The sequence below is a fragment of the Bartonella sp. ML70XJBT.G genome (assembly GCF_028618575.1).
Lineage (GTDB): Bacteria > Pseudomonadota > Alphaproteobacteria > Rhizobiales > Rhizobiaceae > Bartonella.
Genome location: NZ_JAQITA010000001.1, coordinates 230,687 through 288,357, shown reverse-complemented (window position 1 = coordinate 288,357; position 57,671 = coordinate 230,687). Strand labels below are relative to the sequence as shown.

The 57,671-nt window shown below is 40.7% G+C and carries 54 protein-coding genes and 6 pseudogenes (1 of these 60 cut by a window edge); 22 read left to right on the top strand and 38 right to left on the bottom strand.

Annotated elements, in window-relative coordinates; genetic code table 11:
• Positions 1 to 332: the 5' portion of a peptidoglycan-associated lipoprotein Pal gene (gene pal / locus PVV64_RS01250; RefSeq protein WP_273759264.1), read on the bottom strand. It extends 175 nt beyond the left edge of the window; only the first 332 of its 507 coding nucleotides appear in the window; it begins with the start codon at positions 330 to 332; its stop codon lies beyond the left edge, outside the window.
• A gap of 202 nt (positions 333 to 534) precedes the next feature.
• A complete protein-coding gene (locus PVV64_RS01245) occupies positions 535 to 1,227 on the bottom strand; it encodes a DUF1013 domain-containing protein (protein ID WP_273759263.1) in 693 nt (230 codons plus the stop codon).
• A gap of 380 nt (positions 1,228 to 1,607) precedes the next feature.
• Between PVV64_RS01245 and PVV64_RS01240 the strand changes: the two genes are divergently transcribed.
• Positions 1,608 to 2,354 (top strand): YebC/PmpR family DNA-binding transcriptional regulator, encoded by a 747-nt coding sequence (locus PVV64_RS01240; RefSeq protein WP_273759261.1) that lies wholly within the window; start codon positions 1,608 to 1,610, stop codon positions 2,352 to 2,354.
• A gap of 636 nt (positions 2,355 to 2,990) precedes the next feature.
• Here the strand turns inward: PVV64_RS01240 and PVV64_RS01235 are convergent.
• The 12 genes from PVV64_RS01235 to PVV64_RS01180 all read right to left on the bottom strand — a co-directional run bounded on the left by PVV64_RS01235 (position 2,991) and on the right by PVV64_RS01180 (position 12,817).
• Positions 2,991 to 3,242 carry an XRE family transcriptional regulator gene (locus PVV64_RS01235; RefSeq protein WP_273759259.1) on the bottom strand — a complete coding sequence of 84 codons (252 nt, stop codon included), beginning with the start codon at positions 3,240 to 3,242 and terminating at the stop codon, positions 2,991 to 2,993.
• A gap of 437 nt (positions 3,243 to 3,679) precedes the next feature.
• A complete protein-coding gene (tolB, locus tag PVV64_RS01230) occupies positions 3,680 to 5,002 on the bottom strand; it encodes a Tol-Pal system beta propeller repeat protein TolB (protein ID WP_273759279.1) in 1,323 nt (440 codons plus the stop codon).
• A 42-nt stretch (positions 5,003 to 5,044) separates the two neighbouring features.
• A complete protein-coding gene (locus tag PVV64_RS01225) occupies positions 5,045 to 6,349 on the bottom strand; it encodes a cell envelope biogenesis protein TolA (protein WP_273759258.1) in 1,305 nt (434 codons plus the stop codon).
• Between the two features lie 74 nt (positions 6,350 to 6,423).
• A complete protein-coding gene (gene tolR / locus PVV64_RS01220) occupies positions 6,424 to 6,876 on the bottom strand; it encodes a protein TolR (protein ID WP_273759257.1) in 453 nt (150 codons plus the stop codon).
• A gap of 11 nt (positions 6,877 to 6,887) precedes the next feature.
• On the bottom strand, positions 6,888 to 7,601 hold the full coding sequence (gene tolQ, locus PVV64_RS01215) for a protein TolQ (RefSeq protein ID WP_273721393.1): 714 nt from the start codon (positions 7,599 to 7,601) through the stop codon (positions 6,888 to 6,890).
• A 160-nt stretch (positions 7,602 to 7,761) separates the two neighbouring features.
• Complete coding sequence (ybgC, locus tag PVV64_RS01210; protein ID WP_273759256.1) at positions 7,762 to 8,202, bottom strand: tol-pal system-associated acyl-CoA thioesterase; 441 nt, start codon at positions 8,200 to 8,202, stop codon at positions 7,762 to 7,764.
• A 192-nt stretch (positions 8,203 to 8,394) separates the two neighbouring features.
• Positions 8,395 to 9,489, bottom strand: a complete 1,095-nt coding sequence (gene ruvB / locus PVV64_RS01205; protein ID WP_273721390.1) for a Holliday junction branch migration DNA helicase RuvB — start codon at positions 9,487 to 9,489, stop codon at positions 8,395 to 8,397.
• A 13-nt stretch (positions 9,490 to 9,502) separates the two neighbouring features.
• Positions 9,503 to 10,120, bottom strand: a complete 618-nt coding sequence (gene ruvA / locus PVV64_RS01200; protein ID WP_273759254.1) for a Holliday junction branch migration protein RuvA — start codon at positions 10,118 to 10,120, stop codon at positions 9,503 to 9,505.
• Between the two features lie 36 nt (positions 10,121 to 10,156).
• Positions 10,157 to 10,321 (bottom strand): hypothetical protein, encoded by a 165-nt coding sequence (locus PVV64_RS01195; RefSeq protein ID WP_273759253.1) that lies wholly within the window; start codon positions 10,319 to 10,321, stop codon positions 10,157 to 10,159.
• On the bottom strand, positions 10,318 to 10,827 hold the full coding sequence (ruvC, locus tag PVV64_RS01190) for a crossover junction endodeoxyribonuclease RuvC (protein WP_273721380.1): 510 nt from the start codon (positions 10,825 to 10,827) through the stop codon (positions 10,318 to 10,320). Before ruvC ends, PVV64_RS01195 begins: the two co-directional genes overlap by 4 nt.
• A gap of 160 nt (positions 10,828 to 10,987) precedes the next feature.
• Complete coding sequence (locus PVV64_RS01185; RefSeq protein ID WP_273759252.1) at positions 10,988 to 11,506, bottom strand: DUF1465 family protein; 519 nt, start codon at positions 11,504 to 11,506, stop codon at positions 10,988 to 10,990.
• Positions 11,507 to 11,674: 168 nt separating this feature from the next.
• Positions 11,675 to 12,817 carry an OpgC family protein gene (locus tag PVV64_RS01180; protein WP_273759278.1) on the bottom strand — a complete coding sequence of 381 codons (1,143 nt, stop codon included), beginning with the start codon at positions 12,815 to 12,817 and terminating at the stop codon, positions 11,675 to 11,677.
• A 117-nt stretch (positions 12,818 to 12,934) separates the two neighbouring features.
• On the opposite strand from PVV64_RS01180, the gene PVV64_RS01175 reads away from it, so the two are divergent.
• The 3 genes from PVV64_RS01175 (at position 12,935) to PVV64_RS01165 (ending at position 15,777) form a co-directional block, all read left to right on the top strand.
• Positions 12,935 to 13,588, top strand: coding sequence for a thiamine phosphate synthase (locus PVV64_RS01175; RefSeq protein WP_273759251.1), 654 nt, complete (start codon positions 12,935 to 12,937; stop codon positions 13,586 to 13,588).
• Positions 13,589 to 13,915: 327 nt separating this feature from the next.
• Complete coding sequence (locus tag PVV64_RS01170; RefSeq protein WP_273759250.1) at positions 13,916 to 14,668, top strand: TIR domain-containing protein; 753 nt, start codon at positions 13,916 to 13,918, stop codon at positions 14,666 to 14,668.
• A gap of 704 nt (positions 14,669 to 15,372) precedes the next feature.
• The gene (locus tag PVV64_RS01165) at positions 15,373 to 15,777 is read left to right on the top strand and encodes a helix-turn-helix domain-containing protein (RefSeq protein ID WP_273759249.1); all 405 of its coding nucleotides are present in this window, start codon (positions 15,373 to 15,375) and stop codon (positions 15,775 to 15,777) included.
• A 45-nt stretch (positions 15,778 to 15,822) separates the two neighbouring features.
• On the opposite strand, the gene PVV64_RS01160 is transcribed toward PVV64_RS01165, so the two are convergent.
• From PVV64_RS01160 to PVV64_RS01140, 6 genes and pseudogenes are all read right to left on the bottom strand, one after another.
• Positions 15,823 to 15,972: a hypothetical protein gene (locus PVV64_RS01160; RefSeq protein ID WP_273759248.1), complete on the bottom strand. Its 150-nt coding sequence runs from the start codon at positions 15,970 to 15,972 to the stop codon at positions 15,823 to 15,825.
• A 36-nt stretch (positions 15,973 to 16,008) separates the two neighbouring features.
• A complete protein-coding gene (locus PVV64_RS01155) occupies positions 16,009 to 17,058 on the bottom strand; it encodes a tetratricopeptide repeat protein (RefSeq protein WP_404978410.1) in 1,050 nt (349 codons plus the stop codon).
• Between the two features lie 683 nt (positions 17,059 to 17,741).
• A pseudogene (locus PVV64_RS10485) lies at positions 17,742 to 17,868 on the bottom strand (Killer protein); the annotation flags it as partial.
• Positions 17,869 to 18,018: 150 nt separating this feature from the next.
• Positions 18,019 to 18,420 (bottom strand): hypothetical protein, encoded by a 402-nt coding sequence (locus tag PVV64_RS01150; protein WP_273759245.1) that lies wholly within the window; start codon positions 18,418 to 18,420, stop codon positions 18,019 to 18,021.
• 300 nt (positions 18,421 to 18,720) lie between these two features.
• Positions 18,721 to 19,132, bottom strand: a pseudogene (locus PVV64_RS01145) (helix-turn-helix domain-containing protein).
• A 349-nt stretch (positions 19,133 to 19,481) separates the two neighbouring features.
• Positions 19,482 to 19,886 carry a helix-turn-helix domain-containing protein gene (locus PVV64_RS01140; RefSeq protein ID WP_273759244.1) on the bottom strand — a complete coding sequence of 135 codons (405 nt, stop codon included), beginning with the start codon at positions 19,884 to 19,886 and terminating at the stop codon, positions 19,482 to 19,484.
• A gap of 710 nt (positions 19,887 to 20,596) precedes the next feature.
• On the opposite strand from PVV64_RS01140, the gene efp reads away from it, so the two are divergent.
• The 3 genes from efp to PVV64_RS01125 all read left to right on the top strand — a co-directional run bounded on the left by efp (position 20,597) and on the right by PVV64_RS01125 (position 22,521).
• On the top strand, positions 20,597 to 21,172 hold the full coding sequence (gene efp / locus PVV64_RS01135; protein ID WP_273759243.1) for an elongation factor P: 576 nt from the start codon (positions 20,597 to 20,599) through the stop codon (positions 21,170 to 21,172).
• A gap of 11 nt (positions 21,173 to 21,183) precedes the next feature.
• A complete protein-coding gene (locus PVV64_RS01130) occupies positions 21,184 to 21,975 on the top strand; it encodes an inositol monophosphatase family protein (protein ID WP_273759242.1) in 792 nt (263 codons plus the stop codon).
• 315 nt (positions 21,976 to 22,290) lie between these two features.
• Positions 22,291 to 22,521: a hypothetical protein gene (locus PVV64_RS01125; RefSeq protein WP_273759241.1), complete on the top strand. Its 231-nt coding sequence runs from the start codon at positions 22,291 to 22,293 to the stop codon at positions 22,519 to 22,521.
• A 537-nt stretch (positions 22,522 to 23,058) separates the two neighbouring features.
• Here the strand turns inward: PVV64_RS01125 and PVV64_RS01120 are convergent.
• Positions 23,059 to 24,396, bottom strand: a complete 1,338-nt coding sequence (locus PVV64_RS01120) for a hypothetical protein (RefSeq protein ID WP_273759240.1) — start codon at positions 24,394 to 24,396, stop codon at positions 23,059 to 23,061.
• 643 nt (positions 24,397 to 25,039) lie between these two features.
• Positions 25,040 to 26,830: an ABC transporter transmembrane domain-containing protein gene (locus PVV64_RS01115; protein WP_273759239.1), complete on the bottom strand. Its 1,791-nt coding sequence runs from the start codon at positions 26,828 to 26,830 to the stop codon at positions 25,040 to 25,042.
• A 187-nt stretch (positions 26,831 to 27,017) separates the two neighbouring features.
• Between PVV64_RS01115 and rpmE the strand changes: the two genes are divergently transcribed.
• Positions 27,018 to 27,239, top strand: coding sequence for a 50S ribosomal protein L31 (gene rpmE, locus PVV64_RS01110; RefSeq protein WP_144751381.1), 222 nt, complete (start codon positions 27,018 to 27,020; stop codon positions 27,237 to 27,239).
• A gap of 275 nt (positions 27,240 to 27,514) precedes the next feature.
• Here the strand turns inward: rpmE and PVV64_RS01105 are convergent.
• The 5 genes and pseudogenes from PVV64_RS01105 to tkt all read right to left on the bottom strand — a co-directional run.
• Positions 27,515 to 27,714 (bottom strand): annotated as a pseudogene (locus tag PVV64_RS01105) (class I fructose-bisphosphate aldolase); the annotation flags it as partial.
• Between the two features lie 187 nt (positions 27,715 to 27,901).
• A complete protein-coding gene (locus PVV64_RS01100) occupies positions 27,902 to 28,933 on the bottom strand; it encodes a class I fructose-bisphosphate aldolase (RefSeq protein WP_273759238.1) in 1,032 nt (343 codons plus the stop codon).
• Positions 28,934 to 29,035: 102 nt separating this feature from the next.
• A complete protein-coding gene (locus PVV64_RS01095; protein ID WP_273759237.1) occupies positions 29,036 to 30,229 on the bottom strand; it encodes a phosphoglycerate kinase in 1,194 nt (397 codons plus the stop codon).
• 530 nt (positions 30,230 to 30,759) lie between these two features.
• A complete protein-coding gene (gene gap / locus PVV64_RS01090) occupies positions 30,760 to 31,767 on the bottom strand; it encodes a type I glyceraldehyde-3-phosphate dehydrogenase (protein WP_273759236.1) in 1,008 nt (335 codons plus the stop codon).
• 338 nt (positions 31,768 to 32,105) lie between these two features.
• On the bottom strand, positions 32,106 to 34,112 hold the full coding sequence (gene tkt, locus PVV64_RS01085; protein WP_273759235.1) for a transketolase: 2,007 nt from the start codon (positions 34,110 to 34,112) through the stop codon (positions 32,106 to 32,108).
• 333 nt (positions 34,113 to 34,445) lie between these two features.
• On the opposite strand from tkt, the gene PVV64_RS01080 reads away from it, so the two are divergent.
• Both PVV64_RS01080 and PVV64_RS01075 read left to right on the top strand, forming a co-directional pair.
• Positions 34,446 to 34,721, top strand: a complete 276-nt coding sequence (locus tag PVV64_RS01080; RefSeq protein ID WP_273720647.1) for a DUF4164 domain-containing protein — start codon at positions 34,446 to 34,448, stop codon at positions 34,719 to 34,721.
• 12 nt (positions 34,722 to 34,733) lie between these two features.
• Positions 34,734 to 35,111, top strand: coding sequence for a cell division protein ZapA (locus PVV64_RS01075; RefSeq protein ID WP_273720646.1), 378 nt, complete (start codon positions 34,734 to 34,736; stop codon positions 35,109 to 35,111).
• A 539-nt stretch (positions 35,112 to 35,650) separates the two neighbouring features.
• Here the strand turns inward: PVV64_RS01075 and PVV64_RS01065 are convergent.
• From PVV64_RS01065 to PVV64_RS01055, 3 genes and pseudogenes are all read right to left on the bottom strand, one after another.
• A pseudogene (locus PVV64_RS01065) lies at positions 35,651 to 36,155 on the bottom strand (pyruvate kinase); the annotation flags it as partial.
• Between the two features lie 55 nt (positions 36,156 to 36,210).
• The gene (gene pyk, locus PVV64_RS01060) at positions 36,211 to 37,647 is read right to left on the bottom strand and encodes a pyruvate kinase (protein ID WP_273759233.1); all 1,437 of its coding nucleotides are present in this window, start codon (positions 37,645 to 37,647) and stop codon (positions 36,211 to 36,213) included.
• Positions 37,644 to 38,177 carry a DUF1036 domain-containing protein gene (locus tag PVV64_RS01055; protein ID WP_273759232.1) on the bottom strand — a complete coding sequence of 178 codons (534 nt, stop codon included), beginning with the start codon at positions 38,175 to 38,177 and terminating at the stop codon, positions 37,644 to 37,646. Before PVV64_RS01055 ends, pyk begins: the two co-directional genes overlap by 4 nt.
• A gap of 244 nt (positions 38,178 to 38,421) precedes the next feature.
• Between PVV64_RS01055 and PVV64_RS01050 the strand changes: the two genes are divergently transcribed.
• The 4 genes and pseudogenes from PVV64_RS01050 to PVV64_RS01035 form a co-directional block, all read left to right on the top strand.
• The gene (locus PVV64_RS01050; protein WP_273720643.1) at positions 38,422 to 38,679 is read left to right on the top strand and encodes a DUF2312 domain-containing protein; all 258 of its coding nucleotides are present in this window, start codon (positions 38,422 to 38,424) and stop codon (positions 38,677 to 38,679) included.
• A gap of 849 nt (positions 38,680 to 39,528) precedes the next feature.
• Positions 39,529 to 39,669, top strand: coding sequence for a hypothetical protein (locus PVV64_RS01045; RefSeq protein WP_273759231.1), 141 nt, complete (start codon positions 39,529 to 39,531; stop codon positions 39,667 to 39,669).
• A gap of 330 nt (positions 39,670 to 39,999) precedes the next feature.
• The gene (locus PVV64_RS01040; RefSeq protein ID WP_273759230.1) at positions 40,000 to 40,569 is read left to right on the top strand and encodes a GNAT family N-acetyltransferase; all 570 of its coding nucleotides are present in this window, start codon (positions 40,000 to 40,002) and stop codon (positions 40,567 to 40,569) included.
• 263 nt (positions 40,570 to 40,832) lie between these two features.
• Positions 40,833 to 41,083: pseudogene (locus PVV64_RS01035) on the top strand (Arm DNA-binding domain-containing protein); the annotation flags it as partial.
• 159 nt (positions 41,084 to 41,242) lie between these two features.
• On the opposite strand, the gene PVV64_RS01030 reads toward PVV64_RS01035, so the two are convergent.
• The 3 genes from PVV64_RS01030 to PVV64_RS01020 form a co-directional block, all read right to left on the bottom strand.
• Positions 41,243 to 43,105: an ABC-F family ATP-binding cassette domain-containing protein gene (locus tag PVV64_RS01030; RefSeq protein WP_273759277.1), complete on the bottom strand. Its 1,863-nt coding sequence runs from the start codon at positions 43,103 to 43,105 to the stop codon at positions 41,243 to 41,245.
• Entirely contained in the window at positions 43,105 to 43,524 is a 420-nt protein-coding gene (locus PVV64_RS01025; protein WP_273759229.1) for a glycine zipper domain-containing protein, read from the bottom strand. The genes PVV64_RS01030 and PVV64_RS01025 overlap by 1 nt, the downstream gene beginning before the upstream one ends.
• 98 nt (positions 43,525 to 43,622) lie before the next feature.
• The gene (locus PVV64_RS01020) at positions 43,623 to 44,258 is read right to left on the bottom strand and encodes a thiamine diphosphokinase (protein ID WP_273759228.1); all 636 of its coding nucleotides are present in this window, start codon (positions 44,256 to 44,258) and stop codon (positions 43,623 to 43,625) included.
• A gap of 156 nt (positions 44,259 to 44,414) precedes the next feature.
• Between PVV64_RS01020 and PVV64_RS01015 the strand changes: the two genes are divergently transcribed.
• Positions 44,415 to 45,947, top strand: a complete 1,533-nt coding sequence (locus tag PVV64_RS01015) for a M48 family metalloprotease (RefSeq protein WP_273759227.1) — start codon at positions 44,415 to 44,417, stop codon at positions 45,945 to 45,947.
• 162 nt (positions 45,948 to 46,109) lie between these two features.
• Here the strand turns inward: PVV64_RS01015 and PVV64_RS01010 are convergent, their stop codons facing one another.
• Positions 46,110 to 47,021 carry an RNA polymerase factor sigma-32 gene (locus tag PVV64_RS01010; protein WP_273759226.1) on the bottom strand — a complete coding sequence of 304 codons (912 nt, stop codon included), beginning with the start codon at positions 47,019 to 47,021 and terminating at the stop codon, positions 46,110 to 46,112.
• A 565-nt stretch (positions 47,022 to 47,586) separates the two neighbouring features.
• On the opposite strand from PVV64_RS01010, the gene PVV64_RS01005 reads away from it, so the two are divergent.
• From PVV64_RS01005 to PVV64_RS00990, 4 genes and pseudogenes are all read left to right on the top strand, one after another.
• A complete protein-coding gene (locus tag PVV64_RS01005) occupies positions 47,587 to 49,155 on the top strand; it encodes a hypothetical protein (protein WP_273759225.1) in 1,569 nt (522 codons plus the stop codon).
• Positions 49,156 to 49,175: 20 nt separating this feature from the next.
• Positions 49,176 to 49,517, top strand: a complete 342-nt coding sequence (gene fdxA / locus PVV64_RS01000) for a ferredoxin FdxA (RefSeq protein ID WP_273759224.1) — start codon at positions 49,176 to 49,178, stop codon at positions 49,515 to 49,517.
• Positions 49,518 to 49,614: 97 nt separating this feature from the next.
• Positions 49,615 to 49,809: pseudogene (locus tag PVV64_RS10480) on the top strand (DUF3470 domain-containing protein); the annotation flags it as partial.
• A 236-nt stretch (positions 49,810 to 50,045) separates the two neighbouring features.
• A complete protein-coding gene (locus PVV64_RS00990) occupies positions 50,046 to 50,630 on the top strand; it encodes a CarD family transcriptional regulator (RefSeq protein ID WP_273759223.1) in 585 nt (194 codons plus the stop codon).
• Positions 50,631 to 51,124: 494 nt separating this feature from the next.
• Here the strand turns inward: PVV64_RS00990 and rpmF are convergent, their stop codons facing one another.
• Positions 51,125 to 51,304, bottom strand: coding sequence for a 50S ribosomal protein L32 (rpmF, locus tag PVV64_RS00985; RefSeq protein ID WP_273720633.1), 180 nt, complete (start codon positions 51,302 to 51,304; stop codon positions 51,125 to 51,127).
• Positions 51,305 to 51,709: 405 nt separating this feature from the next.
• On the opposite strand from rpmF, the gene PVV64_RS00980 reads away from it, so the two are divergent.
• Complete coding sequence (locus tag PVV64_RS00980; RefSeq protein ID WP_273759222.1) at positions 51,710 to 52,612, top strand: polyprenyl synthetase family protein; 903 nt, start codon at positions 51,710 to 51,712, stop codon at positions 52,610 to 52,612.
• Between the two features lie 196 nt (positions 52,613 to 52,808).
• On the opposite strand, the gene ispG is transcribed toward PVV64_RS00980, so the two are convergent.
• A complete protein-coding gene (gene ispG, locus PVV64_RS00975) occupies positions 52,809 to 54,050 on the bottom strand; it encodes a flavodoxin-dependent (E)-4-hydroxy-3-methylbut-2-enyl-diphosphate synthase (RefSeq protein WP_273759221.1) in 1,242 nt (413 codons plus the stop codon).
• A 609-nt stretch (positions 54,051 to 54,659) separates the two neighbouring features.
• Here ispG and PVV64_RS00970 point away from each other — a divergent pair.
• On the top strand, positions 54,660 to 54,944 hold the full coding sequence (locus tag PVV64_RS00970; RefSeq protein ID WP_273759220.1) for a hypothetical protein: 285 nt from the start codon (positions 54,660 to 54,662) through the stop codon (positions 54,942 to 54,944).
• On the opposite strand, the gene PVV64_RS00965 is transcribed toward PVV64_RS00970, so the two are convergent.
• Together PVV64_RS00965 and PVV64_RS00960 are read right to left on the bottom strand one after the other, a co-directional pair.
• Complete coding sequence (locus PVV64_RS00965; protein WP_273759219.1) at positions 54,912 to 55,157, bottom strand: hypothetical protein; 246 nt, start codon at positions 55,155 to 55,157, stop codon at positions 54,912 to 54,914. The two genes, PVV64_RS00970 and PVV64_RS00965, sit on opposite strands and share 33 nt — an antisense overlap.
• Positions 55,158 to 55,980: 823 nt before the next feature.
• Positions 55,981 to 56,385 carry a hypothetical protein gene (locus tag PVV64_RS00960; RefSeq protein ID WP_273759218.1) on the bottom strand — a complete coding sequence of 135 codons (405 nt, stop codon included), beginning with the start codon at positions 56,383 to 56,385 and terminating at the stop codon, positions 55,981 to 55,983.
• Between the two features lie 367 nt (positions 56,386 to 56,752).
• Between PVV64_RS00960 and PVV64_RS00955 the strand changes: the two genes are divergently transcribed.
• On the top strand, positions 56,753 to 56,881 hold the full coding sequence (locus PVV64_RS00955; RefSeq protein WP_273759217.1) for a hypothetical protein: 129 nt from the start codon (positions 56,753 to 56,755) through the stop codon (positions 56,879 to 56,881).
• The last annotated feature ends 790 nt before the right edge of the window (positions 56,882 to 57,671 follow it).

The following is a 57,671-nucleotide window of genomic DNA, read 5'->3' as shown; positions in this document are numbered from 1 at the left end:
TACTCACGCGTTCCACGCTCATCAGCATGACCTTCAATCATTATAGAATAATGAGGATAATGCAGCAACCATTCTGCTTGGCGCATCAAAACACGTTCAGCATCAGAATCGATAGAAGAAGAATCAAGACTAAAGAACACACGGTCTCCAACGTTCACCATAAACTCTTGTCCTGAACCTGGTCCTGTCTGATTTACACCAGCACCATTCAAATACGCACTATTCATAGCGTTGAGTGTACTACCACGTTCTTTTCCACAACCAACCAAAGACAGTGAGCCAAACAAGACCATAGCTAAAGGATGAAAGATAATATTTTTGATAGAGCGCATGTATTAATTCTCCTTAACGAGTGCCCACGAAAATGGAAAGAATAGATTCTTTCAAAAACGTCTCAAGAATAGCTGCTAATTCCTAATGAAGGAAAAATTTTCTCATTTTCACCTATTCTCCTTCATTTAAATTTCAAGCATTCCTTTTCATCGCCAAGCTTTCAGCATAAAGAGAAAAATGCATTTACAGTTAATTATTTATTTATGCATCATCATCCTGACGATTTTTTTGGAGTGCATTCAGTTTTGCAAAAACTTTATCGGCATCAAAGCTTTTATTATGATCATTTTCCATATGCTCTTCCTGAAGATCAACATTTTCCGTCACGGAAGCAGGCAGCAGAGATTTATCTCCCTCTACAGGGGCAGGACGATTTTTTGCCGCACGTTGGAGCTCAAAATCCAAATCGATTTGTGAACACAGACCCAACCCGACAGGATCAAGAGACACCAAGTTTGCACTATTCCAATGGGTTCTCAGACGAATTTGTTCAATGGTTGCTTTTGTTGTACCAATTAATCGTGCAATTTGTGCATCCTTCAATTCGGGATGATTGGTTACCAACCATAAAATACCATTGGGACGATCTTGACGTCGCGAAAGCGGGATATAACGGGCACCTTTACGTTTTTTCTCAGGAATGCGTACCCGAGACTCGGAAATTTTTAAGCGTGCATTTTGATCAGCCTCCACCCGTGCAATTTCACTACGTGTCAACTGCCCAGAACTAATGGGATTAAGCCCTTTAATACCGTGAGCAGCTTCGCCATCAGCAATAGCTTTTACTTCCAACACGTGTAATTTACAAAACTCTGCAATCTGATCAAAAGAAAGAGCAGTATTATCAACCAGCCAAACAGCTGTGGCTTTAGGCATCAAAAGTTGCGTTGCCATCTTTATCCTATCCTCTCACTTTGCCTCTTTGCTTGATTTATTGAGGCAGATTATTGCCCACTCTGGAGCACTGGATCTTTTTCTTACACATCAGGTTTTCTTCACTCCCTCTTAAATTAAAGCGAGTTATGAAATAAACCACTTTTGCCATGAAATTATATTCGTTATAACCTGATTTTTGCTGCACGACAAGATATCTATCTTATCATGCTCCTCAACAGAATATCTTTACCTTTAAGATGAATTTTCTTATAAAGGATTTATTTGATCACTTCATCTTGATACTGTGGCAGTTTATTCTAATGGGAAATTTGTTTCAACGCCTTAAATTTTAGAAACGCTCCACCAAGAAAGAAAGCCCTCAAACTGGAAGGAAAACTATGGCAGGTCATTCACAATTTAAAAATATTATGCACCGTAAAGGACGTCAAGATGCAATGCGTTCGAAAATATTTTCTAAGCTTGCACGCGAAATTACCGTTGCAGCCAAACAAGGTGCCCCTGATCCAGCCATGAATCCACGCTTAAGGCTTGCTGTCCAAAATGCTAAGGCACAATCTATGCCAAAAGACAACATTGAACGCGCCATTAAGAAAGCGTCAGGGGGTGATGTCGAGAATTATGATGAAGTGCGCTATGAGGGCTATGGTCCAGGCGGTGTTGCTGTCATTGTTGAAGCCTTAACGGACAACCGCAACCGCACCGCTTCAAATGTACGTGCTGCTTTTACCAAATCAGGTGGTGCACTTGGAGAAACAGGATCAGTCAGCTTCATGTTTAATCGGATTGGCGAAATAATCTATAAACCAGAAGCAGGAACAGCAGACAGCATCATGGATGCCGCCATCGAAGCTGGTGCCGACGATGTGCAATCAGAAGAAACCGGACATCATATTACCTGTGCCTTTGAAGATATTGGTGATGTTTCTAAAATGCTTGAAGCCACACTTGGCGAAGCAGAATCAATTAAAACCATTTGGAAAGCCACCACCCTTGCGCCTATCGATGAAGAAAAAGCTTTATCCGTTTTACGGCTTATTTCAACATTAGAAGAAGATGATGACGTGCAAAATGTCTATGCTAATTTTGATGTGAGCGATGAAGTTTTAGCAAAACTATCTGGTTAACCTCCACACGGCGATCCCATGCAATCATCAGCTATGTGCTCCCCTCTTATCATCAGAGCTCCACATATCTGTCTACACAAAGGTGTAATCGCTTCTCATCTTTACCACAAAAAATAAGCCCTGCTTCAAACGCAGGGCCATAGAGCATCTGAAACATTTTCCCTAAAAAGCATAAAAGTTTTTCACCAACCTTTTTCACAAGATTCTTTGGCTTAAAACATCATCTCCGCAAAGAAATAACAGCAAACATACAAAAGAAAGAGAAATTGACAACAATTTTTAAATCGACCGATTGAGAAACACAAAAAACGCACCCCTTAACCCGCCAAGACGCCTTATTATTGCACAAATCACATGATGCCTTTTGCACCATCACCTGTAACAAAGCATCTGAAATCTCAAAACTCTTGCCAACAAATATTTTTCCTTCAAAAGCTTCCCCCCAAATTCACTCACCTCTCACAGCAGATGTAATATAAAACGCATTAGATTATATAAAAAAATAAAATCAATATATTAAGTGCATCTGTTTTAGATAAATCCCCTTTAGAATACACTTTTTCCTGTTTAAATTGACCATTTTTTATAAAAGATTGCCCTCTATAAATAGACCAAAAAGCAAATGATAAAAAAAGTCTAAGAAAGCAAAACAACTTCAAATTTTTCCTCAAGCGTTTTAACTTTTTCAGAGTGAACAACAATCTTGATTGTCATTTCCCAATTTGCCAAATACTCAAGCATTTCATCACACACATTTCTCAAAACTTTGCATTTAAAAGTTTCAATAATTGAAGTTGTGTCATTTTTAAAAGTTGACGAGCCTGTTTTCAGGTTCTTTTCTTTAAGAATTTGACTCCTTTTGTGAGCAATTTGCGCTTTTATAAGCATCTTGTGAGAGTCTAAAAACGAAAGTCTGCATAACATTGGAACTACCGTGAAAAACATTGATCGTATTCATTCCTTATCTCTTGCTCTGCTCACTGGAAACGCTCTTTAATCAAGTTGATAACTGGTTTTGGTAGAGAAGCTTACGATTAGCGAGACTCTCATACAACAAGCAAAACCTTGCAAATCCCATGATGCGCCCGCGCCATCAATCACCACCTTAAACAAGCATCTGAAATCCAAAAAGTCATGCCACAAATGTTTCACTGAAGAAGTTCCCCCAAAAACTCCCGCATCTATGGGTTACAGTCAGTGTGGTTTAAAATTTACAACCTCTTCAACTGATGAACAAACCCAACCGCCTCTCTTAAGCTCTAGATTCTTGTTGCTCTACAAACCACAAAGAATTTTGCCTTGTTTCTTTTTATCAACCACCTCATTTATTGTACAGTAAGCAATGGCGACCATGCCGGATCAGAAGCATCATTGGGGGTCGGCAATTGGCGTTCATTGCGCCCTGTAATATCAATCGTATAAATTTTGGGCCCCATACCTGGATTTTTGCGGAAGAACATCAGAACGCGTCCATTAGGTGCCCAAGTTGGACCTTCATTGTGAAAACCTGTGGTTAAAATGCGCTCTCCTTGTCCATCAGGGCGCATCACACCGATAGAAAATTGGCCTTCTGATTGTTTTGTAAAAGCGATATAATCACCCCGTGGTGACCAAATAGGTGTAGAATAGCTCCCCTCATTTGAGGAAATACGCTGAATATTACTCCCATCCGCATTCATGGTGTAGATTTGCGGCTTTCCACTGCGGTCTGACGAAAAGACAATTTGCGACCCATCTGGCGAATAAGAAGCAGACGTATCAATCGCTGAAGTTGTTGTAAGCCTCATCATTGTGCGAGTGCGTAAATCCATGGTATAAAGATTTGCACTCCCATCATTTTGCAACAAACTCATGATGACTTTTTGTCCATCCGAGGAAAAACGCGGAGCAATTGTCATATTTTCAAAAGTTCCGATCAACTCCCTTTGCCCCATTTCGATTTGTTGCAAATAAACATGGGGCACTTTATTGTGCTCGTAAGCCATATAGGTAATTTCTTGTCGTTTTGGTGAAAAGCGTGGAGTGAGAACCAATTCACTCCCATCAGACATATAGATCAAATTTGCTCCATCTTGATCCATAATCGCCAAGCGTTTAATGCGTGCATTTTGAGGACCTGTTTCATCGATAAAAACAATCCGTGTATCAAAATAACCACTTTCTCCTGTCATCTCACTATAGATCTCATCAGCGATCATATGTGCCACCCGCCGCCAACGTTCTGTAGCGGTATAAAAACGGCGTCCTTTGAGTTGACGCTGTCCAAAGACATCCCATAAACGAAACTCAACTCTCAACCGCCCATCGGTTTCTCTGATCACTTGTCCAGTCACCAACCCTTGTGCTTTTATTTTTTTCCAATCAGAAAAAGCGGGGGGTCTATTAGGATTGGAAATTTTTTCAAAAAAACTTTCTTTATCCAGAGGCAAAAACAGTCCTGAACGTTCAAGATCCGCTGTGATAACAGCAGACATTTTAAGCCCAATTGAATCATTAGAAACAAAATCGGTAATTGCAATAGGAATAGGATTAAAGTCAGCACTTGAAATAGTGCCTTTGAGCTGTGCATAAACCGATGAAAAACTCGAAAGCCACAAACCGCAAGTGACAAGACACCAAGAAAAAAATTTCTGTCTCGTTATAGTCATCATGGAATGTATCCTTTCATTAAAGAAAAATATCTTAGTCTTTCATCGTATTATTTCTTGAAGGGGATCAACATTAAAATCAAAGCCCTGCCCCCACAAATCATATTGATCGCGTGGAAGGTCCGCATAAGGTTGACATGCAAAAACGGCTGCGTACACCTGCCTTATCATAATGTCTTGCTGGCTCTGTGCACCGCTTAGGGGATCAATGATGGGATCACCCATAACCATTCCTTCACGATTGAGAGTAAATCGCAACCGCACGACTGGACGGTTTTTTAAATCACCACCAAGCGCCACAAGTTTAAGCTTCTGTTGAATACACCCCCCAACGATACTGACAAGAGTTTGTGCCATTTTTGTGGTATCGTTGATATTTTTTCTTGCTCCCAGAGCCTCTGGTGTATCGGAGCGTTTTGCCCCACCTCCTTGGGTACGAGCACGATTGAGGAGATTATTTTCCTCCATGGCAAGAATATCTTCAATTGTCTTATCTTTTATTGGTTGTTTTTTCTGATTGTGCGCTTGTACATTTTCAATTTTTACTTCTTTAGCAGGTTTTGGTTTCAACTGTGGGAGAAGAGGTTTTTCTGGCAGGGCAATTTGGGGAAGCTGCGGTTGTATTGTTGCTTGCTTGACAGGCTCTTTTTTGACCACTGGAGTTAGTTCTTGTGGCGATACTCTTTCTTCATTTTTGCGTACCTCCAAAGGCACCTCAGGCATAACCTTTGGTGTATCCTCTTGTCTCTCCAAAGGCACCTCAGGCATAACCTTTGGCGTATCCTCTGATCTCTCCAAAGGCACCTCAGGCATAACCTTTGGCGTATCCTCTTGTTTCTCCAAAGGCACCTCAGGCATAACCTTTGGCGTATCCTCTTGTCTCTCCAAAGGCACCTCAGGCATAACCTTTGGCGTATCCTCTGATCTTTCTAAAGGTGTTTCTGTTTCCGATAATTCTGGTTTGGTTAATTCTGGAAGAGTTTTTTCCGGCGCCTTTTCTTCTCCTGATGGTGAGGGTGTCGTCTCAACGGTCCGAGGTTTTTCTTTAGGTTTAAAAGGTGCAGAACTGTCTATCTGTCCCTCTCCCACATGGCGTGCATCTTCTTTTTCTTGTGGTTTAGTGGTTGGTTTTACTGCAGGAATTGCGCGCAGAGGAGCATTCACAGAACCTTGCTGAGAAGAAAGCTCTTGTGTCAAAGGAGCAAGGGTGATGGGAATTGCTTCCAACTGTTGTGGTAAAGAAACGGGATGAATGAAGGTAATAGCCCCCCAGCTAACAAAAACGACATGGAGTGCAAGGGATAAAGCCAAGCCTCGTTTCATGCTATGATAAGAGCCTTTGTTCATCTCTCTACCTTGCGTTTTTATTTTTATCACTTTCATATTATTTTGCAAACAACATATGACAGTTTATCATGATTTTATTGTGCAAGACTAGCTAACGCAACTTGTGAAAAGCCTGCTTTTTGAATATCGGCGAGCAATTGTAGCACTTGTTGATATTCAACGGTTTTAGCAGCCCGCACAAAAATACGTTGGCTTTTTTGTGTGGGGTCTTTTTCCAATTGGCTTTTAAGTTGTGCAATCAAAGCCTCAGGGGTATCGTAATACTCTTGATTAATCGCCAAACGCCCCCGTGCATCAAGTGAAACCGTGAGTGGAGCCTTTTCCATACGGACAGGTCCTGCTTGGCTATGAGGCAAATCGAGGGGAACACCATTGACCAAAAGTGGCGCAGAAACCATAAAAATAATCAACAACACCAGCATAACATCCACAAAGGGTGTGACATTGATTTCGCTCATCAATTGACTGTGTGCATGATGCCGCCTACGTGTTTTTTTTTGCGAAGAAGAAGCAACAGAAACGCCCATAAATAATCCCCTTAAAATGATGAATTCGTTGTACGTGTTTCATCGAGACGTCGTGATATAATTGTCGAAAATTCATCGGCAAAATTTTCTATTTGTGCAATAATCCGCGCACTTTCACTGGTCAATTTGTTATAAGCAATAACAGCTGGGATTGCTGCAAACAAACCAATAGCGGTAGCCAACAAAGCTTCGGCAATACCTGGTGCCACAATGGCGAGAGAAGTATTTTGAGAGGCTGAAATAGAAAGAAAGGACCCCATAATGCCAACAACGGTTCCAAAAAGACCGATAAAAGGTCCTGCTGAGCCAAGTGTTGCAAGAAAGCCTAGTTTTGATTCTATTTTTGCACTTTCACGCCCCAAAGTCAGATCCATAGCCTTATCAATCCGGCTCTGCAAACTGATCGATGTATGGATTCCTTTTTCAAGGGATTTTTTCCATTCCACCATTGCGGCCATAAAAACTGCGGATATACTATTGGTGCGCTGACTTTTACATTCTGCATAAAGATCTTCTAACGCCTTTCCCGACCAAAATATGCGTTCAAATTTTTTGATTTCACGCCGTATTCTGCGATAGGTGAAGATTTTATCAAAAATAATTGCCCAGCTCCATACAGAAGCCAGCAGTAATAAAATCATCACAGCTTTAACAACGAAACCCGCTTGCATAAACAAATGCAATATCCCAATCATTTCTGGATTCGTGAGTTCTACATGCGGCATAATTTTTGTCCCTCTACTGAAAGGTTTGTTGATGAAACAAAATAAAACAGATTATTTTATAGTTTCTAAATCTAAAAAACAAATTCCCCCCTCTCTTTCGCCAAAGAGTTCATACAATATCACTTTTTCAAGTGAATACAGTGTTAAACAACCATTGTCTTTACACAACCATTGTTGAAAAAAGCCCTTTGGGTAGACGGCGTGGTTTCCCTGCCTCATTAATAACAGCAATTTCAACTTTTGCTGTTACCAACATCATATCCTCATGGAGAATATGCTGCTCCATAAAAAAGCGCGCCCCTTGCATGCGATGAATTCGTGTTTTAATTGTTAACAGATGATCAATTCGTGCTGGTCGTAAAAAATGAAGTTCCATATGGCGGACGACAAAAAACAGTTTTTCCCCCTCCACACCTGCTGCTAACATTTTGTTATTAAAACCAGTATCGCGTAAAAATTCTGAACGTCCCCGTTCAAAAAATTCGAGATACCGCGCATGATACACCACACCAGAAAAATCTGTATCAGCAACATAAACACGCACTTGTAAATCGTGAAAATCATTTTGAGGAGTGCTTGTCAAAGAATTTGTTTCCGTCATCTGCTCTATCCTATAAAATTGTCTAAAGTCATTCATTATTTTGTGTATGAAGCAGTTGAACGTGTTTTTGTGGTAAAAGAGTGGAATCGTTAGAACAAAGTCTGAACTTCTCCCAAGCTTTTTCTGTAAAAATCCACCCACCTGTGGTGCATTTGTAATAAAAAAGCATTGCTCTCTTTAAAAGAAGCGATTTTAGTCATCTTCCCCGTCCCATAAAGTTGCCTGAAGGGATGCATTATCCTTTGTGTCAAACAGTTGCGCACGTCTTTGTGGTGAAGTCTGAGATGCTGGAGGACAAAGCCCTAAATGGCTCCATGCTTTTTCTGTAAGTATTCTCCCACGAGCAGTGCGTTGCATAAAGCCTTGTTGGAGCAGATAAGGTTCCACAATATCTTCCAGAGCATCACGCGGTTCCGAAAGAGCAGCAGCAATGGTTTCAATACCCACCGGTCCACCTAAAAAAGTTTCCGCAATCAGGAGCAAATAGCGGCGGTCCAGCGGATCAAGACCAAGATGATCAACTTCCAAGCGTGAAAGCGCTTCATCAGCCACTTTTTGATCAATTTTTTTTGCCCGCCTCACCAGTGCAAAATCACAAACTCGCCGTAAAAGCCGCCCAGCAATTCGTGGAGTACCGCGTGCACGGCGTGCAATCTCATGGGCACCATCATCACTAATCTGTACTGAAAAAAGCCGTGCATTACGTTGAACGATGTACTCCAGCTCCTCTATAGTATAAAAATTGAGGCGAATAGGGATACCAAAACGGTCCCGCAGTGGTGTGGTCAAAAGTCCCAAACGGGTGGTTGCGGCCACTAGTGTAAATTTAGCCAGATCAATTTTTACTGAGCGTGCCGCCGGTCCCTCGCCAATGATCAGATCCAGTTGATAATCTTCCATAGCTGGATAAAGAATTTCTTCCACAGCTGGATTGAGCCGGTGGATTTCATCAATAAACAGGACATCGCGTTCCTCTAGATTGGTTAAGAGAGCTGCTAAATCTCCTGCTTTAGCAATGACTGGTCCTGAGGTAGAGCGAAAATTAACACCTAATTCTTTAGCCATAATCTGTGAGAGCGTTGTTTTTCCCAAACCAGGTGGTCCAACGAACAACACATGGTCGAGCGCTTCGTGACGTGCTTTGGCTGCTTCAATAAATATCTTCAAATTTGCCCGTGCTGCTTCTTGACCAATAAAGTCATCGAGCACTTGTGGTCTTAAGGAACGATCTGGATCGTTTTGCAGGGGAGCAGCCCCCAAAAGGCGTTGATCTTCATCTTTATGCATTGTTACCTTATACTCAAGTAGGAGGAGAAAGCAATTTGAGACTATGGCGAATAAGCAGTGCTGAAGAAATGTTTTCTCCCTCAAGAGCCTTCATCGCTAAAGCAAGAGCCCGTGCTGCTTGATCACGCTCAAAACCAAGCTTGATCAAAGCAGCAAGCGCCTCATTTGTTGGTTGATTGGTCTCCTCAAGATGCGGAAGCGAAATATTGTGGAGGGCATTTTCATGAAAGGGAAGAGCTTTACTTTTTAGTTCGCGGACAATTCTTTCACTGACTTTTTTCCCAACGCCTGGAGCACGACTGATCATTGTCACATCATTCAAGGCAATCGCCTGTGCCAGTTCATCTGGTGACAAAGTCCCCAAAATTGCCAAGGCAACTTTAGCTCCCACACCAGGAACATTTTGCAGCATGCAAAACCATTCTTGTTCCACTCTTGTCGCAAAACCAAACAGACGAATGGCTTCTTCACGTACATGGGTTTCAATAAAAAGGCTTAACGCCTCCCCCACAGCTGGTAAAGAAGCACGCAGCCGATTTGAGACAAAAACCACATAACTCACCCCATGAACATCGATAAGAATATGATCATCAAAAATATGTTCAAGGATACCTTTTAATTTGCCAATCATGCTGTAAATCCGATCATATAGCCAACCCTCATCATATCACAATCTTTGCATGATGAGAGACATGAGCACCTTATGAAGCACAAGCCAGCAAAGAGCAAGGGCATCCGCTCCGTCACTGCAGGCAAATTTAGCCCAGATACACAACACCACCATCTTAGCATAATCAACAAAGAAGCGTTGAAAAAGGCTCTTACTCATCATGCCATCACCCTTGCACGATGAGAGATACTGGTACGATGCATACTATGGCACAGAGCAAGAGCAAGAGCATCCGCCGCATCACTGCTGTCAAATTCAGCCCGTGGCAGCAAAACTTTTACCATCATATGAATTTGTTCTTTATCACCATGCCCAACACCAATAACGGATTTTTTGACTTTATTTGGAGCATATTCAAAAACGGGAAGCTTTGCTTGTGCTGGAACAAGCAAAGCAACAGCACGCGCTTGACCAAGTTTTAAAGTTGCCGTAGCATCTTTATTAACAAACACATGCTCCACGGCGGCTTCATGGGGCATGAATTGATGAACAATCTCTGAAAGTCCGTTGTGAAGCTGGCAAAGTCTCGAAGCAAGATCACAGCGCACATCAGAAGAAACTGTCCCTGCTGCAACGAATTGAAAGCGATTACCGGAGAGATCGATAACGCCCCACCCTGTCCGCCGTAATCCTGGATCAATGCCTATAATACGAATCGTCTCTGCCATGCTCTCCAGCCTATACACATTTCCCGCGCTTTAAAAGAGGTGAGAGAGCAAAGAAAGCAAAGGTAAGCAAAACGCAGACTTAAAGCAAGTGCGTTCCTCCCCATATGCCTCAAAATAGCAAAGAGAGCGCCCAATGAAAAAGACTGCGTAGCAAAATTGACTAAGAACGACCAAATGCAATTTTCAGCAATTCGATTTGTTTGCCCACAGGGTTCTCTTCTTGCGATCCATCGGTAGAGCCGTCTTCCTTTCCAATGCGCATATATTGCATACGTGCTTCTAGCCGCAGTGAACGATCAACAAAGCCACGGAACACTTCTGGCAGCTCGTGCCAATGAGCATTTTCCAATTGCAATGTTGGTGTATGAAGGGATACTTTAGCGATTTCTTTTTGTATTTGTTCTGGTGACATTTCTCCTTCGCGCTCAGCACGAAGAAGCAGGAGTTGAGAAGCAATTTGCATAAGTCGTGTACTTAAATACATCGCTTCTTTGGCATACATGGCAGAAATCTCTGTTGAAAGAGCACGTGCTGCTAATTTGCCTTCGGTGTCAATATAATTTGCTGTTTCTTCAATAAGCTTCATGGTCTCTTCATAGAGACGATTAAAAGCACTTTCAAAAGCATCATGCTCAATCATGATAATGGGTTCATCATAGGGACGTTTATGTGCACTCACGCTTTTATACTCCAAATATCAGCACAAAAATCATGCTACTCAACGAAAAGAGAAGGAAAAAGTTTCTTTTGTTGCTGTATAGAATGCATTTTTTAAATCTGACTACCTCTTTTAAAACTTTTAAGCAACGCGCTTCTTATTCTAAGGTTAACGCGTTATAAGAAAGCGTTACAAACAAATGAGTTTCCCTGAAGAAAACCGTTGAAGAGTTCGACGTTTTTCACAATAATAAGCCACCCCAAATTGCAGCGCAATGCCGCTTATAATCAAGAGAGTATCGGAAAAAACCGTTCCCGTCATCACTGTTTTTAAAATTTGTCCAAACATAGCAAAAACAGTTCCAGTTACAAAGACAGGAAGGCTGTGTTTTCCTAGAATTGCTAAGGGGTGTTTTTTTGAGACATAAAACCAATTATGCAAGCGGGGCCAACAAAGGATGAGAGTTGCAAGTGCCACAATATGGAAGAGACGTGGTAAGCTTAAAAAGGTTTTATTAAAGTTAAGCAAGGGGGATGACCAACCAAGCCAGCCCAAAACACCCCACCAACTGAAACGCACCCATAACAATGAAAGCACAAGATACAAGGCTGCCAAAACAACGAAAACGGGTTGAAAAGCGATAGTTTTTCCTTGTTTGAGAGATAAAGTGGTGGTCAAGCCTATGATAAACAGCAGTTGCCAAGAGAAAGGATTTAAAAACCATTTTCCCTCTATGGGATAAGAAGGTGGTGCAATTTCATAAAATCCACAAATGAGATAGAGCATGAACGAACCCAAAAGCAGTAAGCCTTTATGTTTACAACTCCAATAAAGGGCAAGAGGAGCAAACAGCATCAGAATAATGTAAAGCGGTAAAATATTATTATATCCCAATTGGTGCCCAAAACTGAAAGTATGCAAAAATGCCGTAAACGGTTGTGTGAAAAAGAGCCCCACATTATTCATGGTTAAGAGTTTTTCTGTCCGACAGAGTAGAAAAGCACCAACAAAAAGGCTTAAAGTTACAAATGTGGTAAAAAGATATGCTCCATAAAGCTGCAAAGCTCTGTACCAAAGTTTGCGTACTATGAAAGTAAAAGGCTTGTGCTGTAAGCGCGCATGAAAACTGAGCCCAAGAGAAACGCCTGAAAGCAAAACAAATGCTTCTGCTGAATCCGAAAAACCGAAGTTTCTATGGGTGATAAACTCATAGAGCGTTCCAGGAATATGATTGATAAAAATCGTCAACAAAGCTAAAGAACGAAACACATCAATGCGTGTGTCACGTTGAATAGGATACATCTTATGGTTCAAAATATTTTTGTCTCCCATAAATGGACTCCCATCAGTCATAAAAGTAACCTTTTAATATAACCAAGAACATTTATAAGATGAAGTTTTAATTTTTAAGCGTTAAATTCCTTTATATTAAAAAAGCAAGGTTTTTGTATGACAAAACAAAAAGATAAACGAATTGATCCCCCCTCCTTTGCTCAATTAATTTTGACATTAGATGTTCGGCGCACTTTTACCCCCGCTTTTTTACAGCAAATTTTGGCAACAAAAACTTTTGTAAGTGTCATTGTTTATGACTCTGAAGGGGATGAAGCTTTTTTACAAAAACAAGCGCAAACTTATGCGCAAGATATTCAAAACAATGGTGCAGCCCTTCTCATTGCTGGCGAATGTCGCATTGCTGAACGGGTAAAGGCAGATGGTTTTCATAGAGAAGGTGATCTTAACGCTCTTGAACAGTTACATGATCAGAAAAAAGCACAAAAGATCATTGGTTTTGGCAATATCCGCAATCGCCATAGTGCGATGGTAGCTGGAGAAGCCGGTGTTGATTATCTCTTTTTTGGCAAACTCGGCGCTGATAAAAAGCCGCATGCCCACCCGCGCAATTTGCAATTGGCAGGATGGTGGGCAGAAATCATGGAAATCCCCGCCATTATTCAAGCAGGAAGCGATTTTTCGACCTTTGATGAGGTGCTAAAGACCGCCTGTGAATTTATCGCTGTGGAAGAAGCCATCTTTGGGAGCGACAATCCCTTGCAACTTCTTAAAAAAATGCAAGAAAAATGTGCAAGCGTACCCTTGTAATAGGGGAAGGGAATTCGTAAATAAAGCGTTAACAAAAATCCACACACGCACCGCCGCTCTATGACCTAAAGAGAACACACGATGACAGATATAAGGGGATAAAAATGCGTTTTGCTCACCTCAAAACTCAATAAAACTGCTTAATAATGCAATTAAATGAGATGAAAAATCTAGCGTCCTTTTTTTCCATAATATAGAGAGAAAAATCATCAAGTTTTCTAGTTCAAAGTCTTGTAAAAAGAAGCCATTATGCTTGGGGAACTCATCATTATTAATATTGGTCATGGATTTATTAACGAATGATAGAGATATGAAGGGGACATAAAAATGGAATACAGAGGGACGTTTGAAGACCTTCAAAACATGATTCACAAGTGTGGATATCAAATCAAAGAAACCAAACCTATACAAAATGCATCCAAGAGATCAGCGCATCAAATCAGAACCTCTGATGGAGGTATCATTAATTGGTATGAAAGCACAGGAACACTTTACGTTCAAGGCAAAGATCAAACAGCAAAAAAGCTACAAGAAGCTTTGACTCAATATCTAGAAGAAACACCAACGATTCCTTCTCCACAGATTGCTTCCAATATCCCACAAGCACCTTCCCCAAAAATTTTTATCGTTCATGGTCATGATCATGTTGCCCTAGAGCAAGTTAGGCTAGTTCTTTACGATCTTGGCCTCGATCCATACATCTTACCTATCGATAATGGTTTAACTATCATTGAAGCTTTGGAAAAAGAAATCTGTGAGACAACCCGTTCTACAAAATTCGGTATTGTGCTGCTTACTCCTGATGACATGGGCTATGTCAAAACTGCCGGTGCAGAAACAGCCCAACCCCGTGCGCGCCAAAATGTCATTCTCGAAATGGGTATGTTAATCTCTGCGCTTACACGAAAAAATGTCGCTATTCTCATAAAACAACATGTTGAAATCCCTTCAGATGCTCAGGGAATTATATACATTCCTTTTAATGACCACGTAAAAGAAAGAGTTCCTCAGCTTGCTGATCGATTAATGGAAGCTGGATTCACCATAGATCCAAAGAAACTTGCCCTTGCATCACGTTAAATTTGCATAATGTTTATCTTTCCTTTTTAGAGCACACGCCGTTCGCCTATCATCTTCTTGAACAAACAAGATCCATGAGCAAAACAGCGAAGCTATTTCGAAAATTCTAGAGGCTCTCCTTTTTTCATTTTTTGATGAAATGAAAAGAACGCCTCTCACACCACAAAACTGTCATCATTTTTATTGCCAATATGCTAAAAATATATTTTAATCCCACAAGCAACAATCAAGAGAGATTTAAAATTTCTAAATCCGAGCATAAAAAGAAAACAACTCTGTGAACATCTTTGGGATTCCGGGAGATTTTGCACTGTCCAAGTGCTTACCAGCACTAAAAGCAAAAAAGCTGACTCGGATTCAGTGTTTTAGACTCCCGGAATACCAATGCGAGGGCGCTCGCAACCGGCAGAGGGAATAACCACAAACCAGAAATCCTCAGAACAACATTCTCATTGGCAAAAATTGCTTCAAGAGCTGTCGTCATTCTTATTGCCAATCCTCTCAAATTACTTTATGAATCGAGAGGTGTTTTGGTCGTATACGCGACGATCAATAGGGATTGAAAGCCTGAAACCCTAGCGTAAAAATGAACCCGCTTTGCGGGTGTCCCGGGATTCCGGGAGATTTTGCTATGTCCAAGTGCTTACCAGCACTAAAAGCAAGATGCTGACTAGGGTTCAGTTCTTTCAACTCCCGGAATACCAATGCGAGGGCGCTCGCAACCGGCGGGAGGGAAAATGCAAAGTAAAAATCCTTATAACGACAAATTCATTGATCAATTCGTTGGCAAAAAAATTCGCTTCAGACGAAACATGCTGAAAATGTCTCAAAAACACTTAGGGCAGTCTTTAGGAGTAAGCTTCCAGCAAATTCAAAAATATGAAAAAGGATTAAATCGTGTTGGAGCTGGGCGTTTAAAGGAAATTGCCGATATCTTAAATGTTCCCATTGCCTTTTTTTACGCTGATCTCTTCACACAACAACACACCCATCATGACGAAGTCGCATCCAGCAGAGAAGAATATCTGCTTTTAAAAAATTTTAGAGTCCTTGCTAAAGTAAAACAAAGGGCAATTTTACAATTAATCTCTGAGCCAAATGAAACCTAAAGAGAGGATTTTACATGCTCTGTTTCTCTGCATGTATGCGTATTTTTAAAAAGCCTTCCTCACTGTGAATTTTTTTATTGAACGAAAAGCACACCACTTTTCAAGCATTATTTCTAAACCTAGTGCTGGCATTCTTGCTTGTTGTGTTAGCATATACCATGTCGTTGCCATGACCATATCGGCTTTTGTGTTCATGCTATTTTGCTCGATAAAGCTTGATAGGTTTGTGTTTTAAAAAATAACAAGGAGCTTTGCTGCTTCTTTGCGTGCTTTTTCCAGCTGTTTATCATCCATTCCTTCGAGCATCATTTCAAGATCTGGAGCTTGTATTTTTGCTTGCTGTGCCAACATATACCATGCCGCTGCCATGACCATATCGGCTTTTGTGCCTATGCCGTCTCGATAAAGTCTGGCAAGGGAAACTTGTGCTGGCGCGATCATCTTGTTGGCGTTGCTGAAAAGCAAATGAAAAGCACGTTGAAAATCAGTTTCTCCTCCACGACCTTGTACGAGCCATTGAGCTAACAGAATTTGTGCTAGGGTATGGTTGTTTTGCGCTGCAACTTCCATGAGTTTGCGTGCATTGCGCTCATCCTTTGGGCGCGTTAAAGTTCCAAGAGAAAGGATTTTTGCCGCAGCAAAAGCAGCTTCAGGATCGCCAAGAGCTGCACCTTTTAAGAACCATTTGAGTGCTTGTTCTATCGCTTCATTTTCACGACTTGGTGTGCTAACGCCGGCAAGAATCTGCTTTTCGCGAGCGGCTTTATAAAGAAGCAATTCACCATAATAAAAATAAGCCTGCTCGACACCAGCATCTACCGCTTTGCGAATAAATTCTTCACCAAGCTCTTGGTTTTTGCTAATAAAATTACCATCAAATAACATAAGCCCATAACGCAATTGCGCTTGTGGATCGCCTTGTTTTGCTGCACGTCCAAACCACAAAGCGGCGCGCGCACCGTCAATGGGAACAGCACATCCTTCCATGTAAATTCGCGCAACCAAAGTTTGGGCAAAGGGATCATTTTGTTCAGCGCGCTGGAGTGCTTCACGAAAAGCTTTCAGATAATAGCCTTGGATATAATAGTCATAGGCTTGATCATATTCTCCAGCTTGCAAGGGTTGAAAAGGTTTGTCTGTATTTGAATTTGTTTGAATAGTATTTAAAGAGCGTTCAAGATTGGCGGATTCTTCAGGTATTCTCGCAGAATTTGCATCCGTGAGAGCACTTGCAAAGTCAATCATGATCAGGGTGAAGAGCGCGACGCTTTTTTTTATCATGCCTTGCTTTATCATGAATGCTCCTTCCCCATCAATAAGAAGAAATTTTTACATTTTTCTTTTATCATTTCAAGCAGGATCAAAGGATTATCCCTGTGAAAAAAACATAAAGACACATCTAGCTTTATCACCTTATCAAAAGATGTAACATTGCTTTGCCTTTGAATAAAGGGGAGGATTCGATCTTCTTTGTTTTCTACTGTATTCATTGAATAAGGTGTAAGAAGATAAAATGATATTTCTTTATACCAAAATAGCCGATAGAAAACACCTAGCAATAGAAGCCATGAAAAAAACTTCCAAAAAATGAGAGCAATGAGCGGTAGCTAAAAACAAAGCCAAGCACCAGCACAATGATCAACGAAATCAAAATAGCGTTTGTGGTATCTCAGAAACCAGAGGAGAAATAGGTGGTAATACCTGCTGCATTGTTTGCCATAAATTATCGTTTGTTTGCATATCCAACCAAAATTGTGCCTTACGAAAACCAGCTCATTCTCATTTAACTGCAAGCTCTGTGCTCATAGCAACATGTCCATTAATCACTCTTGAGAAAGAAGTTCTTGTCATAGGGAGGCGGTCAGCTCATTTTTGTATTGATAGCCCCATTTCTTCCAAGAAAGGGACTTTCAGAACGCACCCAGATGTGCAGGATTATGCATCATTTGTTTTCATTCCTTTCATCAATGGTGGTCTTGATCATCAACAAGCTCCACATCTGTTCTTATAAAGCGAAAAGTAACACGCCAATTTCTATTCACTCCTATAGAATAGTACCTGTCCACCTTTAAGAGAATGCATTTTAAAGGCATAACGCTCTATCGTTATGATTATAGAAAAAATGGATCCATTCCGACTAAAAATGAGGTTTTTAATTGAGGCGCAAATTTTTTTATCTTTCGCAAGAATTTTTAAGTCTTTACGTCTCAAATATAGAAAATGTCCACATTAAATAGGGGTTCATTTATTCTGATAAATATGTAGATAATAACTTGGTTCTCCAGCCCACTCATACTGAAAAACAGAGATTATACGTCCATCATTCTTTGGTGTGAGCATGTAAAACAAATTTACACCCCTATTTTTCTGCTTTTGGGGCTGATCTGTATAAATGACATTATATCCAGTTCGCCGCAACAGATCGATAAATAAAGGAGTAAAGTTGTCTGCTGTATTATTTTTCTTTATAATAACTGTGCTTGTAGCTGGTGGTAAGGGTCTTTTGATAACGTGAACATAATCATGAGCAATGAATTTGGCAGTATTCTTCGTAATACCGTGACCAACATAATTTGATGAAAGACCTACAGATGCACAACCAGCCGCCAACACAAGCGGTGATAGCAATAAATATTTTAACATCTTTAATTCCCCCCTTCTTTTTTTACTTTCTCTTAGGAAGCTCTCCCAAGAAAGGAAAGCAACTTTTTGATAATTGTACTACCACATATCGCTATCCAATCAAACGTTAAGTCATCAATTTTACACGTTTTTAAAAAATTGCATCATCTCCCATAGCATCAGCTTATGCTTAACATACAAAATAAAATGATGTGCTAAGCGCTACTCTAAGTTGACCAAATCAATTTTCAAGCATTCCGAGGCTACCCTTAAGAATGCACATGATTACAGATGCACAAAGCTTGTGGGGCATGTATGGTGCTAAAAGCTTTCATTTGGTTCAGACAGCAGCTGTAAAATCGCTCTGCGTTTTATCGTAGTGAGAACACGAAATCTTTTCAAAAGCAGATATTCTTCTCTGCTTGAGATGACCTCATCATGATAGGTTGGGGTGTGTTGTTTTGTGAAAAGTTCGGCGTAAAAAAGGCAATGGGAACATTGAAAATATCGCAATTTCCTTTAAACGCCCCGCACTCACACGGTTTGAGCCTTTTTCATATTTTTGAATTTGTTGGAAACTTACTCCTAAAGCATATCCTAATTGTTTCTGAGACATTTTCAGCATTTTTCGTCTAAAGCGAATTTTTTTGCCAATGAATTTGTCATTGAAAATGTCATTATGAGGATTTTTACCTTGCATTTTCCCTCCCGCCGGTTGCGAGCGCCCTCGCATTGGTATTCCGGGAGTCTGAAAGTACTGAATCCGAGTCAGCATTTTGCTTTTAGTGCAGAAAAGCACTTGGACAGTGCAAAATCTCCCGGAATCCCAGGATACCCACAAAGCGGGTTCATTTTTACGCTCGGATTTAGGGCTTTCAGTTCCCTTTCGGTCGCCGCGTATACGACCAAAACACCTCTCGATTCATAAAGTAATTTCAGGAAATTGGCAATAAGAATTAAAACAATGTTGCTCTGAGAAAGGCGGCGTGTTTTCATGCAATCAGAAGGCATCTACATGAAGAAGAGAGGCTTTTTAAAAATACGCATGCATGCGGAGAAACAGAGTATGTAAAATCCTCTCTTTAGCTTTCATTTGGCTCAGAGATTAATTGTAAAATTGCTCTTTGTTTTACTTTAGCAAGGATTCTAAAATTTTTTAACAGCAGATATTCTTCTCTGCTTGAGATGACCTCATCATGATGGGTGTGTTGTTTTGTGAAGAGTTCGGCGTAAAAAAAGGCTATGGGAACATTGAAAATATCGGCAATTTCCTTTAAACGCCCCGCACTCACACGATTTAGCCCTGTCTCGTATTTTTGAATTTGTTGAGCACTAACCTTCAAGTGATCCGCTAAGGTTTTCTGAGACATTTTCAGCATGTTTCGTCTGAAGCGAATTTTTTTGCCAACGAATTTATCAATGAATTTGTCGTTATAAGGATTTTTATCTTGCATTTCCCCTCCCACCGGTTGCGAGCGCCCTCGCATTGTTATTCCGGGAGGTTGGAAGCACTGAACTCAAATCAGTCTTTTGCTTTTAGTACCTATGGCACTTGGACATAACAAAAGCCCCCGGAATCCCGGGACACCTGCAAAGCAGGATCAATTTCCATGTTTGAGTTTTCGAGCTTCCAACACTCTATTGGTCGTTGCGTATGCGACCAAAACACCTCTCAATTCATAAAGTAATTTGAGAGGATTGGCAATAAAAATGACGACAGCTTTGCTGTATGAAAGATCATAACAATATACAATGGGAAAAAACACGCAAAGACGCAACAAAACCCCCTTCTGTTTTCAAAAAATAATATCCTTGTGCTCCCAAGAGATAAATTTTCATCCCCCTATACATTCTTCATAAGAATCCCCATAACACTCTTTATGCAAAAATCCTTTATGCAAAAATCTTTGTGTAAATTTTGAAAAGGCTTGCGTCTTGGCATTTTTTATGATCTTGCAAAGGGTTGAAAAGCTCTTTTTTTGCAGCACTTATCTAGGCTTTTCTCTCAGAGTGTAAAAAGTCTACCGCAAAGACAAGCAAAGAGCTTACCGCAAAGATGATGAGAGGAGCCTACCGCAAGGATAACAAGGGGGCTCACCCTAAAAACAACATGAGAGCTCGCTGCCAAAACAACGAGAAAAAGAGCTATAAGGACAAAAGAGAGCTCTTTTTACAGGCATAGAATTGGATAGAGACGATGAAAATTAATGGCAATGAAATTCGCCCTGGGAATGTAATTGAGCATCAAGGCAGCCTATGGGTTGCTGTGAAATGCAATGCTGTCAAACCAGGAAAGGGTGGTGCATTTAATCAAGTTGAAATGAAAAACCTCATTGATGGTACAAAACTCAATGAGCGCTTTCGTGCTGCTGAAACGGTTGAGCGCGTACGCCTTGAACAAAAGGACTTTACCTTTCTTTATCAACAAGGTGATGCTCTCATTTTTATGGATTCAGAATCTTATGAACAGCTTGAATTACAAAAGGATTTTGTTGGTGAGCGCGCTGCTTTTCTCCAAGATGGGATGACTGTTACGGTTGAGCTTTATCAAGAAAAGCCCATTGGCATATCGCTTCCCGATCAAGTTGTGGTGACGATTGCTGAAGCTGACCCCGCCATCAAAGGGCAAACGGTCACATCCTCTTATAAACCGGCCATTCTTGAAAATGGTATTCGTATTCTTGTCCCTCCCTTTATTAATTCTGGTGAACGTGTCATTGTCGATACCAACGAATTAACTTATTTGCGTCGTGCAAATGAAAAGGATAAATAAAGGAATAAGATATGGCACATTCTGCAATCATGAATGTCATGGTGCAAGCCGCAATGAAAGCAGGACGCTCGCTGGTGCGTGATTATGGAGAGGTACAAAATTTGCAAGTGTCTTTGAAGGGACCAGCAGATTATGTAAGCCAAGCAGATCGTAAAGCAGAAAAAATTATTTTTAATGAATTAAGCAAAGCGCGCCCCAAATTTGGTTTTCTGATGGAAGAGTCTGAGGAAATTATTGGCGAAGATTCACAACACCGTTTTATCGTTGATCCTCTGGATGGTACGACAAATTTTCTCCATGGCATTCCTTTTTTTGCTGTTTCCATTGCTTTAGAGAGTCAAGGAAAAATTGTTGCTGGTGTCATTTATAATCCGGTAAGTGATGAACTCTTTACCGCTGAACGTGGTGGTGGTGCTTTTTTTAATGACCGGCGTTGTCGTGTTTCTGCACGACGCAGGTTAGAAGATTGTGTCATTGCCACAGGGATGCCCCATTTGGGTCGCAAAGATCATGGGACCTATCTCATTGAACTGCGCAATGTGATGGCAGAGGTTTCTGGACTTCGCCGTTTTGGCGCTGCTGCTCTTGATTTAGCTTATGTCGCTTCTGGTCGAACTGATGGCTATTGGGAAGACAATTTACAAATTTGGGATATGGCTGCTGGAATATTAATGGTCCGCGAAGCCGGTGGTTTTGTCACCGATAAGGAAGGTGGCAACGATATCTTTCGCAAAAAAAATATCCTTGCTGGCAATGAACTTATTCGCATCAAACTAGAGAGAGTCCTCAAAAAAGGCATTTAAACCTCAAAAGAGAATAATATGCCATTACCATGGGTACCCCCGTTTCTGTTGCCCAGATCCTCTCTCATTGCACTCTTGCAATGTGATGAACGTTTCTGGACTTCGCCGTTTTAGCACCCTTCACTTAATAATATATTGATTTATAATGATAGTTTATCGTTATTCATATTGAATGAGAACCCCGAATATCGTAAGATTCTTTCATTTCAAATCTGCTTAACTTGAATCGATCAAAACCATTTTTTTGCACGTCACAAGCGAGACTAGAGTGTGGGTAAAAACTGTACAAGAAAGGACTAAAAATAGCTGTTATGAATGCTCTCAAATACAAAGGCTGTCGCAACATTGGCAGCTGGCAAATATAATGATGATGCTGGCTTGCTCTTGATTGTGCTTCTGGTCGAACCAATGGCTTTTGGGAAGACAACCAGCAAATTTTACCTATGGTTACTGAAATATGAATGGTCCGCCAAATCGGTGGTTTTATCACCGATATGGAAGGTGGCAACGGTATCTTTGGCAAAAAAATATCCTTGCTGGCAATGAATACATCCCCATCAAATGAGAGAGAGTTCTCAAAAAGGCATTTAAATCTTATAATCTTAACATCGTGTTTAAAAAAGTCTACAGAGCAAGTCCCTTAGAATCCGAAAAAACAATGTGGAGGAAGATTTTCAACTTTCTTTACAGAAACGATAGGAAATAATGGATAAGATGGTAACAAAAAGCCATCACCAACAATCAATGCCTCCATAAACTTCAAAAGATGCAATGACAGCTGAGCCAATATTATTAACTCTGCTGTTTTCCTCATTTCCTCCACAAACAAACTATAAGATTAAAAGCACCATCACAACAAAACGCTCTCAAAAGCAACAGCCAAGGCAAAAAGCCTCCCCTACCCCTTATATTCTCTTGATACTACGCAAAAAAAAAGATTGGCTCCAAACGCCTCTCCTCTTTGCTAAGAGCTGTCACATATGCCTCTCATTACTTTTCACTCTTTTTCACCACTGCGCAGTGACAGAGATTCCAGCAAATTCATTGATTTATACAGTACCCCGCTCCCCCTTCATTTAACCATTATCTCAGAGTACTTGCCAAATAAGCGTAAGATTTATTGTAATTCAAATATTTATTTGCGAGAATTGCTGATTGTATTTCATTCTCAAACCGTTCTCTTTCTTTATCAATAGCCTCTTGCAATGCTTGCACCTTCTTATCACCGAAAATAACTTCTAATTTTGTTTGTGTGATAAGCTCCTCCCAAAAGATCAACCGGTTATCACATGTCTCATTTGATGACCTCATCCATGCTTCAACGCCTAATTTGTAAGCTTCTTCAAATGTTGGAGTTTTTTCAGAAATACTAAGGTCTTTTTTCTCTTCTTTATCTTTCTTTCTACAAACCTTCATTGCCCTTTCAACCGTAGCGCAACGACAATCTTCATCAAAGGCAATATATCCTTCTTTCACCGTATCAATAAGCATCTTATAGTAAATAAAAGTTTCTCTTGCCGCCTTATAATCACTGGAAACATCATACAAGAATGAGAGAAGCCCCTTTTTACAAATGCATAGTAGTCGGTAATTATGAGATAGAAAACGTCCACACCGATCTATGGATTCTAGCATCTCATATTCTGTATATTTAGGTTTATCTCTTTCTATATCTATATATTCAAACATGCTTACTTTTATATATTCAGACATGTATCCTTCTATATCCTCAGGCATATTTTCAAAGCCGATTTCCGCTTTTAACTCTTCACCGCGCTGTAAAACTTTATCTTTTTGTTGCTGTTCATATTCAGCTGTAATCATATCATCAATCATATATAACCACCAATGAAACAACAGCATTGTAGGCTTATAGCGTTTTTTTTTCGTCAAAGGATCCACAAACTTTCGCAATTTAATGCCATTTTGTCTCATCAATCGCACAACTTTAGGATAAGTTTGCTTAAAAATTGGGCGTATCATTAATTTATTTATTCTTTCAATCTGCTCAGCAGTAAATTTTACTCTCAGCGCATCCTCATAAAGAAGAAATGTATCTGCATATCCGTGAGCACAAATATCTGCCACCACCACTGGATACTGCTTGTCACTAATTTCAGAAAAATACTCAGGATTTTTTATTTCCAATATACTCCTTTCCCATTGCCTTACTCCCTCATCCCATTGCGCAATCCATTCCTTTGATATTTTTTGCGTTTTTTGAAAAAGTCTTTGCTCTCCCTGTGCAAGAATATTTTGATATATCGCGCACTCTCGATATCGTAGCTGCAGTAATTTCTCACATTGCTCAAGTTGTTCACGTAATTGCTTTTTCTGATGATTTGCTAACCAAAGGCTATAGATTATGCTCCCTGCTATGATTATTCCTACTATAACTATGAAAGTATCGTGATCACCCATTCTTGCGCTCTTTTATCCTCACCAACATTGAGTACAGCTCCTGTACCGATTTCTCGATATTGTATCATTATGTGTATATCTGACTTGAGAATCACTACATATTCTATTTTAACAAAATAATACACAAAATATAGCTGATTACATTGGTAAAATATAACAATTTGTATTTAATTATACTGCTATCATGCTTTATGCATTTGCAAAATAAGCCCTCAAAATGCCTAATTCACAAAATAGGAAGCAAAGGACTCAAAATCTTAACACAGCAAAATATGCTGCCTCTCTGTTCACCCTGTTGAATCCATCAACAAAAAGCATTTATTTTTCTATTTATCAGCTCTGCACGCTACCAACTGTACGAAAACATTGGGCATCTTTAGCTTGGCATCATTTTATATTCTGTATACCTAGGCTATTCTGCATATAGGTGAATTATTTTATAAAAAATGCTCCATCTTACAATAAAAACTCATTCAAGAATTCAAAAAGAAACATGCCTCAAATTCTTGCCCCTCTTTTTTGTCTTAATTTTTGCTCTTCTTGCTTTCATAAGCCCTTAAACTTGATAAGGCTACTTAAAAAAGAGTGCTGTTTATCTCTTCTAAGTGTCTCTTTATCAAGAGCTCTTATTCGTGTGGATCACCTATTCAGGTGAAAATTGCAATTTGGCAAGGTAAGCATAAACGCCATTTTTTGCCACAAGCTCTGCATGGGTTCCTTCTTCCACAAGGGCGCCTTTATCCATCACGAGAATCCGATCGGCTTTTAAAATTGTTGCCAAACGGTGAGCAATCACCAATGTTGTTCGATTTTGCATGAGCCCTTCTAAGGCTTCTTGCACCAACTTTTCACTGTTTGCATCTAAAGCAGATGTTGCTTCATCGAGCAATAACAGGGGAGCATTTCTTAAAATCGCCCGCGCAATACCAATGCGTTGTTTTTGTCCACCAGAAAGCATCGTACCGCGTTCTCCCACTTCAGTATCAAAACCATTTGGTAAAGCTTCAATAAATTCAAGGGCATTAGCGGCTTGAGCAGCGGCAATAATTTGCTCTTCCACGACATTTTCTGTCCCAAAAATAATATTATCGCGCAGGGTGCCATCAAAAATGGCAACATCTTGTGGGACATAAGAAATTGCACCACGTAAATCTTGCAAAGAGAGGCGATTAACTTCTACGCCATCAAAGCAAATTTTTCCACTTGTTGGATCATAAAAACGCAAGATTAAAGAAAAAATTGTACTTTTCCCCGCCCCTGAAGCGCCAACAAAAGCAACCGTTTCACCCGCTTTGATAGAAAAAGAAAGAGAACGCAAAATCTTGTCTTCTGGTCTGGAAGGATAAGTAAAATCCACCTGATCAAAAACAAGTGCGCCTTGAACAGGCTTTGCCAAAGAGACAGGATTTTGAGGTGCTAAGATAGTAGGCTGTTCTTGTAGCAACTCGGCAAGCCGTTCAGCAGCTCCTACGGCTTGTATTAATTCTGCGCCAAGTTCCGATAATTGTGCAAAAGTGGTTGCTCCAAAAACGGCATAGAGAACAAACTGACCTAAAGTTCCTGCCGTCATAGTGCCATTTAAAACATCTCGAGAGCCAATCCATAAAACAGCAACTACACTGCTAAAAACCAGAAAAATGGCAAAGCCCGTAAAAAAAGAACGCAAGATCACAGAAGCGCGCGCTGTCTGAAAAGCGCGTTCTATCAACTGTGAAAAACGCGTTGCAACAAGTTTTTCAGCGGTAAAGGCTTGTACCGTACGAATAGCACTCACCTGTTCGGTTGCCAAAGCATTGGCATCTGCGACACGGTCCTGTGCCGCACGTGTGCGTGTACGCACCTTGCGCCCAAAGATAACTAACGGAATAGCCACAAAGGGAATAGCAAGCAGCACCAATGCGGATAATTTTGCATTGGTGATCACCATCATCACGATTGCACCAATCACCACAATCAAATGGCGTAAAGCGGTAGAGGCGGTTGAACCAACGGCTAATTTTATTTGCGTTGTATCGGTGAGCAGCCTTGAGACAAGTTCACCAGAATGAGACTTATCAAAAAAAGCAGGTGAAAGTTTCATAATATGGACAAAAACATCACGCCGTAAATCGGCAACAATCCGTTCTCCCAAAGTGATAACACAATAATAACGGCAAGCCGAAGCAAGGGCGAGAAGCAAAGCCAAAACAAATAACATAAAGAAATAAAAATTGATATGCCCATGGCTTGAAGCAGAAAAACCATGGTCAAACATTTTACCGATGGCAACAGGCAAAGCCAGTGTGATAAGGGCAGCAACGGTTAAAGCGAAAAAAGCAAAAATAAACAGCCAACGATAACGAATAAGATAAGGAGCAAAAGTTTTAAGCGAAGAGAATGAAGAATTTTTCATAGAAGGTGTGGTAGATTTTTCTGAATGATTAAAGAGATTCATAAGGGTTTGCTCACTCTATTAGATTGTCCATAACCGTTGATACAATGATGTATCTTGAACACTTGTTTTTTGATGCGTGCTCGGTTATAGGAATGGTACTTTAATTAATTTATCAAAAAGACAAAGGAAGCGCACTTAAAAAATGAACGAGTGCCACTTCATTTTACAAACACAAAAGGTTTGACGCATGAAAGCGAATATTCATCCCGACTATCACAAAATTACCGTCGTTATGACGGATGGTAGCCAATACACAACGCGCTCCACTTGGGGAAAAGAAGGGGACGTTCTGAATCTGGATATCGACCCAAGAACCCATCCAGCATGGACAGGTGGATCTCAAACCCTCGTAGACCGTGGTGGTCGTGTTTCTAAATTCAAAAACCGTTTTGGTAATCTTGGCATGTAAAAGCCTATTTGTAAAAGCCTCTTGTTGTAAAAGACAGAAAATATCTCTTAAAGTTTGAGCACATTAAAAACAATGAAACTGCTTGGACAAAAAGAGCAAAGTTCATGGCTTTTACAATTAAGGCTTTTATAAAAAACACGTAAAAAATTGCCAAGAAAAGTTGCCCTGTTTTAAAATGCGGGGCTTTTTGTGTGTCTAATAAACCATAACGGCTTATTGTGCCTACGACCGTGATAATAGAGAGAAAAAACAACAGAGCCTCTTCCCTGAAACAAGAGAAAAGCAATTCCTGGTACAGCTGCGTGTACAGTTTGTTTAAGCACTTGAACCGCCAACCACCTCTTCAACAGAAGCTTCGCGCATCTTTACCATCAATCATCATTTTGCGCTTTAAAATCATCCCCTCGAAAACAACACGGGCTTCAAACAACTCTTTAAACACAGCTGTTAAGACAGCCTGTGTCACCTCAAAGCAACAAATGGACAAGAGCCCATGCATTTTGCTCCCCCCTTGTTGGCAGCGTGTACGCATCAATGGCAACCACTTCTACAGCTATTGAGCAAAACGCACTCTAGCAGCGCAAAGTATCTTCGGTAAAATACATCCACCCTTTACGCATCATCTCATCAAGCAAAAGCCGCTAATGGAAATTTGTTTTTATTTAAGCACAAGAGTGCTCGTGCTCTTTTGTCCATTTTCCCAAAGCAGCCAAATGATTCATGCGAGCACGATGACAAAAAGCCTTTTGCGCAGCAGCAATATTTTCATGTTTACCAGACCATGCTTTTAAGGCCGCTGCTTGCAATGCGCGTCCGTAAGAAAAGGTCAATTTCCAAGGCAATGCCCCCAAAGCATTCATAACTGATAAATGGGCAGTCGCTTCTTCATCAGATTGTCCTCCAGAAAGGAAAGCAATTCCTGGTACAGCAGCAGGCACAGTTTGTTTAAGCACTTGAACCGTCTTTTCCGCCACCTCTTCAACAGACGCTTTCCGCGCATCTTTACCATCAATCACCATATTGGGCTTTAAAATCATCCCCTCGAGAACAACACGGGCTTCAAACAACTCTTTAAACACAGCTGTTAAGACAGCCTGTGTCACCTCAAAACAGCGCGCGATAGAATGCCCGCATGATGGTCCATCCATCAACACTTCTGGCTCAACAATCGGCACGATTTTTAATTCTTGACACAAAGCAGCATAACGCGCGAGAGCCCATGCATTTTGCTTGATAGCGCCCCTTGTTGGTAGCGTCTGTGCATCAATGGCAATCACCGCACGCCATTTGGCAAAACGCGCTCCCAAAGCATAATACTCTTTTAAACGTTCACGAAGTCCATCCAACCCTTCGGTAATTGTTTCATGAGGGAAAGCTGCCAATGGTTTAGCACCGGTATCCACTTTAATCCCTGGCAAAGCACCCGCATCACGGATAACATCCGTCAACATTTTCCCCGTAGACGCCTTTTGACGAATGGTTTCATCAAATAAGATGACACCCGAAATAGCACTCTCCATAGCTTCTTTTGCACTAAAAAGCATTTCACGATAAGCGCGCCGGTTATCCTCGTTGGATTCAACACCAATACTTGCAAAACGCTTACCAATTGTTGCAGTACTTTCATCGGCAGCCAAAATACCCTTACCAGCACACACCAGAGCAAGGGCTATATCTTCAAGACGTTCACTCATTAAAAATTCCTCTTATTTTATCGCATTTCCAAAATCAACAATACGGCCAGCACACTGAACACAGCCCATACAGCTTTTTCAATTTTCCCTTCAATAAAGCCTTTACGCTTGCATGAGAGCGAGAATACCAGGAAGCACTTTGCCTTCCATCCATTCTAAAAAAGCACCTCCTGCGGTGGAAAGATAAGTAAAATCATCAGCAACACCGGCATGGTTAAGTGCAAAAACCGTATCTCCCCCTCCAGCAATTGAAATCAATTTTTTTGTCAGGCTCTGTTCTGCTGCATGACGTGCTACTGCAATAGTTCCTTGATCAAAGGGAGACATCTCAAAAACCCCAAGGGGTCCATTCCAGACAAGGGTAGCAGCTTCATCAATTGCAGCATTGATATGGGCAATGGAGCGTGTCCCTATATCCAGAATCATGGCTTCCTCTGGAATATCTCCAATATCATAGAGACGATGGGGAGCATCTTTTTCAAAGCGAAATGCAACAATCGCATCCACAGGAAGCAGAATCCTACATTGGCACTCCCGCGCTTTTTCCATAACTTTTTTGACAGTTTCCATCAGTGCATGTTCACACAGTGATTTTCCAACACAGATCCCTTGTGCGGCTAAAAAACTGTTGGCCATACCACCGCCAATCACCAAATGATCAACCTTTTCCACCAAATGATTGAGCACAAAAAGCTTACTGGAAACCTTTGCGCCTCCAACCAATGCAATCACGGGACGCGTTGGATTGCCAAGCCCTTTTTCTAATGCTTGTAATTCACACTGTAGAGAACGCCCCGCATAGGAAGGCAACAAATGTGTTATTCCCTCCACCGAAGCATGGGCACGATGAGAGACGGAAAAAGCATCATTCACATAGAGATCCCCATTATGGGCGAGAGCCTTAGCAAAAGAAAAATCATTCTGTTCTTCACCTGGATGAAAACGAACATTTTCAAGCAATAAAACACCCCCATTTTGCAATGCCTCGACCGCTATCTGCGCTGCTGGACCAATACAATCGGATGCAAACGTCACCGGTTGATTGATGATTTTTTCCAACACTTCCACAACAGGATTGAGTGAAAATTCTGGCTCAACTTTTCCCTTGGGGCGCCCACAGTGAGACAAAAGAATAAGCTTAGCACCACGCCTTTGCAGTTCAACAAGCGTCTCTTTATGCCGTTGAAGACGCGTTTCATCGCAAACTTTGCCCTGCGCCATGGGCACATTAAAATCCACTCGTACAAGAACACGCTTTCCAGCCACATCAACATCATCAAGCGTACGAAAACTCATCCGCTATTTCCTCTTCACTTTCTGTTGTTTTAAATAAAAACGCATCGACCACCTTTGCCTTACGCAATCCCCTCAATCTTCAATCAAAGAACACAGCCCGCACGCTCAACCACAACATAAAGACACACTCTCTCAGCCGTCATCAACACCACCAAGTGATATGAAAACCCATCTACTCTTTTCTCTTCACTTTGCGTTGTTTTAAACAAAAATCCATCGATCACCTTTGCCTTACAAAACCTTTTCTTTGCTTTTACAAAAAAAAGACCAGCAGCTCTCTTTTCTCATACTTTTCTTGTTTATACTTTATCTCGCTCACGAGCATAGTTTTTCAAACATTTCTTGTTTATATGGTATTAAAAACAAACTCTTTCTGTATAAACACAAAACACACTATACCCTCACTTGGACCATACTTTGTTTCTCAGCCACCAAGAGCGTTTTTAAGCGTTTTTTTCAAAAAGATTGCGTCCCTATTTTTATCATAAAATTTGACCTTTTAATATAAAAGAGGACCCGAAGGTCCTCTTTTATATGGTTTTGGCAAAAGCGACTGCCGTATCACCCATGCGGTTTGAAAAACCCCATTCATTATCGTACCAAACCAAAACACGACAAAGCTGACCATCGATCACTTTGGTTTGATCATTATGAAAAATAGCTGAATGCGGATTATGATTAAAATCACAACTGACAAGCTTTTCTTCCGTATAATCTAAAATTCCCTTGAGTGAACCGCGTGCAGCAGTACAAATAGCTGTATTAATTTCTTCAACTGTTGTGGAATGCTTAGCGGTAAATGTTAAATCCACCACCGATACATTTGGCGTTGGCACGCGAATTGACACACCATCGAGCAAACCTTTTAATTCTGGCAAGACCAATCCGACAGCCTTTGCCGCCCCAGTTGAGGTAGGGATCATAGAAAGAGCGGCAGCGCGTGCCCGATAAAGATCACGATGCATGGTATCCAACACAGGTTGATCGCCCGTATAAGAATGGATGGTTGTCATAAAGCCCTTTTCAATGCCCACCGTATTATGCAAAACTTGTGCTACAGGTGCTAAGCAGTTTGTTGTACACGAAGCATTTGAAACAACGTGGTGCTCTTTGCTTAAAGATTGGTGATTCACGCCATAAACCACCGTGAGATCTGCGCCCTCAGAGGGTGCAGAAACAAGGACCCGTTTTGCCCCCGCATCCAAGTGAGCACTTGCTTTATCACGCGCCGTAAAAATGCCGGTACATTCCAAAGCAATATCGATGTCCAAAGCTTTCCACGGCAACCGTGCTGGATCACGCTCTGCCAACACCTTGATCAAACCACCTCCCACATCAATGGCATCACCAACCACCTTCACATGCCCTGGGAAACGCCCATGGACTGAATCATAGCGCAACAAATGGGCATTGGTTTCCACCGATCCCAAATCATTAACAGCCACAACTTCGATATCTTTCCTCCCACTTTCCACAAGTGCCCGCAAAATATTACGCCCAATACGACCAAACCCATTAATTGCAACGCGAACCGTCATCTCACATTTCCTCATTTCTCTTTATAGCACAACAAATGGGTATTCGCTCCAACACTCCCAAATGGTGAAAAGCTACAAATTCCATATCTTCATCAATTACTCAATCACCCGTAAAATATTACACTCAATACACTCAAACCCATTCATTGCCACGCGAACCGTCATCTCACATTTTCCTCATTTCTCTTTATAGCACAACAAATGGGTATTCGCTCCAACACTCCCAAATGATGAACAGCTACAAATTCCATATCTTCATTCATCACTTAATCCACAACTGTGCAAAAAATAAATATTGCCTTCGATATGATCACAACTACTCATTGCACCATGAATACTTATTTGGCATTTTCCTTATTGATTTCTTCCCGTTTTTTTTCAACGTGAGCCACCACATTCTCACAAGTCATGCCAAAATGTGGATAAAGCGCCTCAATTGTTCCGCTCGCACCAAATCCATCCATGCCAATAAACACACCATCACAGCCAATAAAGCGTTCCCATCCCTGCCCCACAGCAGCTTCAATGGCAATTTTAATGGGTGCATCACCAATAAGAGCACGTTGATAAGAAAGAGATTGCTGGGCAAAAAGCTCAAAACAAGGCACAGAAACCACACGGGTTGGAATGCCCTTTTCTTCTAAGACTGTATGTGCTTGTACAGCAATTTGCAATTCTGAACCAGAAGCAAATAGGGTTACCTGGGCATCATCGCCAGCAGTGAGCAATTCATAAGCACCGAGCATACAAAGATTTTCTTCTTCATGCTCTTGGCGCAACAGGGGTAAATTTTGTCGGCTTAAAGCCAAAGTAGAAGGTGTGCCACGCGTTTTCAAAGCCAATTGCCAACATTCCACTGTCTCTATAGCATCAGCAGGGCGGAAAACAAAATGGTTGGGCATTGCGCGCAAAGAAGCCAAATGCTCTATGGGTTGATGTGTGGGACCATCCTCACCAAGACCGATAGAATCATGAGTCATAACATAAATCACTCGTAATCCCATCAAAGAAGAGAGTCGCATGGCAGGACGCATATAGTCAGAAAAGCATAAAAAAGTTCCCCCATAAGGAATAAATCCGCCATGAAGGGCAAGACCATTCATCACAGCACCCATGGCATGTTCGCGAATTCCATAATGCAGATAGCGTCCTGAAAAATCTTCAGCAGAGATGCTTTTCATCTGGCTGCTTTTCGTATTATTAGAGCCTGTTAAGTCAGCAGAACCACCAATGGTTTCCATAATAACTTCATTGATGACTTCAAGAGCCATTTCCGAAGCTTTACGAGTAGCAACCACAGGGCGCTCTTCGACGAGTTTTTGTTTATAAGCATCAATAGCGCCATCAAATCCACCCAACAAATCGCCCCGCATCAATCTTTCAAATTCGACACGTTCTGACACGGGCAGAGCAGCTAATTTTTCTTCCCACTTTTGCCGCGCTTTAGCAGCACTAAGACCAGCCAAGCGCCAATTATCAAGAATATCCGCTGGAATAACGAAAGGCTCACTCTTCCAGCCTAAAGCGATACGGGTTTCAGCAATTTCCCGTGCTCCTAAAGGCGCACCATGAACTTTATTGGTTCCCGCTTTATTGGGTGCTCCAAAACCTATGGTTGTTTTACAAGCGATCAAAGTTGGTTTATCAGAATTTTGTGCTTCTTTAATGGCATTGGCTATAGCCGTTTGGCTATGACCATCGACTTTATGCGTGTTCCACCCAGACGCCTTAAAACGCGCGATCTGATCCGTACTATCAGCAAGGGAGATTTCACCGTCGATAGAAATATTATTATCGTCCCATAATACAATAAGCTTGTTGAGTTTCAAATGACCCGCAAGGGAAAGTGCTTCTTGAGAAATCCCCTCCATAAGACATCCATCCCCAACTAGGGCATAAGTATAATGGTTGATGAGATCACCAAAACGCGCATTTTGTAAGCGCTCAGCAAGCGCCATCCCCACAGCATTTGCCAACCCTTGTCCAAGAGGTCCAGTGGTTGTTTCAATCCCCGCAGCATGCCCATATTCTGGATGCCCAGCAAGCTTTGAGCCTAGTTGACGGAAATTTTTGAGATCCTCAAGAGAGATATCCTCATAACCGGAAAGATAGAGTAAAGCATAAAGCAACATAGACCCATGCCCAGCCGATAACACAAAGCGATCACGGTTAGGCCAAGAAGGATTTTTAGGATCATGAGCAAGGAATTTTGTATAAAGAACGGTAGCAATATCGGCTGCCCCCATAGGCAAGCCAGGATGTCCAGAATTTGCTTTTTCAATCGCATCAATCGCAAGAAAGCGGATAGCATTGGCCATCTGATTTTGTTGTTCAGTATTTGTCATAAATGATAAACCATTTCGTTAAACAGATTATTTTGTTGCTTCTTCTGTATACTCTTCATTTTTTGAGGAATACTTTTTTCATTTCTAGGGTTGGATTTTTTTATCATCCCATAAGTAACACCAATACCATTCCCCTCACACATCCTTTGTACAGATATCATTTATGCCAATATTTTTAAAAAATCTAGCCTTTAATTCATATGCATTCTCTGCCTTGCTTGCTAAAATCTCTTACATACTTAAAAATAAAATTTACACAAGGAAAGAAAATGAGTGATTCGTTTTTGCATAAAAAACTGATAAGGATACAATCACTTGGAGGATACAAATATTATGAATCAGGAAACTACGGTTCTTCCACACGCTTTAGAGCAATTAGAAAAAGCACTAAGAACCTTAGAGATCACCATTATCAATCGCAATGTTGTTATTGATAAAAATAACGAATGGGAAGAAGAAATTCAACGAATGAACACTGATCGTAGCCATCTTGCCCAAGCGCTAGATAAAGCTGAAGCCCAAGTTGAGCGGCTAGAAGCAGTAAACAAAGAAGTTTCCAAACGTTTGGTGAAAGCGATGGAAACCATTCGTGTTGTCATTGATAGATAAAGGTTTGAATGTATGGAAACTGTTTCCGTCACCATTGATGGTAAAGTTTATCGCATGGCTTGTAATAAAGGACAAGAAAGCCATCTTATTGAACTTGCGGCTCGATTAGACCAATATATCGCCCATTTGAAGAAAAATTTTGGTGAAATTGGCGATCATCGTTTATCGGTTATGGCCGGCATTATGATTATCGATGAAATGGAAGAAATCCAACGAGAAAATAAAAAACTACAAGAAGATTACGAGGCTCTTTTGCGGCTGCACAATGAAAGAGACCGCACCATGGGAAGAATTGTACGCAATACAACAGAACGCATTGAAAAACTCACCAATCAATTGCTCCAAGATAACCAAACCAGCATTGATGTTCAAGAACGAGAGAGCTCATAAACTCACACCCGTCTCAAACTGACCAGCCATATAATTTTCCCAAAAACAAACAAAGGTCAGTTTCATTGTAAAAGTCCCACATATTGCAACAACAAACAAAAGCAATATTTCTCTAAAAAGCAATGCCCCTGTTGTGCATAAACTGTTATTGTCTCACTAACAAACACCTCTTATGGAAGCGTATCAAGCAAAATCTATAAATAGCTTCGTCTTCATACTGCTGAAGCAATAGAGCAACATCACCATTCTCCCTCTTTTTTCTTTTAGCAATCTTATCGCTGCTCTTGCATTTAAAAAGTTTATAAGAAGGATATTAGCCGTTTGTTCTCCCCATTTTATTCATTCACCGACTCCTTTTAAAGGAACCAAGAAGCAAATCTTTTTATGCAGAACTTTTAAAATGATAAAATGCTCAATGATTATCAATCAATATCTTGACTGTCAAAGCAGCTCTTCTCAAACATGCCCTGAAAAACAATATCTCATAAAGAACCCAATTAAAATTCTCTGCTCTATCACTCAACACTCTCTTTTCAAAATTATAGACCAAACGCCGATTCAGTAGGATAATTACACAACCAGTTCTCGCAATCTCCAAACCAAAGCCTATCACCGCGCTGTCCCACAATGGGAGACAAAGCAATAATGCATCTGTTTTGCGCTCTCATGAAGCACGCACACCCGTTGTGCCCGAAGCGGTATAAGCAACAATAGCTGCTAATACGCATGTTTCAGCGATCTCGCGCACTGCCCCAGAGAAATGGCATCGGTTTCCGTTGACTTTGGTGTAGGATGCTGTGCTCCAACCATCACCTCATAAGTATGATCTTGTTCAATTTGTTGAGCAATGCGATCCATCATAAGCACAGCTTCTTCAGGATAAAGACCAGAAGCCGATTCAGCAGACAACATCACCGCATTGCTCTGCCTGCATAAACCGCTGTAGCAACATCAGAAACTTCTGCACGTGTTGGCACAGGAGAGGAGATCATAGATCTCAAGCATTTGTATTGCCACCACCACGGGCTTTCCTGCTAAATAACATCTGCCCTCCAAAGTAAAACACTCTACCCAAATATTTCCAATACCCTGAAACCTTTTAAACACCCTTTGTACCATCTTGAGAAACAGCCGCAATACGCAAGAGGTTTGTCGCACCAGGCGTACCAAGAGGAACACCAGCGGTAACAAGAAAGCGGTCTCCACTTCTGCAAAAGCCTTCTTGAAAAGCAATCGCTGCTGCACGGTCAACCATATCCTCTAGATCCCGTGCATCTTCACTCACCACACAATGTAGTCCCCAAACCAAAGCCAATCGCCGCGCTGTTCCCACAATGGGTGACAAAGCAATAATGGGTCTACTTGGGCGCTCTCGTGAAGCACGCACACCCGTTGTGCCCGAAGCGGTATAAGCAACAATAGCTGCTAATGAGAGTGTTTCAGCGATTTGTCGCGCGGCCAGAGAAATGGCATCGGTTCCCGTGGACTTTGGTGTAGGATGCTGCGCTCCAATCATTACCTCATAAGTATGATCTTGTTCAATTTGTCGAGCAATGCGATCCATCATAAGCACAGCTTCTTCAGGATAAAGACCAGAAGCGGATTCAGCAGACAACATCACCGCATCGCTCCCCGCATAAACCGCTGTAGCAACATCAGAAACTTCTGCACGTGTTGGCACAGGAGAGGAGATCATAGACTCAAGCATTTGTGTTGCCACCACCACGGGTTTTCCTGCTAAACGACAAGCTTTTATGAGTTCTATCTGCAATGCAGGGATCTTTTCCAAGGGCATTTCTACACCAAGATCTCCCCGTGCAATCATAATTCCATCAGAAACATCAATAATTTTTTCTATGTGCTCCAAAGCTTGAGGTTTTTCGATTTTAGCCATCAAAGCCACTTGGCTTTTCGTTAGCCGGCGTACCTCTATAATATCTTCTGGACGCTGGATAAAAGAAAGAGCAATCCAATCCACAGGTTGTTGCAAAACAGCTTGAAGATCCGCCTTATCCTTTGATGTCATCGAACCAAAAGGCAAAATGGTATCCGGAAAACTGACACCTTTGCGATCAGAAATACGGGTTCCAGCAACCACACGGCATTCAACAAAATGGCCACCACACAACTGTGCACGCAGTTCCAGCTTTCCATCATCAATCAACAGCCGGTCCCCTAGTTTCACAGCAGCCAACACATCCTTATGGGGAAAATAAACACGCTCTCCATCCCCCAGCTCATCATGACTGTCTAATGTAAAGCTTTGCCCAACATGCAGCTCCTCTTGCCCTTTAGCAAAAGATCCAACGCGCAATTTAGGTCCTTGGAGATCCACTAAAATACCAATGGGCCGGCGAACAATTTTTTCTACCTCGCGTATACGCTGAACCAAATCTGCCATTGTTTTACAGTCCGTATGGCTCATATTCAAACGAAAAACATCGGCTCCCGCCCTAAAAAGCTTTTCAATCATTGCAATGGAAAAAGAAGAAGGACCAAGAGTAGCAATAATTTTTACCTTACGTGCACGTTTCACCGTGAAGAACCTCCTAAAAACGAGGGCGGATGTACAACCGAATCACCCAACAAGGACTCTTCCGTCAACTGTACCATCCAACTGGTTTGATTGCCCGTATCAATTTCCTTAAACTCCGCCTTTTGATAGCCTCGCGGAAAACAATCATGAACTCCCTGAATGGTAAATTGGCTATCTTGCACACACATCGTTATGGACCCTGCCCAGTTGCCTTTTTTCTGTGCACCCTCGGCATAAAAATAATAAAATCGTGAAGAAAGTGGTCCCTCAATTAAGGTTTTACACTCTGTCACGGGGACCACCCACCACCCTTCACTTACCCAGCCTGAAAATGTACGATAGCCAAGGGCAACACCAACGGACTGTTGGGTGGTATTACAAACTCTAAAATCAGCTCTTGCCAAACCAACAAACCAGAACGACAGCAGAATACTTAAGAAAAAAACGCTCCGTTTTTTCCAAAACCCCCATTCCTGTTTTTTGGCAACCACAAAACTTCCTTTACCATGTAAGCGATTAAAACAAAGCATACAGCTTTTATTCTTTTTAAAAAGTCTCATCACAGCTCTCTACAAATCGATAGAGATATGTTTTTATCCTTTTTGGCTTCTTAGTGCCTTTTTATCAATGCATATCTTAAAAATTTTACAAAATATTTAAAGTCAATTTGTAAAAAAACGATGCAGCTTGATTGACATCTTGTTTTTCAGGCTTTCTCAACAAAATTTATCGCTAACAAAACAGCTTAAAACATAAAGTCCGGAGAAAAATGCAATGAACACAGTGACCAATGAAACACACGCAATATCCGTAAACCAATTGCGCGCTTTTATTGAGCGTATTGAACGATTAGAAGAAGAGAAAAAAACGATTTCTGATGATATTAAAGAGGTTTACGCTGAACTGAAAGGCTCTGGTTTTGATAGTAAAGCTGTGCGCAGCATTATACGGCTGCGTAAAAAAGAAGAGCATGAACGCATAGAAGAAGAAACCATTATCCAACTCTATAAAGATGCACTTGGGATGAGTTAACATCATTTATCACAAAGATGGCACCAGATATTTTCTCAACATGACAGAGAAAAGGTAATCATACACCTACATTTCTTGTCAGAAAAAGCGGTGCATGGAGCTTATAACGATCATATCAGCGACATGTTGCAATTTTCGCCTCTGATACAAAACAGCGCGCCACAAAAATACCAGCAAATGGTCCCCACAAAATGCTCTTGTATTGTTAATTTGCGCGCTTGTTTTAAACAAGCTTCTCTCAATGCACCGCTCCCATTTCACAACAGGACCCGTAAAGAGTCATGATCAAGCTATAAGAAACCAATCTCTATACACCCCCTCAGACTCTTCCCTCCGCAATATTGCGCAAACCCTTGATACCTGAGAACATTCATCAACCGCACCCTTACCTTCAATGACTTTCACTCCCCATGCCAATCCCGCTTGTAACCGGCAAAAAAATGATTTAGCTTGATTTACCATAAACAAATTGGCAATCAGAAAATCCTACCATATTCGAGATTCTTCTTAAAGATCAGAAACAATAAATGATCGTTATAAATCAATCTATTAATTATTGATGAATGGTTATTTGAAAAAGCATAACATATCTTGCACAAAAAAATATTCTACTCCCTCACTCCGTTATGAGGAGAAAAAATCAAAGAAACCGATGGGTGAAAATATCAAAAAACTATGGACTGATTGTACACCACACCCTCTTTTGCACAAAACAAAGAGCAAGAGCGCTGCTCAATCTCTCATCGTCAAAAATTGGCTGAGAAATAGATTGACAAACTTACCATGATTGCTCACACGCAAACAGGATACAATCAAAAGCAGAAGGTCATTGAACGTAAAGAGCCAATTATGGAAGAGAAAAAAGACGCAACCCTCACACCACCAACGCAAAATAGTGCATCACATCAGCAAGAGTTCCAGTATTACAAATTTGCACACAGCCGGCAGCCATTGCCTCCTATGATTTGCCAAGTATTTTGGAAAGGATAAAAATCTACCATCCTTCATAAACGTAAAGAACGCATCAATAATAAAGAATTAGCTTTGAGCTTTAGAGTCAGCGAAAACGTTTTTATGCAAAGGAAAAATTGAAAAGAGAAAAACCATTGTAAAATGCAATAAAGCACAACAATTAATTGCAAAATAAGCTCTGAAGCTATATTTCTTCCTCATTTTACATCCCCATGCAAATTGATCACATGTGATAAAGTCCCTCATCAGCTTCCCACCCTTTACAATGAATTTCGGCAAAAAGGACAAACCACGTGAAAAGAAATATGAGAAACAGACAGACTCGTCCATTTCTTGTAAGAAAAAGCTATGACAATCACAACAAAACGCACAATTTCCACCTTAATTGGTCTAGAAGATGCAGGGGAACTGTCTTCCTATTACCTGCGCAATGAGAACCACCTCTCTCCCTTTGAACCGGTGAAATCTGCTGATTATAACACCCTAACAGCTTGGGAAACACGCGCAAAGGCTTTTGCTCATGAAAATGCCCAAGGATGCGCCTATCGATACGCCACACGATTGAAAAATGATAGTACAATCATCGCCACCGTGAATTTTACCAATGTGGTTCGTGGTGTTTTTCAAGCCTGTCATCTTGGTTTTACTGTTGATGAAAAACAGCAAGGCAACGGTCTCATGTTCGAGATTTTATCTACTCTGATACCCCATGTCTTTGCTGTTTATTATCTCCATCGCGTGATGGCAAACTATATGCCTGAAAATACCAGAAGCGGAAATTTACTGAAGCGCCTTAATTTTGAGAAAGAAGGCTATGCGAGAGATTATCTGATGATTTCCGGTAAATGGAGAGACCACATCCTCACCTCTCGAATCCATGATCCTCAGAACCCAAGAAATGAACATAAAGCGTCATAAGGTATTTTCACCAGAATATTAAAAGAGTATCATATCAAGCCTTACAAAATTGTGAAAATATTTCTTTTCATTGTCTTCATATAACAGGACAAAATATTGATTTATAATGATAATATAGCGTTATTCATATTGAATGAGACCCTCGAATATCGTAAGATTCTCTCATGTCAAACCTGTCTATCTTGAATCAATCAAAACCACTCGCTTGCACGTCAAAAGCGGGGCTGGCGTGTGGGTAAAAATTGTATAAGAAAGAACTAAAAATAGCTCTTATGAACCGTCTTAGGTGCCAAGAGCTGTCGCAACATTGGGAACTGGCAAAGTGTATGATGATGCCGGCTTGCTTCTCCATAAGCGTAAAGATGGCAATACCCAATGGATTTATCGTTATACCATTCACGGGCGCCGTCGTGAAATGAGCTTGGGGGCGTTGCGAAATGTCTCTTTAAAAAAAGCCCGTGAATGTGCAAATCAATGGCGTTCTGTTTTGCATGAGGGCCGTGACCCCATTAAAGTGTCTGCTCTCACCACTCCTCTTTCATGCATAACTCTTTTTCCCCTCCAAGATGCGCACGCATCCCGTACAGAATGAGGCAAAACAAAGAGGAAATGAAAAAAAAGCGATCATGCAAATCGATTAAAAACTTCTTGAAAGAATTAACGCTAAAGCGTTTTATGACTTCCCACATTCACTGTCTTCGCGCAATAATTCAAGTTCTAACCATTCTTCTTCTTTGCCAGCACAACTCTTTTTTTTCTCTTCCAAAGCTATGGATAAACGCTCGAAACGCTCTTTATCCCTGCCATAGAGCGCTGGATCAGAGAGTTCTTGTTCAATTTTTTTGATTTCATCCTGCAAAGCAGCGATTTGTTCAGGCAATTTTTCCAGAGCATAAACCTGCTTATAAGACAGCTTGCGCGGCTTTATTTTTTCCTTCTCTACAGAGCCACGATTTGTTGACACGTTAGAATTTGCATTTTCCCATCCATGTGGATTTGCAGATGCTTTACGTTGTGATAACCCCTTATCTTTTCGCCCTAACGATACAGCGTGCTTATTTTGCGCTATCATATCGCTATAACCGCCAGCATATAAAATCCAATGCCCATCGCCTTGGGGCGCCAACATATGAGTCACCGTGCGATCTAAAAAGTCCCGATCATGGCTCACCAACAAAACTGTTCCAGCAAAATCGGCAATAAATTCCTGTAACAAATCCAAAGTCTCCATATCCAAATCATTGGTGGGTTCATCAAGAATCAAAAAATTTGCCGGACGCGACAACAATCGTGCCAGCATAAGGCGCGCTCTTTCTCCCCCTGAAAATTCCTTGAGTGGTGTCCGTGCTTGTTCGGGTAAAAACAAAAAGTCTTTCATATAAGAAACCACGTGGCGCTCTTGCCCATTGATCACAAGTGTCTCTCCCCTCCCGCCAGTGAGATAATGCGCTAATGTTTCTTCTTCATTGAGAATACGCTGTTGATCAAGAAACGCCATGGCAAGGTTATATCCATGCCGCACCATACCACTATCAACGGCTTCTTGCCCGATCAATGTAGAAAGCAATGTTGTCTTGCCAATACCATTAGGCCCCACCAAGCCGATACGATCACCACGCTGAATGCGTAAAGAAAAATCTTTAACAATAACGCGCTCCCCATAAGATTTTGAAATGCGCTTTGCTTCAAGGACCAATTGACCAGAATGAGAACTTTGAGCAGCAGTCAAAAGCGCACGACCCGGTTGCCCTTTATAGTTTTTGTGAAGTTTTCGTAGCTCTTTTAATTCCCCCAACCGACGTACATTGCGTTTACGCCGTGCACTCACCCCATAGCGCAACCATTGTTCTTCGCGTGCAATCTGTCGCCCTAATTTATGTTGCTCAAGAGCTTCTTCTTGCAACGCCTTATCACGCCAATTCTCAAATTCCGAAAAACGCTTTTCCAGTCTTTTTGTCATACCTCGATCAAGCCATAGGGTTGAACGGGTGACATTTTCTAAAAAACGCCGATCATGGGAAATCACCACAATGGCTGAAGACAACGAACATAAAGTCCTTTCCAACCATTCAATGGTTGGCAAATCGAGATGATTGGTTGGTTCATCTAACAGAAGAATATCTGGTTTTGCGGCAAGAGCGCGCAACAAAGAAACACGCCGCCTTTCCCCCCCAGAAAGGGTCGCCAATTTTTCACTTCCTGAAAAACCCAGATTGTCACGAAGTGTATTTATCCATGGTATATCAGGGGTCTGATCCAACCCTGCTTCTACAAAGGCATGAACATCCTCAAATCCCGCGCAATCGGGATTTTGTGAAACATAACATATCGTGACTCGCGGGTGGCGAAAAATCTCCCCACCACTAGGCTCAATCATTCCTGCGGCAATTTTTAACAGCGTTGATTTCCCACAACCATTTCTTCCCACCAGCGCGATACGCGCTCCTTGCTCAACCGATAAGCAAGCTTGATTGAGCAAGGGGTTTGTTCCAAAGGTTAGAAAAATGCGGTCAAGCCGCAAGAGCGGCAACACCATTAACGAACGCGGCGTGGACAAGGTGCCTTATACATCACACCTCTTCCATCCCGATAAGTGCACAATTGTGGTGTTTTTTGTGTATGCACTTTTTGTGCACAAGGTGCTTTGTAATAGTGACCTTTATGCCCACGATAAGTGCACATTGGTGTTGACTGATGAATAACAATCTGTCCTTCCCGTCTTTGTTCTCTTTGCTGATTGACGGCAGCACCTGTTACTGTTCCAGCAATAGCACCAAATGCGGCACCGGTCAGTGCAGCACCAGGAGTACTTCCAGCAATTGCAGATCCCGCCAAAGCACCTATTGCTGCCCCTCCCACACCGTAACGTGCAACGCGCTGATCATTTGTGGTACAAGCCACAGTACTTAAACCAATGGCTGAAACAACTGCCACTTTCAAAAATGATTTTAACATATTAAAACCTCTCCTTAAATTAATACATAAATATATCATTCATGCCGGCACTTCATCGCTTGCCCCCCTCTGCCTTATTCAAATATACCGGAAGAGCTTTATGGAATAGGTACAGACGCCAACAATATAGCTTTTCCAGAACCTAAATAGCAAGAAAAGGTTCCACAAATACGGTTAGAAAGTGTCAAAGAAGATCCAAAAGACACATTTTTACCACAAAGCGGCCATTTCACACCTGAAAGCGTCAAGCCTTGTAAATCAGAAAAACCGATAATACTAAACAAACATCCATCGGGGAGATCATATGAAAAAGGCTTTGGTAAGACCGGCCATCCTTCTTCACAACCGCTTGTCAACAACACTGTAATCCCTTTTTCTGCCATCATTAGTGCCAAGGTCATATGAGAAAGACTATGATCACTGCGCTCCCCTCCCAAAGCACCACACAAAATAAGGTGTTTGGCACCTTTTTGCAGAGCTCTCTCACATGCCAGAGCACTATCGGTCATATCTTTATCAGAGGGAAAAACCTCACGGGGCACATGAATATAGCTGTTGATTAAAGTTTGATCTGATGAATCGAAATCTCCCACCCACAACTCCGGCATCACACCCAGTGCTGCTGCATGACGCATTCCCCCATCTGCAGCAATCACGCGACTGTTGTGAATTTGAGTGAGCAACCGATCGGTGATACAAACATCTCCATTTAATAATATTGTAAATGTTGTCATGCTATACTTTGCCTTCCGTAATTTTTCTTCGTATCTTTTTATCAAAAAGATCCGTTTCTTATGGACAATAACCATGCTATAGCCAAAAGAATCCTTCTCAAAAAGCTCCTTCCCCAAAAGCTTTTTTGACTTATAAAAACACATACAAAGAGACCAATGAAATTTGCCACAATTCACCTTAAACACGCAGTGCATAACAATCAACGACACCAAATTTTTCAACGAAATATTTCCTTTCGCACCAGAATGTACAGAGCACCTTTCATAAGCCTTACACTTCTCCTTTCTGCTTGTCATATGCATCTTTCTCCCAACGATAAGCTTTCTTCAGATTCTTCTGAAACAGTTAAACATGCCAGCAAGCATAATATTTATGTCACATTAAGCGCTCTACAACACCCTCGTATTCTGCAAAAATATGGCGGTGCCTATTATAACACAACACTTGAACGTCTATTAGCGCAGATTGTGCACAAACTGGCTAGGGTGTCACAAAATCCTCAACAACACTATTCTGTAACAATCTTAAATTCAGAAAGCATCAATGCATTTGCCCAACCCAATGGCTCTATTTACATCACCCGTGGCATGCTTGCTCTCGCCAATGATTCTTCAGAAGTTGCAGCCATTTTAGCCCATGAAATAGCTCACATTACTGCCAATCATGGTATTTTACGTCTCAGAAAAAAAGCCGAATTGAAGGATAAAAATCATTTCTCCTCACCCCTTCTCTCTGATGAGAGAGGCAAGCTTCATAATCCTATACAAAACAAGCAACAATTCACCCAATTTTTACGCAATCAAGAACTAGAAGCCGATTCCATTGCCTTGGAAATGCTCAAAAAAGCAGGATATGATCCATTTGCCTCCCTACGCTTTCTCCAATCAATGGAAGCTTATAGCGTTTTCCGTAATCTCTTGAATACGACAAAGACTTCCTCGGACTTTCTCGCAAACCACCCAACCACTCCACAACGGATTCGCCTTGTCAAAGAAAAGGCGCGTAACATCACGACAGTGAGTATAGGAGAGAGAGACCGTGATTCTTTTCTCAAAAGCATTGATGGCATGATTTTTGCTGGAAGCTTTCCTACAGGTTTTGTAAGAGACAACCAATTTATTCACCAGCAATTGGGTGTCGCTTTTGGTGTGCCTAACAATTTTACCATAGAAAACTCAGCCCATACTGTTTGGGCCAGTGGACCAGATAATATTGCCATTCGTTTTGATGCTATAGCACGCCCCTTTGCACTCTCTGCAAGTGAATATTTAAAAAGCGGATGGATTATAGGATTGGACGAATCATCCGTGCACCCCATCACAATTCAAGGATACCCTGGAGCACATGCTCGAGCAGCTAACGCACATTGGCAATTTGATGTGGTGGTCATTTTTTTTAAAAAGCATGCTTTTCGCTTTCTCACAGCCGCCCCACATCATTCTCAACATTTTGAAGAGATTGCCACAAAAACGATACAAAGTTTTCACGCGCTTTCATCTTCACAATTTAAGAAACTGAAACCCTTGAGAATCCGTGTTGTACGCGTTCAGCAGGGAGAGAGCGTTGCAAGTCTTGCCAATAAAATGCAAACAGCAACGCATAAAGAAACCCTCTTTCGCATTCTCAATGCACTCTCGCCCACGCAAACTTTACGGGCAGGCACAGATGTTAAAATTATCTCGGAATAAGGAGAGTTTTGTTATTATTTTGCATTTTTTCTTTCCTCCTACCCTCTTTCCCCTGAACTCTGAAGCATTCACAGTCCCAAGACGATTGGCTTTTGTAACCAATAGGAGTGCTCACACGCCCCATTGACACTAGCATATTGACCTCTCAAGACTCCTCTAAATCTATATCTCATAGGCATCTGCTGAATGAACGTTCAAGAGAGCAGAACGCAATTTTTGCAAAGCCCGTGCTTCAATTTGGCGTACCCGCTCTTTGGAGATTCCTAACTTTTCACCCAAGACTTCCAAAGTTGCTCCCTCTTCATTCAAGCGACGAAAACGAATAATTTCCAGCTCTCGTTCATTGAGAATTTGCAGTGCATCATAAAGCCATTGTGTCCGGCGTTGACCATCAATTGTTTGTTCAATTAAAGCATCTGGGAGAGGATTCTCATCCACCAGAACATCCATTTTCGCAATGGGATTATCACTGTTTTCAGAAATAGAAACACTTAAAGAATTATCAGCACTGGAAAAACGAAAATCCATCGTTTCCACATCACGCACCGAAACGCCAAGCTTTTCAGCGATTGTCCGAAAGATATCTTGTTTTGAAAGAGCACTATCATCCTGCACCAATTTTGCGCGCAAACGGCGAAGATTAAAGAAAAGAGCTTTTTGCGAAGAACTGGTTCCCCCTCGAACGATAGACCAATTTCGTAAAATATAATCTTGAATAGAAGCGCGTATCCACCATGTGGCATAAGTGGAAAAACGCACTTCCCGATCAGGTTCAAAACGTGCAGCAGCTTCCAACAATCCTACATAACCTTCTTGTACCAGATCCCCCAACGGCATTTTGAAACGTTTAAAACGGTTAGCAATCGCAATCACCAAGCGCATATGCGCAGCTGCAATTTGGTGCATAGCCTCATCATCGCGCTTATCTTTCCATCTTAGAGCCAAATCATGCTCTTTTTGTCGTTCAAGATAAGGCGCTTGCATAGCAGAACGCATCATATCACGTCCTAAGCTTTTATCTGCATCGCTATAATTTTTGCTGCCTTTGTAAGCAGCATTTGAAAGATTACCCATAATAACCCCTTGCGATTAAAATTATCAAAACTGATTTGGTCACGACATCACTGTTCTTTTTAAGAAAGAACGCAAAAGTTGTTTGTTAACACAGCGCTACTTTAACGTGTATTTTTATAATCGCAATTGTTTTTTTTATGAGAATTGTAAAACTTATGATCCCAAAACACAGTTTTGCCTATAAAACGGCGATATAATATAGATTTCTTGCCGACAAGAAATGTGCAAAAAATTTTATTTTCATATTTTGGTAAGAAAAAAAAAATTAAAAGATCAGAGAAAACAAATACTGTTTTGTTTCATTATTGACTTAATTTATCCTTTAAATGACAAGCTTATTTTATGCTTTCAGCTTTACAACACAACCAATACGTGCAATGACCTTCTATGAAACATCTAAGACAAATAAAAAAGAAAATATACAAATTAAAGGAGCAAAAAGAAGTATCAAAAAGCAACAAGAATGATTGAAGAAAACGCAACAAACGTGCTAAAGGAGCAGCATAATGATAGAATTATCAAGAATAAGCTTTTTACCAGTCTAGCACTGAGAAAGAAAATAATCATGGATAGCAAGATTATTCCACAGAATAATGTTTTTCAGGATGATATTCTTATTGAAAAACATGGCAATGGTAAATTTGAAGGTTTTCGTTTTTATGCCAACAAGAACAATAGCGATCAAGCAGTAGGTGAGCAAAACGCAATAGAGAATGAAAATTTGATTCTTGCTTTTTCCAAACGCGCGATGCGTTTTTCTGCTTGTGCCAATAAAGATTTTACCCTTGGTTCTGATGGAATTGTACGTTGGATTGGTCAACCGGTAGGTCAACTGGTTGGAGGAGAAGACTTTTTTAAACCCAAGCTGATTATTTTAGCAGATGCACAATTAACGGGGGAGGCACGTGAGAGTGTTGTAAAACGCTTGGAGCGTTTTGTAACTTTTTATTTTGAAACGGCTTTACAACCTCTGTTTGACCTGCGCAATGCCGATAGTTTGACGGATTCCACAAGCAGTCTTGCTTTAAAACTGGTTCATTCATTAGGGATTTTACGGCGTAAAAAAGTTGCTGAAATGGTCAAAAATCTTGACCAAGAATCTCGTTCTGTTCTGCGACGTCTAGGTGTACGTTTTGGTGCTTTTCATATCTATGTTGCTGGTATGCTTAAACCAGCTCCGGTTCAAGCCATTACCTTGCTATGGAATCTTCACAATGAGGGGCATGACCAAACGGGTTTTGGAGAAATTTTTGCAGCCTTATCTAATGGACGAACCTCATTGATTGTTGATTCTACTTATAACCGGCAATTTTATCAGTTAGCCGGTTATCGAATCTTAGGACAACGTGCTGTACGCATTGACATTTTAGAGCGTCTTGCCAATCTGATCCGCCCAGCACTTCATTGGAAGCAAGGGAGCGAACTTAAACCTGAAGGCGCTTATGATGGCAAAAGTTTTTTTGTGACATCGGAAATGATGTCGATTCTTGGCGCCAATGGAACTGATATGGAAGAAATTCTCAAAGGTCTTGGCTATCAATCGTATGGCATCAGCCACGCTGTTTTTGAACAACATCTCCTTGCCGACAAAGGCTCTTCCCATACCTGTAGCATAGCAACAACTGTTCCTGATATTCCTGCGGCAGAATGTGTTGGCGATCAATGGCAAGCAATCTGTGCTTTAGAAACAGTCCAAGAAGAACAAAGCGCTCTATCCACCCATGTTAACACACAACAAAATACTATAGAGTGTTTACCAGAAGCGGAACTTGTTGGCGACTTTGCCAAGCAAGGGCGCACTACAGCAGAAGATAAAGTGATTTTATTATGGCGCTATAATCATCAATTTCACCATCACTCTCACAAAAAGCGTGATAAATTGGGACATAAGTGGCAAAATAAAGCAAAAAAAGCATTTAAAAAAGAGGCAAACACAAACGAAAAGAGCCCTCAAGAAACCGCATCGCCTACGAAACATTCTTACAAAATGAATAAATCTCACAGCAAACGCGCGAGTCATAAACCCCTTCAAAAAGACAAACAGCCTAATCCGGATTCACCTTTTGCAAAATTAGCGGCACTTCGTGATCAACTCAAAAATAATAAAGACACAGTTTCCTCCAAAGATCACTAAAATAAAAATGGAGTTCGATCTTGGCCCACGTAGTAACTGACAACTGCATTCACTGTAAATATACAGATTGCGTTGAAGTTTGCCCTGTTGATTGTTTTTATGAAGGTGAAAATATGCTTGTCATTCACCCTGATGAATGCATCGACTGTGGTGTTTGTGTACCAGAATGCCCAGCAGAAGCTATTGTTCCTGATACAGAACCAGGATTAGAAAAGTGGTTAGAACTTAATCTTCAGTACGCGAACAAATGGCCTAATTTAACCACCCGCAAAGACCCTCTCCCCCAAGCAAAAGAAATGGATGGCGTTCCAAATAAGTTGGAAAAATATTTTTCAGAAAATCCAGGAACGGGTGACGAATAACCCCACAACAGACTTACAAAATAATGCTCAAAAGCCATGAACTCTGATATAAAAACCACAGAAACCAAAGCTAGAAAAATGATGAGAACTTAATCTTCAGTACGCGAACAAATGGCCTCATTTAACCACCCGCAAAGACTCTCACCCCCAAGCAAAAGAAATGGATAACGCTGCCAACAAATGCGAAAAGTATTTTTCAAAAAAACAAGAAACGGCGGTAAATAACGATACAACACACATCATGCATCTTCAAAAATCGAGAGCATTTTCTTGTAAAAATAAAAATTCTTAAGCGAAATGATTGATTCTTTTGAATTTTGATGTTAGTGTTTTTTTAACATGATCCTCTTTCTAAGTATTGTTCTTTGCTTTTTTAAATAAAGCAATGTATTTTTTGTTGGATTTAAAAGTACTCAACTTTTATGCTCATTCAATTAGTGTAATATACTTGGTTAAGAACACTCAACCCTCAGGTTTATAGCCTGTTTTCCGATACATTTGTTGGTCATAAAGGGAGTAAACGAAAATATGGCATCCCAACACGGAACATCCTCCAATTATAAAGAATTTACAACCTCTGAATATATCGTCTACCCTACCCACGGTGTGGGGCAAATTATAGCCATTGAAGATCAAGAAGTTGCAGGACATAAATTAAAACTTTTTGTCATTCATTTTGCAAAAGATAAAATGGATGTTAAAGTGCCCATTGCGAAAGCTCTTTCCGTTGGAATGCGCAAATTATCTGCTGTTGATTCTGTTGAACGCGCATTAAAAATCCTCCACGGAAAAGCACGTGTTAAACGCACCATGTGGTCACGTCGCGCACAAGAATATGATGCTAAAATCAATTCGGGAGATCTTATTTGTATTGCTGAAGTGGTACGTGATCTTTTTCGCTCAAACCTACAGCCCGAACAATCTTATTCTGAGCGTCAACTTTATACCGCGGCACTTGAAAGAATGGCGCGTGAAATTGCAGTGATTAATAGTCTTTCTGAAACAGAAGCGATCAATCTCATTGAGATGCATCTCTCAAACAAACCAACGCGTGAATTTAAAGCGAAGAGAGATGAAACAACCCCAAGCGATAAAGCTGTTTATGCTGCGTAATAAAAATCTACTCATAAAATAAAACCAGCAAGATGCTGGTTTTATTTGTGTTGTTATTAAGCTTTTAATGATCAAAAGACATTCAGCAGAAAATCTGCCAAGAGTTCTTGTCCAATAACATCTTGCTAAAATGAACAGGGTATAAGTGTTATTACGATTTCATATTTCAAAAAATCGAGATCTTACTCTTTTTTGAATCCTTTTTATCCCCACCTCACATCCCTTAAAGAAAATGATTCGCTAAAAAGCTTATCTCATTAAAAGCGCCAAAGAGCTTTTGAGCTTTCCCTTTCAAAGGCATAGGTTACACAAAAATGCACATCAAAACCTTTCTGTTATCTGTCACGATAACAAGAAAGTCTCGATATCCCAGACAAAGAGAAGCTTGTATCTCACATTCTTCATGAAAGAGAACAAAAAAAAACCAAACACCACCTCTCAGCACTCTTATCGGTGCTGAGAGGTGGTGTTTATTTTAATAAAAATTAAAGCTCTCAATCTTTGGGAGGGAGAACGACACGTCCGCGATACATCCCTGTTTTCAAATCAATATGATGAGGGCGACGCAATTCACCAGAATTCTTATCTTCGATATAAGTTGGCACCTTTAAGGCATCAGCGGAACGGCGCATACCCCGCTTTGATGGAGAGGTTTTTCGTTTAGGTACAGCCATAAAGAGACACTCCAAATCCACTAAAACAGAAAAAGCAATGCCAAAAATGACAATGCTTTTATCAAAAACACTATAAAATCTGACTGCTTTATACACTGATTAAACAGAAGAGGCAATGTCAAAATAACAATACTCTTACCACAATGAGCAAAATTGATGATAGAAACGACAAGAGCATGACGAAGAGTTGAAAGATTATACATGGATTAAAGTCTTTTCATGAGTCTTTCATTCAATTTTTGTTTGGCTTTCACAAGGACTCTCGCATAAAGTGAGAATAAGCACCAAAAGAGCAATGAATTTTTTTAATAAACACTTAAAGCAAATTGACGAAAAGAAAAAAAACAACCGCTTCTCTGTTGTAAATTTCAAGATTTCATTTTGCAAAAATAGAAGGAAGCAAGAATGCACGAATTTACCACCCTTCTTGCAAAACATGCCCAAAATGTTGAAAGTCGCCTTGACGCACTTCTTAGTGAACAAGTTGAAAAGGGTGAAATTTCACGTCCCAACATCTTGATCAAAGCCATGCGTCACGGTGTCTTGAACGGTGGAAAGCGGCTTCGTCCTTTTCTTGTGATTGAAAGTAGTGCCCTTTTTGATATCCCTGCTGCACATGCTCTTGATGTTGCCTGTGCCCTAGAGTGTGTTCACTGTTATTCGCTTATTCACGATGATCTCCCTGCCATGGATAATGACAAACTTCGGCGTGGAAAACCAACGGTCCACATAGCCTTTGATGAAGCAACCGCGATTCTTGCTGGCAATGCCCTTTTAACATTTGCCTTTGAAATCATTGCTAACAAAGCCCATGCACTTGCTTTTGAAACCAGAATAAAGCTTATCACAGCTCTTGCACAAGCATCAGGATTTGGTGGTATGATAGGTGGTCAAATGCTTGACATTGAAGCGGAGAAAAAACCGCAAGAGAGCACCGATATTCTCACTTTACAACACATGAAAACAGCTGCCCTTATAAGCTTTGCTTGCCAAGCAGGGGGAATCATTTCCAACGCATCCAAAGAACTAACGGAAAAACTTGCTGCTTTTGGAACATATGTTGGTTTAGCTTTTCAATTAACAGATGATCTTCTTGACGTCACCGCCAACAGCGAAGTTCTAGGCAAAACCGCCGGTAAAGATGAAAATGCGCAAAAAGCCACCTTTGTTCGTCTTTATGGCATTAAAGAAGCACAAAAAAAGCGAGATGCGCTCATCACAAAAGCAGAAAACCTCTTACACCCTTTTGGTATCAAAGCACTCCCTCTCCAACAAGCAGCTCGCTTTAGTGCAACACGTCAAAATTAATATCTTCACGCACCATCCCCTAGATAAAGAAGATCAACACAAAAAACAAGCACGACTGTTTCTCTCGTAATGCAAGAGAAAACATTTCAACAAGGCATCCACTTTAGCGCAATAGACAATAAGAAACGCACACCCCACAAGAAACAACACAACAAAAGATACACAAAGTTTTTCTTTATTTCCGTTTATAGAACAATTAAGCTTGCCCAAAGCGGGTATGAATATAATCACTCAAAAGAACTTCAAATTCTTCAGCAATGTGGTCTCCGCGCAAAGTCTTTACTTTCTGTCCTTCAATAAAAACAGGAGCTGCTGGGCTTTCACCCACTCCAGGCAATGAAATACCAATATCGGCATGTTTTGATTCTCCTGGTCCATTGACGATACAGCCCATCACAGCCACCTTTAAACTTTCAACACCAGGGTATTTTTCACGCCAGACCGGCATATTTTTGTGTAAATCTGCTTCAATTTTCTGTGCCAATTCCTGAAACACTGTCGAAGTTGTGCGACCACATCCAGGACAAGCCGCAACCACGGGCAAAAACTGCCGAAATCCCATGACTTGTAGAAGCTCTTGTCCCACCTTTACTTCTCGTGTCCGATCCCCTCCGGGTTCAGGAGTTAAAGAAATACGGATGGTATCGCCAATTCCTTGCTGTAACAAAATTCCCATAGCCACGGAAGAAGCAACCACACCCTTTGTTCCCATTCCTGCTTCTGTCAAACCCAAATGAAGCGCATAATCACAACGCTCTGCCAAATTGCTGTAGACAGCAATAAGATCTTGGACATCACTCACTTTAGCAGAAAGAATAATCTTATCCCGTCCCAAGCCAAGTTCTTCAGCAAAAGCAGCCGAAAGCAGAGCTGACTGAACAATAGTCTCCCGCATAACCTCAGCAACAGATAAGGGATTTTCCTTCCTTGCATTTTCATCCATAAGCCGTGTCAACAACGCATTATCAAGGGACCCCCAATTTACCCCAATGCGAATAGCCTTATCATATCGACAAGCAATCTCAATAATTTCCGCAAACTGGCGATCTTTTTTTACACCGAACCCAACATTTCCAGGATTAATCCGATATTTTGCAAGAGCCTCTGCACAGGCAGGATGTTCCGATAAAAGTTTATGGCCAATATAATGAAAATCCCCCACCAATGGCACAAAAAAGCCCAATTTTTCTAATCGCTCGCGTATTTTTGGTACAGCAGCAGCAGCTTCATTACGATCAACGGTGATTCGCACCAATTCCGAACCAGCTTGCCAAAGAGCAGCAGTTTGTGCAACGGTCGCATCAACATCTGCAGTATCCGTATTGGTCATCGACTGAACAACAATGGGGTTATCACCACCAACCATCACATCACCCACCGCAACACCAACAGATCGACGACGCTCAAGAGGTTTAGATAAAAAATATGCCGTGCTCATTAAGTCCTCAAATTTTCAAAAACTAGCGCTTATCAAGCATCTTTTATATTATTTTTCTCCACACTTTCAAAGGCTTCCTTCAAACCATCAATATGATCACAGATCAGCTTTTCCCAAACAGTTTCCATTTTCTACCACTGACGCAACGTATTTCATAGCTGTCATTCACTTACAGAATCACTAGACAAGTCTTGTCCTCAATATCCCGTTTAATTTTACACTTGTACACTTGGATCATTCAAAAAACCAACATCAGACAAAGATGACGCTGTCTTTTCTGTCTTATATGAAGATCTTAAAGAATGATATTTTACAGCATCACAGATAAATATTTGCCACAATACAGTGTTAAAAAAAAGGCACCCTTTCATCAACCAAAAAACTTAAACTTTGAGCTCCCTTTAAATAAAGAATAGTCCCACACAAATGGCACCTTGGAGGAAATCATCATCCGGTTAGGGTTCAGAAAATCAACGCAACAACAATCTCTTTTTCATACCACCAAACAAGAGCACCAATGCAACCTTTCAATTTTCAAGCCGTTATAGCAAAACCCCAAACACAATTCCAATTTTCGTAAAACAGTATAACACATGGAGGAGTCAACAAATGTGTCTATTTTCAACCCACTCTAAAAATGCTAAAATTAAAAAGCGCATTGCACAATTAAAAAGTGAACTTGTCCCTGTAAGTCGTTGGAATTCGCAAAGTGACAGCCTTGAGAGCATCTCTGACATGCTTGACACATGGAAACAAAAAAGCCGCCATGCACTATACCATCTCAATGAGCATGCTAGAGAATTGAAGAAAAAAGCCAAAGAACACCCTAAAACAACCCTCGCATTAGCGGCAGGACTAGTTTTAGCTGGCGTCTTGTTGATACGCAAAAACTAAAACACCACTCCCCTTTAAGGCTATCTCTTTTAATGCCCGCTTTAAATCGGGCATTTTTCTATAGCTTAAAAACGATAACTTTAAGAAATGGTAGAGACCACCATCATCATCTTCAGTCATCTGCTTACACTTCAAAAGATGAGAACGCCTCCAAGCTACCAATCTGATATTGATTTCCTCCTCATACCCCAAATGACGAAGTTTCTTACCCATACCGATCCGTAAACAATAGGGTTTCTTGTCTAGCAGATTTCATTTACTGACCATTTGCTCACTTAACAATAAAGTTCTACAGACAACCCCCACTCTGAATACATACAACACACTTTAGAAATACTGAATCTGTAAACTACCCTAAACGACGCTATTTTAAGGCATAACAGGATAAATTGCTTTGCTTAAAAAGAGCATATACTAAAATGATCATCATAAATCATCCTTTTTCCATTTGAATCATAACTCCCAATGCAGTCAAATTTTCCCATTTTACATCCTCACAGATTGAATCAAAATCACTTGCTTGCACGGCGATAGATACGCTCTACTTTACCCTCAACCTCATACCCTAGAATGGTTTCAGCGACCTCATAAGCAACATCGCTTGTTTCAACGAGTCGATCACATAAACTAGAGTAAAAACCGATGGGAACAGGCTTTAATTCTAGCGCGTTGCATATAAAGAGCCATATAATTCACATTAAATGGAGCACGACCGGAAAAAGAAAAAAGGAAATTACTTTTAGAAAAACAACGAGATTGTTCAATCACTTTTAGTGCTTCTGATGATAAAGGCACGCGAAATTCTGTTGTAGTATCACGCCTTCCTTTCATATTTTCAGCAGAAATTGTCCATATGGTTCCGTCAATTTTGTTGTCATATATATGACGTAAAGGATTTGTACGAACGCTGGTAAAGGATAAGTAGACGCAAAGCCAGTTGTATTATGATTGTTGTTTGGCAAAGTATTTTATAAAAAGCCAGCACTCCTCTTCAATTCATTGCTGGTAAGGTTTAAACTTTATGACGTTGTTTGCCTCATAAAGCTTGTGCGTTTGTTGTTGCCTGTAAGCCAACATCCAAACCTAACACCGCAGCATGCTTAAGATAAAAATTGAGACTAATAAGAACTTTGTAAGCCGTGCCAACTTTTGTAAGCCCAATTGAGGCGAGCATATTGCATATTTCTGTTTTTGTTATTCCTGAAATGGGGAGGGACAGTCTTATTGGGTCAGAGGGTGATGATGTTAACTCAATTCTTTCTTGTGGTCTTTTCTCATTCAAGCTTTGTGGCTTGCAAAAGGATTTAGAGATCTGTTTTTTAAGTGAGAAAGTGATGCATGTCTCACGTTTTTGTTGCTCTTGTTTTGTAATGGGATCGCGTTTTCTGTATAAAAGAGTATGCTTTTGAGTTGTCAATTCACGCCCTTTTAAAAGAAACATTTCTCAATCTACCTAAAGCTCTTTTACGATGAGGTGTGTGAAGGGTATTAAAGTCGTACCACCGTCTTTATGCTTATGGATACCATCATATTCTTTATCCGTTGCCAATGTTGTGATAGCTTTTGCATTTGAGGATGTTTCGGGATCTGTATTTTTTTGATGATTTTTCCCTATGGCTCATGCTGCTTATAACGTATAATGCATTGATTTATAATGATAATATAGCATTATTTATATTGAATTAGAACATTGTGTACTTTAAGATTTTCTCATTTCAAATCATCTTGCTTGCATATCACAAACGAGACCGGTGTGTGGGTAAAATTGTATAGGAAAGACTAAAAAAGTCTCTTATGAATCGTTTTAAGTGCCAAGGACTGTAGCAACATTGGGAGCTGGCAAAAAGTATGATGGTGCTGGCTTGCTGTTTCATAAGTGTAAAGATGGTGATGCTCAGTGGCTTTTTAAGTTATACCATCCATGGGCGGCGCCGTGAAATGGGCTTGGCTGCCGTGAGAGATGTTTTCTTTAAAACAAGCCTGTGAATTGGCAACTCAAAAGCATACTCTTTTATACAGAAAACGCGATCCCATTACAAAACAAGAGCAACAAAAACGTGAGACATGCATCACCTTCTCACTTAAAAAACAGATCTCTAAATCCTTTTGCAAGCCACAAAGCTTGAATGAGAAAAGACCACAAGAAAGAATTGAGTTAACATCATCACCCTCTGACCCAATAAGACTGTCCCTCCCCATTTCAGGAATAACAAAAACAGAAATATGCAATATGCTCGCCTCAATTGGGCTTACAAACACTGATACAGCTCGCAAAGCACTGAACCATCTCCATCTTTGCTTCAAATATGCTATTATACGAGATGTAGCTATCGCTTTACCCGTAAAAGCAAGCATTTCATGAGGCATAACAACACCATAAAATGAGAAATTTTCCAGCAAAGAATTGAGAAAAGTCCACAACTTTTTATAAAACACTGTGCAAAACAACAAGTATAAAGGGATTTAGCTTTGCTTACTTTGACAAGCAAGTGCACCAATTCCTCGACTCATATTCATCAAGATCTGATTGAAGAAAAATTTAACCTACCAAGATCCAATTTTTCATATTCATGTCTTATATAATTCCTTCAAAAGTCACCGAGCAAATTTTGTTTTTGAATTTTTCGTTCAACATCATCCATCCACACAATGCAAAAGAAAACTAAAATCAGCCAGAAACGACACTGTTGTTTTTCATACGTATGAATGTATCTCACTCTTTTGAAA

Bases quoted from the DNA above. Each gene is read 5' to 3' on its own strand.
- PVV64_RS01235 (WP_273759259.1), bottom strand. From the start codon at position 3,242: ATGCTTATAAAAGCGCAAATTGCTCACAAAAGGAGTCAAATTCTTAAA.
- PVV64_RS01045 (WP_273759231.1), top strand. From the start codon at position 39,529: ATGGAAGAGAAAAAAGACGCAACCCTCACACCACCAACGCAAAATAGT.
- PVV64_RS00980 (WP_273759222.1), top strand. From the start codon at position 51,710: ATGCACGAATTTACCACCCTTCTTGCAAAACATGCCCAAAATGTTGAA.
- ruvA (WP_273759254.1), bottom strand. From the start codon at position 10,120: ATGATTGGCAAATTAAAAGGTATCCTTGAACATATTTTTGATGATCAT.
- PVV64_RS01115 (WP_273759239.1), bottom strand. From the start codon at position 26,830: ATGAATCTCTTTAATCATTCAGAAAAATCTACCACACCTTCTATGAAA.
- PVV64_RS00960 (WP_273759218.1), bottom strand. From the start codon at position 56,385: ATGTTTCTTTTAAAAGGGCGTGAATTGACAACTCAAAAGCATACTCTT.
- PVV64_RS01225 (WP_273759258.1), bottom strand. From the start codon at position 6,349: ATGAACAAAGGCTCTTATCATAGCATGAAACGAGGCTTGGCTTTATCC.
- PVV64_RS01095 (WP_273759237.1), bottom strand. From the start codon at position 30,229: ATGAGTTTTCGTACGCTTGATGATGTTGATGTGGCTGGAAAGCGTGTT.
- PVV64_RS01020 (WP_273759228.1), bottom strand. From the start codon at position 44,258: ATGACAACATTTACAATATTATTAAATGGAGATGTTTGTATCACCGAT.
- PVV64_RS01165 (WP_273759249.1), top strand. From the start codon at position 15,373: ATGCGAGGGCGCTCGCAACCGGCGGGAGGGAAAATGCAAAGTAAAAAT.
- PVV64_RS01180 (WP_273759278.1), bottom strand. From the start codon at position 12,817: ATGGGAGACAAAAATATTTTGAACCATAAGATGTATCCTATTCAACGT.
- gap (WP_273759236.1), bottom strand. From the start codon at position 31,767: ATGACGGTTCGCGTTGCAATTAATGGGTTTGGTCGTATTGGGCGTAAT.
- PVV64_RS01125 (WP_273759241.1), top strand. From the start codon at position 22,291: ATGCTCTCAAATACAAAGGCTGTCGCAACATTGGCAGCTGGCAAATAT.
- ruvC (WP_273721380.1), bottom strand. From the start codon at position 10,827: ATGGCAGAGACGATTCGTATTATAGGCATTGATCCAGGATTACGGCGG.
- PVV64_RS01010 (WP_273759226.1), bottom strand. From the start codon at position 47,021: ATGGGTAATCTTTCAAATGCTGCTTACAAAGGCAGCAAAAATTATAGC.
- PVV64_RS01050 (WP_273720643.1), top strand. From the start codon at position 38,422: ATGAACACAGTGACCAATGAAACACACGCAATATCCGTAAACCAATTG.
- rpmF (WP_273720633.1), bottom strand. From the start codon at position 51,304: ATGGCTGTACCTAAACGAAAAACCTCTCCATCAAAGCGGGGTATGCGC.
- PVV64_RS01195 (WP_273759253.1), bottom strand. From the start codon at position 10,321: ATGATGAGTAAGAGCCTTTTTCAACGCTTCTTTGTTGATTATGCTAAG.
- ybgC (WP_273759256.1), bottom strand. From the start codon at position 8,202: ATGACGGAAACAAATTCTTTGACAAGCACTCCTCAAAATGATTTTCAC.
- PVV64_RS01030 (WP_273759277.1), bottom strand. From the start codon at position 43,105: ATGGTGTTGCCGCTCTTGCGGCTTGACCGCATTTTTCTAACCTTTGGA.
- PVV64_RS01175 (WP_273759251.1), top strand. From the start codon at position 12,935: ATGACAAAACAAAAAGATAAACGAATTGATCCCCCCTCCTTTGCTCAA.
- PVV64_RS01075 (WP_273720646.1), top strand. From the start codon at position 34,734: ATGGAAACTGTTTCCGTCACCATTGATGGTAAAGTTTATCGCATGGCT.
- tolR (WP_273759257.1), bottom strand. From the start codon at position 6,876: ATGGGCGTTTCTGTTGCTTCTTCTTCGCAAAAAAAAACACGTAGGCGG.
- PVV64_RS01040 (WP_273759230.1), top strand. From the start codon at position 40,000: ATGACAATCACAACAAAACGCACAATTTCCACCTTAATTGGTCTAGAA.
- PVV64_RS01155 (WP_404978410.1), bottom strand. From the start codon at position 17,058: ATGATAAAAAAAAGCGTCGCGCTCTTCACCCTGATCATGATTGACTTT.
- PVV64_RS01055 (WP_273759232.1), bottom strand. From the start codon at position 38,177: ATGCTTTGTTTTAATCGCTTACATGGTAAAGGAAGTTTTGTGGTTGCC.
- PVV64_RS01080 (WP_273720647.1), top strand. From the start codon at position 34,446: ATGAATCAGGAAACTACGGTTCTTCCACACGCTTTAGAGCAATTAGAA.
- PVV64_RS01170 (WP_273759250.1), top strand. From the start codon at position 13,916: ATGGAATACAGAGGGACGTTTGAAGACCTTCAAAACATGATTCACAAG.
- PVV64_RS01160 (WP_273759248.1), bottom strand. From the start codon at position 15,972: ATGAACACAAAAGCCGATATGGTCATGGCAACGACATGGTATATGCTA.
- PVV64_RS00965 (WP_273759219.1), bottom strand. From the start codon at position 55,157: ATGGGTAAGAAACTTCGTCATTTGGGGTATGAGGAGGAAATCAATATC.
- rpmE (WP_144751381.1), top strand. From the start codon at position 27,018: ATGAAAGCGAATATTCATCCCGACTATCACAAAATTACCGTCGTTATG.
- PVV64_RS01025 (WP_273759229.1), bottom strand. From the start codon at position 43,524: ATGTTAAAATCATTTTTGAAAGTGGCAGTTGTTTCAGCCATTGGTTTA.
- tkt (WP_273759235.1), bottom strand. From the start codon at position 34,112: ATGACAAATACTGAACAACAAAATCAGATGGCCAATGCTATCCGCTTT.
- PVV64_RS01140 (WP_273759244.1), bottom strand. From the start codon at position 19,886: ATGCGAGGGCGCTCGCAACCGGTGGGAGGGGAAATGCAAGATAAAAAT.
- PVV64_RS01120 (WP_273759240.1), bottom strand. From the start codon at position 24,396: ATGGGTGATCACGATACTTTCATAGTTATAGTAGGAATAATCATAGCA.
- tolB (WP_273759279.1), bottom strand. From the start codon at position 5,002: ATGACTATAACGAGACAGAAATTTTTTTCTTGGTGTCTTGTCACTTGC.
- PVV64_RS00970 (WP_273759220.1), top strand. From the start codon at position 54,660: ATGTGTCTATTTTCAACCCACTCTAAAAATGCTAAAATTAAAAAGCGC.
- PVV64_RS01015 (WP_273759227.1), top strand. From the start codon at position 44,415: ATGAAATTTGCCACAATTCACCTTAAACACGCAGTGCATAACAATCAA.
- ispG (WP_273759221.1), bottom strand. From the start codon at position 54,050: ATGAGCACGGCATATTTTTTATCTAAACCTCTTGAGCGTCGTCGATCT.
- PVV64_RS01240 (WP_273759261.1), top strand. From the start codon at position 1,608: ATGGCAGGTCATTCACAATTTAAAAATATTATGCACCGTAAAGGACGT.
- efp (WP_273759243.1), top strand. From the start codon at position 20,597: ATGAAAATTAATGGCAATGAAATTCGCCCTGGGAATGTAATTGAGCAT.
- tolQ (WP_273721393.1), bottom strand. From the start codon at position 7,601: ATGCCGCATGTAGAACTCACGAATCCAGAAATGATTGGGATATTGCAT.
- PVV64_RS01005 (WP_273759225.1), top strand. From the start codon at position 47,587: ATGGATAGCAAGATTATTCCACAGAATAATGTTTTTCAGGATGATATT.
- PVV64_RS01245 (WP_273759263.1), bottom strand. From the start codon at position 1,227: ATGGCAACGCAACTTTTGATGCCTAAAGCCACAGCTGTTTGGCTGGTT.
- PVV64_RS00990 (WP_273759223.1), top strand. From the start codon at position 50,046: ATGGCATCCCAACACGGAACATCCTCCAATTATAAAGAATTTACAACC.
- PVV64_RS01100 (WP_273759238.1), bottom strand. From the start codon at position 28,933: ATGAGTGAACGTCTTGAAGATATAGCCCTTGCTCTGGTGTGTGCTGGT.
- PVV64_RS01130 (WP_273759242.1), top strand. From the start codon at position 21,184: ATGGCACATTCTGCAATCATGAATGTCATGGTGCAAGCCGCAATGAAA.
- PVV64_RS01150 (WP_273759245.1), bottom strand. From the start codon at position 18,420: ATGTTAAAATATTTATTGCTATCACCGCTTGTGTTGGCGGCTGGTTGT.
- ruvB (WP_273721390.1), bottom strand. From the start codon at position 9,489: ATGCATAAAGATGAAGATCAACGCCTTTTGGGGGCTGCTCCCCTGCAA.